Here is a 56,877-nt window from a genome sequence, read left to right on the forward strand (position 1 = left end):
CGTGGGAACTAGAGTTGCCTGGTCCCCCGGGCTGTCGATCCATCGTGCCCGCCGGGGATTTCATGTCAGAGCCTCACCGGTCCATCCCCCTGGTTCACCTGTTCAGGTCGGCGGTCGCAGGCACACACAACACGTCGTGGAGTGATCACAGTGAGCAAGCGCACCTTCCAGCCCAACAACCGCCGCCGCGCCCGCAAGCACGGCTTCCGCGCCCGCATGCGCACCCGCGCCGGCCGCGCCATCCTCTCCGCCCGCCGCGGCAAGAACCGCGCGGAGCTGTCCGCCTGATCAGGCGCCTCCAGGGCTGACGCGCGCCGTGCTGCCCCGAGACCGGCGCGTCCGGACCCCCGCGGAGTTCCGCCACATCGGCCGCACCGGCACCCGGGTCGGCCGTCGGAGCGTCGTGGTGTCCCTCGCCCTGGACCCTGCGCCGACCCGGCCCTCGACGCTGAGCACGCCTCAGCGACCGCGGGCCGGGTTCGTCGTCTCCAAGTCCGTGGGGAACGCGGTCGTCCGCAACCGCGTCAAGCGCCGCCTGCGGGACATCGTCCGCCACGAGTTCGAGACCCCGGCCCTTCGGGGGCTGCCCGTGCTCGTCCAGGTGCGGGCCCTGCCCGCCGCGGCCGACGCAGACCACGCCACGCTGCGCCGAGACGTGAGCAGCGCCCTCGCCAAGGCGCTGCGCACCCGCGGCCTGACCGCGGACCCCTCTCCCCTCCCCCCGCCGCCGCCCCTCGCGAAGGAGGCCTGATGGCCACCGCCTCCTCACCGTTCACGGTGCGCGAGCCCGCGCGGGAATGGGGACCCCTCCGCGCCCTGCCCTCCACGCTGTTCGCGTGGGTCATCATGGCCTGGCGGTTCGCCGTCTCGCCCCTGTACGGGCAGGTGTGCCGGTACTTCCCCAGCTGCTCCGCCTACGGCCTCGAGGCCGTCCACGTGCACGGGGCCGCGAAGGGGACTCTGCTCACCGCTCGTCGGATCGCCAGCTGCCACCCGTGGGCGGACGGCGGGGTGGACCCTGTGCCGCCAGGCCGACGCGTGTGGCCGCCGGGCCGGCAGCCCCGGATCATCTCCCTGAACCACCCTCCCGTCCCACCCGACCCTCAGCCGGAGGATTGACCCCCATGTTCGAAGCCATCCTCGCCCCGTTCCGCTGGCTCATGTCCTGGATCCTCGGGGCGTTCCACACCCTGCTGGAGACGGTGGGCATGCCCTCCGACTCCGGCTGGACGTGGGCGCTGTCCATCCTCCTGCTGGTGGTGCTGATCCGCACCCTGCTGATCCCGCTGTTCGTCAAGCAGATCAACGCCCAGCGCTCCATGCAGGCCATCCAGCCCGAGCTGCAGAAGCTGCAGGCCAAGTACAAGGGCAAGAAGGACCAGCTCTCCCGCCAGGCCATGGCGCTCGAGCAGCAGGCCCTCATGAAGGAGCACAAGGCGAACCCGTTCGCCGCGTGCCTCCCGCTGCTCGTGCAGATGCCGTTCTTCTTCGCCCTCTACCAGGTGCTCATCGGCGCGCGGACCGCCGCCGAGCAGGGCCAGGGCATGGACGCGCTCTCCGCGGACCAGATCCGCTCCTTCGAGGGCTCCACGATCTTCGGCGCCCGCATGTCGGACACCTTCATGCGCTCGTTCGGCCACGACGGCGGCCTGCCCGTGCTCATCGTGGCGCTGGTCCTCATCCTGCTCATGAGCGGCTCCATGTTCTACATGCAGAAGATGCTCATGTCCAAGAACATGAGCCAGACCGCGCTGACCGGCCCCATGGCCCAGACGCAGCAGATCATGCTCTATGCGATGCCCCTGATCTTCGGCATCGGCGGCATCAACTTCCCCATCGGCGTGCTCCTCTACTGGACGTACTCCAACTTCTGGGCCGTGGGCCAGCAGTGGTGGATCATCCGCAACAACCCCACCCCCGGCTCGATCGCCGAGCAGGAGCTCAACGAGCGCCGCGCCGCCAAGGGCCTGCCCCCCGTCGGCAAGAAGGTCACCGAGGCCCCGGCCGCCTCGTCCTCCGCGCACACCTCGGGTGCGTCCGCCGGCACCGTGCTCAACGGTGAGCCGCTCCGCCCGGGTCAGCGCGTGCAGCCGCAGCGCAAGAACCGGAGGAGGAAGTGACCGTGCCCGCACAGGATCCCGCCGTCGAGGAGGACGTCCGCCTTCCGGAGGGAGGTGCAGTGCCCGACGACGGCGCCGCTCCCGGCGCGGACGAGGCACCCGAGGAGGACGGCCTGCGCCGCCTCGAGGAGGAGGGCGAGGTGGCGGCCGACTACATCGAGGAGCTGCTGGACATCGCCGACCTCGACGGGGACATCGACATCGAGGTGCGCGACGGCCGGACCTACGTCTCCGTGGTGTCCGAGGAGGACGACGAGCGCCTGGCGGCCCTGGTGGGCCAGGACGGCCGCGCCCTCGAGGCGCTGCAGGAGCTGGCGCGCCTGGCCGTGCTGACGTCCACGGGGCACCGCTCCCGCCTCATCCTGGACATCTGCGGGCACCGTCGGCGCCGGGACGCCGAGGTGCGCGCGCTGGCCGCCGACGCCGTCGCGCGCGTGCGTGACGGCGAGGGCCCGGTGCGCCTGGAGCCCATGGGCGCCTACGAGCGCAAGATCGTGCACGACGTGGTGGCCGAGGCGGCCCTGACCTCCGAGTCGGACGGCGAGGGCGCTGGGCGCCACGTCGTCGTGTCCGCCGATGCCTGAGTCGCCGACGCCGTCCTACGAGGAGCGGCCCGGGCTGCGCCCGGGTGAGCGCGGGGAACGACCCGCGCCCGAGGGCCAGCCGGCCCCGCCGCTCACCGCCGAGCTGGCCGGGCCCGCCCGTCAGCTGTTCGGGGACGCTCTGCCCCTCGCGGAGCGCTACGTGGCCCACCTCGCGGACACCGGCATCGAGTGGGGCCTGATCGGCCCGCGCGAGGCGCCGCGTCTGTGGGAGCGGCACGTGCTCAACTGCGCCGTCGTCGCGGAGCTGCTGCCCCGGGACGCGCATGTGGCCGACGTCGGCTCGGGCGCCGGGCTGCCCGGGCTCTGCCTCGCGCTGGCTCGCCCGGACTGCCGGTTCGTGCTCATCGAGCCCCTCGAGCGGCGTGTCGAGTGGCTGGACATGGTGGTCGAGGACCTGGGCCTGGAGAACGTGGACGTGGTCCGTGCCCGTGCGGAGCAGGTGGTGGGCGAGGTCAGCGCCGACGTCGTGACCGCGCGCGCTGTGACAGCCATGAAGAACCTTTTGCCCCTGACCATGCCCCTGCTGCGCGGGGAGGGCGAGCTGCTGGCCATCAAGGGACGCTCCGCGCCCGAGGAGATCCGCGCGGCCCGGAAAGTGCTCCGCACGTATGGTGGAGCTGAACCGGAGATCCTCACGCTGGGCGAGGGGCTGCTCCCCGAGACCACCACGGTGGTGCGCGTGGCCGCCCGACGCCCCCGCTGACGCTCCCCTCCCCCGGGAGGGGCCGGCGCGGATCCCCGTCGACGACGTCGTACCCGCCTCACGGAAGGAAGAGCCGCATGGCGCAGGAGCAGGAGAGCCGGGGTGGGGCCTGGAAGGCCCTGCGCCAGAAGTGGTCCGGACGGCCCCCCGAGAAGTCGGGCGCTGAGGAGGCCGCCCGTCCGAAGGCGCGCCGGCTGGCGCGCCCGGAGCGGACGCGGGTGATCACCACGTCCAACCAGAAGGGTGGCGTCGGCAAGACGACCACCACGGTGAACCTGGCCGCCGCCCTGGCGCGGGCCGGGATGCGCGTGCTGGTGATCGACATCGACCCGCAGGGCAATGCGTCGACCGCGCTGAACATCCCCCATGCCGGGGACGTCCCCTCCGTGTATGACGTGCTGCTCGACGAGATGGAGATCCAGGACGTCGTGCAGGACGCGCCCGACGTCGACGGGCTGCAGGTGGTCCCCGCGACCATCGAGCTCGCCGGCGCCGAGATCGAGCTGGTCTCCCTCGTGGCCCGCGAGCAGCGCCTCTCCCGTGCCTTCGAGCGCTACGTGGCATGGCGCGCCGAGCAGGGCCAGGAGCGGCTGGACTACGTGTTCATCGACTGCCCGCCCTCGCTGGGCCTATTGACCGTGAACGCGTTCGTGGCCGCCGAGGAGGTGCTCATCCCCATCCAGGCCGAGTACTACGCCCTGGAGGGCCTCTCGCAGCTGCTGAAGAACGTGCAGATGATCCAGAAGCACCTGAACAGCAGGCTGCAGGTCACGACCATCCTCCTCACGATGTTCGACGCGCGGACCAACCTGGCGGTCCAGGTCGCCGAAGAGGTCCGGGCCCACTTCCCCCAGCAGCTGCTCCAGACCGCCATCCCCCGCAACGTGCGCATCTCCGAGGCCCCGAGCTATCAGCAGACGGTGCTCACGTACGACCCGACGTCTGCCGGTGCGGTGGCGTATCGGGAGGCGGCGGTCGAGATCGCCGGGCGAGGTGCTCCGACGCCTCTGTGACGGGTCGGCCCGCGTGACATCGAACGCGATGAATTGATGTTCGCCGGGATCGTGCACGGCAGGAGGAGCAACGGCGGCGCCTGCGGGCGCCGCCGTTTCACGTGAAACCGCGCGTGAGGTATCCTCGATGGTCGACCCTCCGCGGGAGGGGACTGGGCGGGCCCGGGCCGGTGGGTGCCGGTCGGGGCCGCGGGCCCGGGGCGGCGGCGTGTTCGAGGCGTGCCTATCTGGCGCGGGACGCCTCCCCAGGCATGGGCCACTCTGCAACGAGCAGTCGGCGCCGGCGTCGGGGCCTCTCCCCCGGGCGGTGCCGCCTCTGTGCGGACAGCGACGGGGTCCAAGCGTGCGACGGACCTCAGTGCATACGAGCGGTGCTGGGCGCGCCATCCCCGCGGAGACCCCGCTCGCCACTTCCCCATTCCCCCAGCAGCCGCGGGTCGATCCCAGGCGACCGCGCAGGGGATAAGGGAGCGTAGATGACCGTGGAGCCCCGGGGAGCAGGAGGAGGATCCGCTGTTGATATGTGGAGAACTCCTGTGGACAACGAAGACAGCAGTCTGCTGGCACACAGGTCAATCGCTGTCTATGAAAGACCTCCGTGTGGATAACGGGGCCTCTTGTGACTCTCCCGCTTGTGGACATCGCGGTGGGCACGAGGCACCGGTCTGTGGATTGCGAGCTGCCAGCTGCGGTCTGAGGGACGAAGTGAACGGTGGAATGCGGCTGAGATGCTCGGGCATCCTCCGAGCACGGGCCCCCTGCACTCCTTGTCCCCGCTGTTTCCCGTGGCGAATTCAGAGGCAGAAGGGATGTGATTTCCCTCGGACTCCTCTCGCCGAGAAAGGCGAGCGCTCAATGGCTGAGCCGGGAACTGTATACACGGAGCCGTGCCGGCGGGTGCTGCGCCGTTCTGGGAGAGCGGTGCTGGCCGGGTGGCACCTCGCTTCTGGACGGACCGCTCTCCCATCGGGAAGGACACCTGCACCGTCTAGTTCACCTGCGGCCCCGGCGTGAGCGGGGACGGAGAAGGACGCACGCAACGGGTGAGCGAAGGCGACGCCCAGCTGCCTCAGCCGTGTTTCACGTGAAACAGGGGGCGATTCGACCTCGCGCACTCTGTGGCCCGTGGTTCTGAAGCACTTCCGAGTACCCTGATCGCCATCCTTGAGAGATGCATTTGAGGATCATCCGGCGAACCTTGAGTGAAGTCTCTGCTCTCCCTCTGGGCCTGACGCAGGTGGAAGGGTGCGCCCTGAAGTGGTCTTCCGGATAAGACACTCCGCAGAAGGCAGCCCTCCTCTCCCGGGCGCATAGGTGGGCGCTAGCGTCGGGCCGCGAGAGGCGGAGGCATCGGCACGTGCCGGTGGTTGTCCATGCGCGCGTCCGCCCGTAGCCCAAGAGTCGGAACAACTGCCTGACGACCGCATCCGTGATACAGCTGGCCTCACATGTTTCACGTGAAACGTGGAGCGTTTCGTCTCGGCACCTAGGGCGGAGTGGATCCCCGTAGATGGACGGGATCGGACTTCTCTACGGCGTAGGTCATCGGCGCGGCCGTCAATTGCGGGAGCGGGGAGTCATGTGCCATGTTCGAAGTTGGGCACTGGGCACTAGGCACTGGTCACTGGGCACTGAATACTTGGCGCGGGTTGTAAGGCCGTCAGCTGAGGGCCGCATCGGCACATCTGGACCTCAGCGGCCGAAGCACATCTGAAGGACTCCGATACAGGCGCTTCTGCTTGTTGGAGCGAGTCTCTGTACGGGAGCGGGGCCTCAGCCGAGCGTGTACGTCGATAGCCCCGGAGTTCTGAATCTCCCCTGCGGTCGAAGGGTGTGGGTGGTGTTTCACGTGAAACGCCGCCGCTCTGACCACACGATTGCGAGGCGGTTTCGGATGGGACAGGGCCTCGTGAGCGCACACCTGTCGGGTCAGTGCGAACCTTGATAACTGACAACCATGAGACGACTGCCTCAGGGCGCGCGGATGTTTCACGTGAAACGACAGACCCTCAGAGCCGCCGGGGAACATGCCACCCCATGACGGCCGTCCTCGCTGGCGTCGTTCCTGCCGCAACGCGGCTGCGGCAGAAAGGAACAGGGAGCAACCGAGAGCGAGAGCCGCGCATAGACTGACCTCGACCACCCCACTCGCCAGGAGGACCCGTGAAGACCAGCCGCCGCGGAGGCCTCGGCCGAGGCCTTGGAGCATTGATCCAGAGCACCGCCGAGCCGGAGATCGAGCAGACCGAGGCGGGGGAGGAGGCCACTCTGGCTCCCGTCGAGCAGGCGCGCGACATGAAGGCCGGCAAGGACGCCTCGGCCGCCACGCCGAAGACGAAGAACGCTCGGACGTCGCGCCCTGCGGACAAGGCAGACCGCGAAGCCGGCACTGGGGGCAAGACGAAGGCCGCCCCTTCCACGGACGATGCTCCGCAGTCCAAGGCCGGCACCGCACAGAAGAGCGGGGGAGCCGCAGGACCGCGCCCCGTGGACGTCTTCTTCTCCTCTCCCGCCGAGCCCGAGTCTTCGGGAGAGGCATCCGCCGCCGTCGAGAACACCCCAGCGGCGCCCTCCGATGAGCCTGTCTCTCGACAGGCCCCGCGGGGCGGCCGGCCGGTCATGCCCACGGTGAAGGCCCCGGCGAAGAAGAGGCCCGGACGAGCGGACACCGGAACGAAGCCGGCCGATGCCGGAGCGACGGGCGCCACGACCACGGAAGCTCCGCCCGCTCAGCCTGAGACGACCGCTCCAGCCGCCGGGCGCGCCACTGCCGCCCGTCCTGCACCGCAGAGCGAGGGCACCGTCCCCACGAGCATCGCCGTGCTGCGGGAGATCCCCGTGGGGGACATCCAGCCGAACCCGCGGCAGCCGCGTGAGGTGTTCGACGAGGAGCACATGGCGGAGCTCGTCACCTCCATCCGCGAGGTGGGCGTGCTGCAGCCGGTGGTGGTCCGTGAGGTCTCCGGAGCCGTGCCGTACGAGCTCATCATGGGTGAGCGCCGCTGGCGGGCCACCCAGCTGGCCGGGCTCGAGACCATTCCCGCCATCGTCCGGCACACCCCGGATCAGGACCTGCTGCGAGACGCGCTCCTCGAGAACCTCCACCGATCCCAGCTGAATCCTCTCGAAGAAGCTGCCGCGTATCAGCAGCTCATGGAGGACTTCGCCTGCACCCAGGACGAGCTCTCGCAGCGGATCGGCCGCTCCCGGCCGCAGATCTCGAACACCATGCGCCTGCTTCGCCTGCCTCCCCTGGTGCAGCGTCGGGTGGCCGCGGGAGCACTCTCCGCGGGCCACGCCCGCGCTCTGCTGGGCCTCACCGATCCGGCGGAGATGGAGCGCCTCGCTCAGCGGATCGTGGCCGACGGGCTCTCTGTGCGTGCCACCGAGGAGGCTGTCACCCAGCTCCAGGGCACGGTTCGCCCCGGCCCCGCAGCGCGACGCACGCGAGGGGAGAGCGCCCACCACGAGCGGCTGGACCACTTCGCCACGGCGCTGACCTCGCGGCTCGACACGAACGTGAAGATCACGCTGGGCGCGCGGAAGGGCCGGATCGCGATCGACTTCGCCTCGGTGGACGATCTGAACCGGATCATGGACGTCATCCAGGGAGACACCTCCCGCTGACCCCGCACACCGCTGACCCCGCACACCGCTGACCCCGCACACCGCACACCGCGCATCGGTCCGCGTCCGCGGACACAGCAGGGCCCCCTCCGTCTGGAGGGGGCCCTGCTGTGGGAATCCGGGGGACTGGTCAGCCCAGCAGCGCGGAGAACTCCTTCTCCAGCGCCGCCTTGGGCTTGGCGCCCACGGACTCGGCGACCTTCTGGCCGCCCTGGAATCCGAGGACCAGCGGGATCGAGGTCACGCCGTACTGGGCGGCCGCGGCCGGGTTCTCGTCCACGTTCACCTTGGCGATGATGACCTTGCCCTCGTAGTCGTCGGACATCTCCTCGAGGACGGGGCCGAGCATGCGGCACGGGCCGCACCACTCCGCCCAGAAGTCCACGAGGACGGGGAGCTCGGAGTCGAGGACCTTCTGCTGGAAGTCGGCATCGGTGACGGTGATGGTGCTCATGGGAGCCTCCTGGTTGTCGGTTCGAGACGGGTTCAGGGTCGTTCTTTGGTACGAGGGTGACGCAGTCCCGCAGATCTCACGGGTCAAACGTCAGACGGTCATGCCGGCACGCTGTCGGAGGCCGGCTCGGCCGGGGCGGCCTCCTCCACGCCCGCGACGGTGGCCAGGTAGTGCTCGACGTCCTGGGCGGCCACGCAGCCGGAGCCGGCCGCGGTGATGGCCTGGCGGTAGCTGTGATCGGTGACGTCGCCGGCCGCGAAGACGCCGGGCACCGACGTGCGGGAGGACGGGTGGTCGATGCGGATCGTGCCGTGCTCGGTGAGCTCGAGCTGGCCCTGCACCAGGTCGGTGCGCGGATCGTGGCCGATCGCCACGAACAGGCCGGTGACGTCCAGGGTCGACTCCTCGCCGGTCGCGGTGTCCCGCAGGCGCACCGACTCGAGCTTGTCCGCGCCCACGAGTTCGACGACCTCGGTGTTCCAGCGGAACTCGATCTTCTCGTTCTCCTCGGCACGGCGCGCCATGATCTTCGAGGCCCGCAGCGAGTCCTTCCGGACCAGGACGGTGACCTTGGAGGCGAACTTGGTGAGGAAGAGGGCCTCCTCCATCGCGGAGTCGCCGCCGCCCACCACGGCGATGTGCTGGTCGCGGAAGAAGAAGCCGTCGCACGTGGCGCACCAGCTCACACCGTGACCGGAGAGGCGCTTCTCGCCCTCCACGCCCAGCTCGCGGTAGGCGGAGCCGGTCGTCATGATGACGGCATGGGCGCTGATCCGCGTGCCGTCGCCCAGGGTGAGCACCTTGGGGGTGGCGGTGAGGTCGGCCTCCACGACGTCGTCGTAGCGCACCTCCGTCTCGAAGCGGCGGGCCTGGGCTTCGAGGTTGGCCATCAGCTCCGGGCCCTGGATGCCCTCCGGGAAGCCGGGGAAGTTCTCCACCTCGGTGGTGTTCATCAGCTCGCCGCCGGCCGTCACTGAGCCGGCCAGCAGCACGGGCTCCAGGTGGGCGCGCGCGGTGTAGATCGCGGCGGTGTAGCCGGCCGGGCCGGAGCCGATGATGGCGACGTTGCGGACGCTCGGGTCCTGATCGGTGGGTGCCACGGGGGTTCCTCCAGGTGGGGTCGGGATGACGGACGCTCACCCGGCACAACAGCCGGCCGCGCCCCGGGTATTCCGCCCGCGGGCGCCCCGGGTGGTTCCCGACGCCCCGCGTGGCACGGCTCAGCGGACGGTGACCTCCGTCAGGCGCAGTCCGTACGGGCGCTCGCCGCCCCCGGCCTCCAGGCGGGGCAGGGAGGTGATGCGGAGGATCACGTGGCCGGCCGCCGCGTCGTCGGCTTCCACCGGGACCACGGCGCGGTCGGCGTCGAAGGTCCCCTGGCCGACCTCGCGGGCGTTCTCCCCGTCGGGGGAGTCCGCCAGGAGCACCGTGAACGCACCGCCGGAGCCGCCGGCGTGGTCGACCACGACCTGGTTCACCCGGGCCGGCTCCTCGAGGGCGACCGCGAGGTCCATCGAGGCCACATAGCCGCCGAAGTTGGGGCGCGTGTAGGTGTAGCTCTGCCAGGCCGTGGACGTGTCGCCGTCCACGAGGCTGCCCAGCTCGCCGTCGTGGGCGTCCTCCAGGCTCGGCATGTCCGGGACGGACCGGGCCACGCCCGCGGCGCGGGGGCGCCCGGCGGGGGCCGTCTCCGACGACGACGCGTCCCCGGTCGCGGCGGGGGAGCTCGCCGCCGGGGCCGCGGACTCGGCCGGGGACTGCGTCTCGGACTCGGCCGGGCTGGTGGCCGTCTCCGCGGGGGAGGAGGCCGGGGACGACGAGGCCGCCGGGGGTGCGGCGGCGGAGGAGCTCTCCGCCGCCGGCACGGCGCGCAGGTTCTGGTTCAGCAGCAGGAAGCCCAGGGCCACCGCGGCCAGCAGGCCCAGGAGGATCAGCAGGGGCAGCAGCCACTTCGACCGTCCGCCCGAGCCCTCCGGGGCCTCGGCGCGGGAGCCGGCCTCGGCGTCGTGGACGTGGTCGGGGACGGGGGCGACGGCGGGGCGCGCCGCCGCCTCCGCGGCGCGCGGCAGGGCGTCGGGGGCCAGGGGAGCGATGGGGGTCAGCGGGGCGCGGGACGCGTCGGGGGACTCCCCGGACGACGCTGCGGGCGTCTCCCCGCCCTCCGTGCCCGGGGTGGTGCTCAGCGGCGTGAAGGCGGGCAGCGCGCGGCGGGGCGCGGGACGGGTGCGCGGCGCCGGCTCGGCGCCGGTGGCGGCCACCGTGGCCGCGGCGACGTCGGCCCGCCAGGAGGCCGCGGTGTCAGCTGACGGCTCCTCGGGGTGCGTCGGAGCGGGTGCGCGAGTCTCCGTGGACGGCGTGGCCGCGGCATCCTCGAGGGTCTCGGACGCGTCCGCCTGCGTCTCGGTCGGGGCGTCGGCGGCCTCGTTCGCCGTCGGGGCGTCGGTGGCGCCGTCCGCCTGGACGACGGCGACGGACTCCGTGGGATCGGGTTCCTGCGTGAGCTCGTCCCGCGGCCTCGGCTCAGCCTGCTGCGCGTCGGCCTGCTCCGAGGCCTCGCGCTCCTCTCGGGCCTTGACCTCCTCGACGCGGGCGCGCGTGGCGGCGTCGGCGGCGGCGAGGGCGGAGGCCGCCGCGGCGGCCTTGGCCGCGGTGCCGTCCGCGGGGCGGATCCGTTCGGTGAGGCGGTCCGAGATGCGGTTCAGGATGCCCGGGCGGCGCCGCGACTGCTCCTCGTCGGCGCGCAGCTGCCGGTCGAGGTCGGAGTAGTAGTCCTCGTCGTCCTCGTAGCGGTGCGCCTCGCCCCGGCGCGCCTCGCCGAAGATCTCCGAGCCCAGGGTGTCGGTCTGGAACGGCTCGACGAACACCTCCTGGGGGTACGCCAGGCCCAGCAGGACGTCCGGGTCGGGCCCGCCGCCGGCGATCAGGTAGGTCCGCCCCTCGCTGAGCCCCAGGTCCAGGACCTGGACGTCGTCCTGGCGCTCACCCGTGGCCAGCTCCCGTGCGGAGGTGGCCACCTGGGCCGCGTCCTCCCTTGAGGCCACCAGGATGGTGACGCGTCGGTTGAGGACCTGGTCGGCGCCGAGGAACACGAGGTTCTGGTCCGCGGACGTGACCAGGTGCTCGGTGATGCGGTAGCGGCCGCCCAGGACGGAACCGACGGCGAGGGGCTGGGTCACGGGGTCTTCTCCTGACGACGGGGACGAATCCCGATGATACTGGGGCGGGGCCCGCCACGGCGGGTCGGGGGCGGGGTCAGCGGGCGGAGGGGGAACGGGAGCCGAGCACGCGGCCCAGGGCCGGCACGCGGCTGACGATCGGCCGCAGCGCGTCGTCGAGCTCGGGGAAGCGCAGGGCGCGCAGCACCATCAGGTAGACGGGGGCCATCACGGCGCCTGTCAGTGCGCAGGTGAGCAGTGCCGTCAGGATGGATTCCCACGCGTAGCCGCCGTCGTAGCCGCCGAGCAGCCACACCACCGCCGCGCCCGGCACCGCGGCCACGAGGGCCGCCAGGCCGGTCTGCGCGTGCGCGGCCACCACGGAGGCCAGGCCGTAGTCGCCGATGCGCCGCACCGTCAGCGCGTGGGCGACCACGAACTGGTAGACGTAGGAGAGCGTGCCGACGGCGGCCACCCAGTGGCCGAACGACCAGGCCGGGAGCACCCAGGCGCCGGCGTACGCGAGCACCAGCATCCCGAGGGCGGAGGTCACCTGGATGACCATGGGCGTCCGGGCGTCCTCGGCCGCGTAGAAGCTGCGCAGCAGGTAGAAGCTCGCGGAGCGGAACGGCAGGCCCGCGGCCAGGATGAGGAGGATCTGGCCGATCGCCACGCCGGAGGCCAGCGCGGTGTCCGCGGAGGAGCCGAAGATGCGGCCCAGGGGCCCGGCGAGCACCACGTAGAGGCCCACGGCGAAGAGCAGCGGCACCGTGAACGCCCGCAGGCCGGAGCGCAGGGAGTCGCGGACGGCCCCGTCGTCGCCCCTGCCCACGGCGCGGGTGAGCCGGTTGAAGAGCACGGTGGCCAGGGAGATCACGAACACCGAGTGCGGCAGGATCGCGATCAGCATGCCCACGTTGTACGCCTGGAGCCCGGGCACCGCGGCCTGCGCGAAGGCGTCGGACCAGCCCTCCGTGCCGGGGATGCGGGCGGAGGCGTCCGCGCGGGCCGCCGTCGCGCCGGTGACGATGCGGGTGCACAGCAGGTTGACCACGTTGCCGACCAGCATGGTCAGCAGGGTCCAGCCCGCGAGCCTGCCCGTGGAGCGCAGGCCCATGCCCCTCCAGCCGAACGTGGGGCGCAGGCCCAGGCCGAGTCTCCGCAGGGGCAGGAACAGGATGAGCGCCTGCGCCACGATGCCCAGGGTGTGGCCGCCGGCGAGCACCATGGTCTGCGTGGTGGTCCACTCCGCGAGCTGGTCCCCGCCCGAGTAGCGGCCGAACATCACGAGGTAGAGGACGATCGTGGCGATCGCGACCACGTTGTTCACCACGGGCGCCCACATGTACGCGCCGAACCGCCCGTGGGCGTTGAGCACCTGGCCCACGATCGCGTACATCCCGTAGAAGAACACCTGGGGCAGGGTCCAGACGGCCAGGACCGTGCCGAGCGCGAGCATCGGCTCGGACCAGCCCGCGGTGAGGGTGCTCATGAGGGGCGCGGCGGCCAGAGTCAGCAGCACCGTGAACGCCGCCATCACGAGGGTCGCCAGGGTCATGAGGCGCGAGGTGTAGTCCGCGCCGCGGTCGGCGTCCTTCGCGTGCTTGATCAGCTGGGGCACGAGCACCACGTTGAAGATGCCGCCCGCGAGCAGCATGTAGATCACGTTGGGGATCGTGTTCGCGGACTCGAAGACGTCCGCCACGAGCGCGGTCGAGCCGATCGCGACCGCCAGCAGGATGGTGCGCACGAAGCCCAGCACGCGGGAGACGAGCGTTCCCGCGGCCATGATCGCGGTGGAGCGGGCGGCGCGCTGCTCGCCCTCCGGCACGACGTCGGCGGGCGCCGTGGCCTCGGTGGCCGCCGACGGCGTCGCCCCGGGGGAGGCGGTCTGCGCGGCCCCCTCGGCGGTCACCTCGTCCTGGGTGGGGGTGGCGGCCGGGGCGGTCTCCAGCGCGCGGCGCGGGGCGGGTCTGCTGCTCATGGGGGTCACCCGTCGTTCTCAGGCGGCCCCGCGCTCGGGGCCGGGGTTCAGGGGCGGTGGTCGCGGGCGCCGCCCGCGGGGAAGTGCTGGTCCACGATCCGCCGCGCCAGGTCCACGATCCGGCGCTCGTTGGCGAAGGAGAGGCGCCGCGCGACGTCCTCGAGGCGCACCCACGCCACGTCCACGGCCTCGTGGTCCGGGTCGTTCTCGATGGTCAGCTCGCCGCCGGTCGCGCGCAGCAGGAAGTGGTGCACGGTCTTGTGCACGCGGTGGCGGGACACGGTGAACCAGTAGTCGATGGAGCCCAGCGGCTCGAGGATGTCCCCGGCGATCCCGGTCTCCTCCTCGACTTCGCGCACGGCCGCCTGGCGGTGGTCCTCGGAGCCCTCGGGGTGGCCCTTGGGCAGGCACCACTCGAGGCGTCCGCCGCGGTTGTACCGGGCGATGATGGCCACCTCGAGGCCGTCCTCGTGCTCGCGGATCACGATGCCGCCGGCGGAGACCTCCTCGACGGTGGGCAGTCCGGCCGCCCCGGGGGCCCGCGGCGCGACGACGGGGGGAACCTCCGCTCGGACGGGCTCGGGACGACGTCGTCGCAGCCCCAGTGCGGAGGGCAGGGGGGCGCCCCGGTGCGCAGAAGGATCGGGGCTGGTCATGCCCACAACTCTAACGCGGCGGGCGCGGAGCCGGGGCGGAGAGGGTCTGGCACCCTTGTAGGCATCATGGAACTGAGCCACGACTCCCTCGCACTGCCCCCCGGCTTCCCCGCGGACGCCTCCCTGCCCGCCGTCGTCGTGGAGCTGGGGGAGAGGTTCGCCGGCGCCGGGCACGAGCTGTCCCTCGTGGGCGGCCCGGTGCGCGACCTCTTCCTGGGGCGGGACTCGGGGGACCTGGACTTCACCACGGACGCGGACCCGGACGCCGCCGAGGCCGTGGGCGCCGGCTGGGCGGACGCCACGTGGGACGTGGGCCGGCGGTTCGGGACGATCGGCTTCCGCAAGGGCGGCTGGCAGCTGGAGGTGACCACCTACCGCGCCGAGCAGTACGACCCGGAGAGCCGCAAGCCGCAGGTGGCCTTCGGGGACAGCCTCGAGGACGACCTCTTCCGCCGCGACTTCACCGTGAACGCGATGGCCCTGCGCCTGCCCGAGATGGCTCTCGTGGACCCGCACGGCGGCGTGCGGGACCTCGCCGCGGGCGTGCTGCGCACCCCCGGCACCCCCGAGGACTCCTTCTCGGACGACCCGCTGCGCATGCTGCGCGCCGCCCGCTTCGCCTCCCAGCTCGGCTTCGAGGTGGCGCCCGAGGTGGAGGCCGCGATGACGGCCATGGCCGAGCGCATCGCGATCATCTCCGCCGAGCGCGTGCGGGAGGAGCTCGTGAAGCTCGTGTGCGGCGCCCACCCGCGGCGCGGGCTGGACCTGCTGGTCCGCACCGGCCTGGCCGAGCACGTGCTGCCCGAGCTGCCCGCCCTGAAGCTGGAGACGGACGAGCACCACCGCCACAAGGACGTCTACGACCACTCCCTCACGGTGCTCGAGCAGGCCGCCCAGCTGGAGGCGGAGTACTCCCCGGAGCGGCCCGACGTCGTCCTGCGCCTCGCCGCGCTGCTGCACGACGTCGGCAAGCCCGCCACGCGCCGCTTCGAGAAGGGCGGCGCCGTGACGTTCCGGCACCACGAGAACGTGGGCGCCAAGCTGGTGCGCAAGCGGCTGCGCGCCCTGAAGTTCGACAACGACACCACCAAGGCCGTGGCCCGCCTCGTGGAGCTGCACATGCGCTTCTACGGGTACGGGGACGCCGGGTGGACCGACTCCGCCGTGCGCCGCTACGTGCACGACGCCGGGGACCTCCTGCCGCGTCTCCACGCGCTGACCCGCTCTGACGTGACCACGCGCAACCGCCGCAAGGCCGAGACCCTGGCCCACGCGTACGACGACCTCGAGCGGCGCATCGCCGAGATCTCCGAGGCGGAGGAGATGGCGGCCGTCCGTCCGGACCTGGACGGCGAGCAGATCATGGCGCTGCTCGGCCTCCGCCCCGGCCCCGTGGTCGGGCGGGCCTACCGGCACCTGCTCGAGTGGCGCCTCGACGAGGGCCCGCATGAGGCGGATGTGGCCGAGGCCGAGCTGCGCCGCTGGTGGGCGGAGCAGCCGGAGGCCCAGGAGGGCGCGGAGGGCTGAGGGGCGGCGGCCCGCGAGGGCCAGGTGGCAGGATCGGCCCCATGAACGACGCCGAGATCGCCGCCGCCCATCCGATCCGTCCGATCGCCGAGATCGCGGCCGAGGCCGGGATCGCCGAGGACCTGCTCATCCCCTACGGCCGGCACATGGCCAAGGTGGACGTCCACGCGCTGACCGCCCCCGAGCGCGGCCGCGTCGTGCTCGTCACCGGCATCAGCCCGACCCCGGCCGGCGAGGGCAAGACCACCGTCACCGTGGGCCTGGCCGACGGCCTCAACCTCCTGGCGCAGCAGCCGGACGCGCCGGGCGCCGTCGCCGGAGCCCGCACCGTCGTCGCGCTCCGCGAGCCCTCCCTCGGGCCGGTGTTCGGCATCAAGGGCGGCGCCACGGGCGGCGGCCGCGCGCAGGTGGTGCCCATGGAGGACATCAACCTGCACTTCACCGGCGACTTCCACGCCATCACCTCCGCGCACAACCTGCTCTGCGCCCTCGTGGACAACCACGTGCAGCAGGGCAACGCGCTGGGCATCGATCCGCGGACCATCGCCCTGAAGCGCGCCCTGGACATGAACGACCGCACGCTGCGCGACGTCGTCACGGGCCTGGGCGGCCGCACGCAGGGCGTGCCGCGCGAGGGCGGCTTCGAGATCACCGTGGCGACCGAGACCATGGCCGTCTTCTGCCTCGCCGCGGACCTGGCCGACCTCAAGGCCCGCCTCGGCCGCATCACGGTGGGCTACACGTACGACGGCGAGGCCGTCACCGCCTCCCAGATCGGCCCGAACGGTGCCCAGGGGGCCATGGCCGTGCTGCTCAAGGACGCGATCATGCCGAACCTCGTGCAGACGCTCGGCGGCACGCCCGCGCTCGTGCACGGCGGCCCCTTCGCGAACATCGCCCACGGGGCGAACTCCGTGATCGCCACGCGCACGGCCCGCCGGCTCGGAGACCTCGTGGTCACGGAGGCCGGGTTCGGCGCGGACCTCGGCGGACAGAAGTTCATGGACATCACGGCCGTGGCCGGCGGGTTCCCGCCCGCGGCCGCCGTCGTCGTCGCCACGGTGCGCGCGCTCAAGCTGCAGGCCGGGATCGCGCTGCCGGACGTGAAGGCGGGCGTCGCCGAGGCGGCCGAGCGCTCGGGCCGGGGCCTCGCCGACGTGCGCGCCGAGCACGTGGACGCCCTGCGGGCCGGCCTGGCGAACCTCGAGCGGCACGTCGGGAACATGCGCGCGTACGGGGTGCCCGTCGTCGTCGCCGTGAACCGGTTCACGCAGGACGACGACGCCGAGCTCGACGTGCTGCGTGCGTGGGGCGTGGAGAACGGCGTGCCCGTGGCCGTCGCGGACGTGTGGGGCGGCGGCGGCGAGGGCGCCCTCGAGCTGGCCCGCCTGCTGGGGGAGCACCTGCCGGCCCCGGGCGAGCCCGCGCCGCCGCTGACCGGGCTGTGGACCGAGGGGATGGAGGTGGAGGAGCGGATCCAGGCCGTCGTCCGCCGCGTGTACGGGGGCGCCGGAGCGGAGCTGAGCCCCGTGGCCCGGCGGCAGGTCGCGCAGCTGCGTGCTCGTGGACTGGACCGCCTGCCGGTGTGCATGGCCAAGACGCAGTATTCGTTCTCGGACGACCCCACGCTCCTGAACGCGCCCGAGGGGTTCACCGTGTCCGTGCGCGAGCTCTCCGCGAAGACGGGTGCCGGGTTCGTCGTCGCGCTCACCGGCGCCGTCATGACGATGCCGGGCCTGCCCGCCTCCCCGGCCGCCGACCGCATGGACGTGGCCGACGACGGCACGGTGACGGGGCTCTTCTGAGGGGGGAGGCCTCGGGGTCACCGGGGCCTCCCCCAGATGAGCTGGGCGCAGTACTGCCAGGCAACCCGGTGGGTTGCCTGGCAGTACTGCGCCCAGTGCGGCGTGCGGTCCGTCAGCGCTCGATGTCGCCGCGGATGAACGCCTCGACGAGCTCGCGGGCCTCGTCGTCGTTGTGCTGGACCGGCGGGGACTTCATGAAGTACGAGGACGCCGAGAGGATCGGGCCGCCGGTGCCGCGGTCCAGGGCGATCTTCGCGGCGCGCACGGCGTCGATGATCACGCCGGCCGAGTTGGGGGAGTCCCACACCTCGAGCTTGTACTCGAGGCTGACGGGGGCGTCGCCGAAGTTGCGTCCCTCGAGGCGCACGAAGGCCCACTTGCGGTCGTCGAGCCAGGCCACGTAGTCGGAGGGACCGATGTGCACGTCGTCCGCCGCGAGCTTCGCGGTGGTGTTGGAGGTGACGGCCTGCGTCTTGGAGATCTTCTTGGACTCGAGGCGCTCGCGCTCGAGCATGTTCTTGAAGTCCATGTTGCCGCCGACGTTGAGCTGGTACGTGCGGTCCAGGGTCACGCCGCGGTCCTGGAAGAGCTTGGCCATCACGCGGTGGGTGATGGTGGCGCCGATCTGGGACTTGATGTCGTCGCCCACGATCGGCACGCCGGCCGCGGTGAACTTCTCGGCCCACGCGGGGGTGCCGGCGATGAACACGGGCAGGGCGTTGACGAAGGCGACGCCGGCGTCGATCGCGGCCTGCGCGTAGTGCTCGGCCGCCTGCTGCGAGCCCACGGGCAGGTAGCAGACGAGCACGTCCACCTTCGCGTCCTTGAGCGCCTGGGCGACGTCCACGGGCTCCGCGTCCGACTCCTCGATGGTCTCGCGGTAGTACTTGCCGAGGCCGTCCAAGGTGGGGCCGCGCTGCACGGTGACGTCGGCGTGGGGGACGTCGGCGATCTTGATGGTGTTGTTCTCGGAGGCGAGGATCGCCTCGGAGAGGTCCAGGCCCACCTTCTTCGCGTCCACGTCGAACGCGGCCACGAACTCCAGGTCGGAGACGTGGTAGTCCCCGAACTGCACGTGCATCAGGCCGGGCACGGCGTCCGTGGGCGCGGCGTCGCGGTAGTACTTCACGCCCTGGATCAGGGACGTTGCGCAGTTGCCCACGCCGGCGATGGCGACGCGGATGGGGTTCTTGGCCACGGTCAGGTTCTCTCCTCAGCGGATCCGGGATGGATGCTCGGCGCGGCGGGCGCGCACGAGGGGCCCGCGCGGCGGTGCGCGGGCGCACTGTCCCGGGGGAACAGCGCCCCCAGTTTACGACGCACGGGGGCACGGGGGCGCGGCGAGGTGTCCTCCGCGCTTCCTAGGATGGGAGCATGAGCCCGGCCCCGGCGCACGCCGCCACCCCTGACGAGCCGCCCACGCATGCCCTCTCCGGGCCCTCCCGGGAGGCCTCCGAGCAGGGCCGTGGCGCCGCCGCGCGTTCCGCTGAGGGCGCACACGCGGCGGCCTCGGCGGCGCGCATCGGGCGCGGGGCGGGCCGGTTCGCCCTCCCCGGGGGCCTGGCCGCGAACGGCCCCGGCCGGGGGACCGGATCCTGGGCCTCGCCCGCGGCCCTCGCCGGGCTGCTGGTGGCGCTGGCCGCCGTCGTGAGCCTTCTGCAGAAGGCGCCGTGCCTGTTGAACGGCTGGGGCGCGCCCAACGTGTACTACGCCGGGTGCTACTCGGACTGGGCGGCGCTGTACGGCGGGCGGGGGTTCGCGGAGAACGCGTGGGCGCCGTTCGCGGCCGGGTCCACCTTCGAGTACCCCGTGCTGATGTCCCTCGTGGGATCGGTGACCGCGCAGATCACGCAGGGGCTCCCGTTCGGCGCCGAGCAGGGCACGCTCGTGTTCTGGATCGTGAACCTGCTGTTCGTCACGGGGCTGTGGGCCGCCGTCGCCGTGCTGACCGTGCGCACCGCGGGCCGCCGCTGGACGGACGGGCTCATGGTGGCCGTGGCCCCCGGGATCATCCTGGCCGGCACCATCAACTGGGACCTGTGGGCCGTGGCGCTGATGGCGTGGGGCATGTGGGTGTTCTCCCGCGGGCGGCCCGGCTGGGCGGGTGTGCTGTTCGGTCTCGGCGCCGCCACGAAGCTCTACCCGCTGCTCATCCTCGGGCCGCTGCTGATCCTGGCCGTGCGCTCGCGCCGCTGGGCGCCGTTCCTCACGGCGACGGCGGGCACCCTGCTCGCGTGGGCCGCCGTCAACGTGCCCCTCATGGTGGCCAACTTCGACGCGTGGTCCGTGTTCTTCACCTTCTCCGGCGAGCGCGGCCCCGGCCTGTCGAGCGTGTGGCACGCGTGGGACGTCGTCGCCGTCCAGGCCGGGTGGGGGAGGGTGCCGGCGGACTCCCTCTCCCTGTTGGCCTACGGGGCGTTCGCGGTGTGCTGCGCAGCGATCTTCGTGCTCGGCGTGCGCGCGCGGCACACCCCTCGCCTGGGGCAGCTGACGTTCCTCGTGGTGGCCGCGTTCGTGCTGACGAACAAGGTGTACTCGCCGCAGTTCGTGATCTGGCTGATCCCGCTCATGGCGCTGGCCCTGCCGCGCTGGAGGGACTTCTGGGTGTGGCAGACCGTGGAGGCCCTGCACTTCTTCGCCGTGTGGATGTACCTGGCCAAGACCGCCGCCGGCTCCATGCCGCAGCACTCCATGGACGACTCCGTGTACGTGGCCGCGATCCTCGCCCACATGCTCGCCGTCCTCTGGCTCTGCGCCCGCGTGGTGCGGGAGATCCTGCACCCGGAGGAGGACCTGGTGAAGCAGTCCGAGGGCGCCGGTCCCGACGCCGACCCGCTCGCCGGCGCGTTCGGGACACCCGGCGCGGTCGGCACCGGTCAGGCGAAGTCCCAGCGGTGGATCGGGCAGTCGGGGGAGGGCTCGACGACGTCGGCGCCGGTGACGCCGGCACCCGCGCCGCGGCCGTCGGCGGCTCCGGCCGGCTGAGGGCACGCGCACACGGCGCCCGAGGCGGCGGTCGCGGCCTTCATCTGCGCCCGCCAGGCCGCGTTGGGGTCGGTGCCGGGGTCCACGGCGGGGGCGCCGGGGGTGCGGTGTGGGGCGGCGTCCCTGTCCCGGGCGAAGCCCATGCGCACGATCAGCCAGCCGCCCACGGTCCAGGCCACCATGAGGAACACCCCCACGGCCACGGCGGTCAGGATCTCCACGGCGTCTCCTCCTCGCTCGACGACGGCGACGCGCCCAGGCTACGGGGGCGGGGCGCGGGCGTGGGCGTGGCGCGGACGTGGGATGCCGGGTGCCGGGGTGCCGGGGTGCCGGGGTGCCGGGGCGCGGGCCGCGGGCGCGGGCCGCCCGCCGCCGGGCGTCAGGTGCAGGCAGGTGCAGGCAGGTGCCCGGTGCGGGTGCCGCGTCCGGGGTGCGCGGTACGGTCGGGACATGACCACCGTGACCCCGGACACCCCCGCGCTCTCCGCCCACCTGCAGGACCTGGCCGCGTTCGTGCAGGCCTCCCCCTCCAGCTTCCACGCCGCCGCCGAGACCGCCCGCCGGCTCGAGGCCGCGGGCTTCACCCGCCTGGACGAGGCCGCCGACTTCCCGGCCGCCCCCGGCGGGTACGTGGTGGTGCGTGACGGCGCCGTGATCGCCTGGATCGTGCCGGAGGGCGCGGACGGGAGTGTGGACGGGAGTGCGGCTGGACGTGCGGGCCGGGGCGTCGGCGACGTTCCGACGTTCCGCGTGCTCGGTGCCCACACCGACTCCCCCGGCTTCAAGCTCAAGCCGCAGCACATGAGCGTGACGGCTGACGGCTGGGTCCAGGCCGGCGTCGAGGTGTACGGCGGGCCACTGCTGAACTCGTGGCTGGACCGGGAGCTGCGCTTCGCCGGCCGGCTCGTGCTCGCGGACGGCACCCAGGTGCTGGCCGCCACCGGGCCCGTGGGCCGCATCCCCCAGCTGGCCGTCCACCTGGACCGCGACGTGAACTCGGACGGCCTGGCCCTTCAGCGCCAGCGCCACACGCAGCCCATCGTCGCGGCCGTGGGCTCGGCCGCCGGTGGGGACACCGCGTCCGTGCAGCTCGGCGGCAACGTGATCGAGCTGCTCGCGGCCCAGGCGGGCGTGGACGTGGCGGAGGTGCGCGGCGTGGACGTGGTGGTCGCGGACGCACAGGCCCCGGGGGCGTTCGGCGCCAACGGCGAGTTCTTCGCCTCCGGCCGCCTCGACAACCTCTCCTCGGTGCACGCCGGGCTGGCGGCCATGGAGGCCCTGGCCCCCGGTTCAGGCGAGGAGGGCGCCGGGGGCGCGGGCGGCGTCGTCGTGCCGGTGCTGGCGGCCTTCGACCACGAGGAGGTGGGCTCGGCCACGCGCACCGGTGCGGGCGGGCCGCTGCTCGAGGAGGTCATGGACCGCGTGCTGGACGCGCTCGGCGTGAGCGGCCAGGGGAGGGCGCGCTCGCGGGCGGGCTCGTGGCTGCTCTCCGCGGACGCGGGGCACCTCGTCCACCCCAACTACGCCGAGCGCCACGATCCCGTGAACCACCCGCGCGTCAACGCCGGCCCGCTGCTGAAGATCAACGCGAACCAGCGCTACGCCACGGACGCCGAGGGCGAGGCCGCGTTCGCGCGCTGGTGCGCGGCGGCGGGCGTGCCGTTCCAGACGTTCGTCTCGAACAACGACATGCCGTGCGGCTCCACGATCGGCCCCATCTCCGCCACGCGCCTGGGCGTGCGGACGGTGGACGTGGGCATCGGCCTGCTCTCCATGCACTCCGCCCGGGAGATGTGCGGCGCGCAGGACCCCGCGTGGCTGAGCGCGGCGATGCGGGAGTTCTTCCGCGGGGTGTGAGCGGGAGGCGGGTACGGAGTCCTGGGGCGGGGTGTGAGCGGGAGGCGGGTACGGAGTCCTGGGGCGGGGTGTGAGCGGGAGGCGGGGCGCGAGCCGGCGTGGTCCGGGCGAGGTGAGCGCGGGAGGCGGGGCGCGAGCCGGCGTGGTCCGGGCGAGGTGAGCGCGGCGCGGCATCAGCTGGGCGCAGTACTGCCAGGTAACCCCCGGCGTTGCTTGGCAGTACTGCGCCCAGCTAGTGGGCGGCTGGCCGGCGGTGCGTCCAGCCACCCGTACGGCCACCCGTCCAGCGACCCGTAGGGCGGTCCCTTCGGCGGTCCGTTCGGCGGAGCATCCCGCCATCCGATCTGCCGGTGGGGAGACCTGGAGCCCTCGACGTCGGCTCCTGCACCGGCTCCGCGGGCCGGATTCCTGTGCACAGATGGGCCGCGGGCATGCCGGCGAGGCGCTGCGCCGCGCTTCACTGCGGGAGTGAGTGATCCTCTCGACGCCCTGCCCGAGTCCGTGTTCCCCGTCGACCGCGCGGTGACGGCAGGTCTGACGACGAGCCGAGCGCGCCGGAGCGACCTGGAGGCCGCCGGCCGAGGGCTGCGCCGTCGTCGGGGATCCCCACCGGACCCCCTGCAGACCGCGATCGCGCATGCTCGGCGCGACCGCAGCCTGGTCCTCAGTCACAACACCGCTGCCGCCGTGTGGGGGATCTGGCTCCCTCATGGCGGCCAGGTGCGGCCGCACCTCGCACGCGTGCGGCCCGGAGCCCAGCCGCGGGTGAAGGGCGCGCACGGCCACCGGCTGCGCCTGGACCCGGAGCGGCATGTCATCACGCTGGGGCAGGACGACGACGCCTACTCCGTGACGAGTCCGGTCCGCACGTGGGCCGATCTCACCGCGAGCGGTCTGCCCGTGGAGGACCTGGTGGTGGCCGGGGACTCGCTCCTGCGCCGGGCCGACGGCCCCTGCGGCAGCCTGCCGAGTGGATGGAGGCACCCGCTGGCGAGTCGCACGGCGATGTGGCAGGGCGCGGAGGAGTGGCGCGGCCTGCGCCGGTGGAGCGTGATGAGAGAGGTGCTCGAGCGGGTCCGGGAGGGGTCGGACTCCCCGCAGGAGACGCGACTGCGGCTCCGTCTCGTCGAGGCAGGGCTGCCGGAGCCTGAGGTGAATCCCCCGGTGGTGCTCCTGCGCGACGCCCTGGGGCGGGTCCTGCAGTCCACGTCGGTGGACCTGTTCTACGAGCGCGCTCGCCTGGCGATCCAGTACGAGGGGGAGCACCACTTCACCCACGCCGCGCAGTACCGGCGGGACATGCGCCGCGACGAGGAGCTGCGGGATGCGGGCGTCGAGGTGCTGCGGGTGGACAAGGAGGTCTTCGGCCCCGCGGAGTGGCCGCGCTTCGTGGAGCGGGTGGCCCGGCTTCTTCGGCAGCGGGGCCACGCATGAGCAGGAGACGCATGAGATGGGCGCGGTCGGAGCGCTGTCGTCAGGTGCGGGGCAGTCATGAGCGGAGCACCCATCAGCTGGGCGCAGTACTGCCAAGTAACCCCCGGCGTTACCTGGCAGTACTGCGCCCAGCTGATCGGCCCCCAGTTGATTGGTGCCCGGTTGATTGGTGCCCGGTTGATCGGTGCCCGGCGGATCGGTGCCCGGCCGATCGGCCCCCGGCTGATCGGTGCCCGGCACCTGCTAGACTCGATTGGTTCCCTGCGTGCCGCCGAAGAGCGCGGACACCCACGCGGGGACAAGCACAGAACCTCCTGCCACGGAGAGACCGTGGCCGCAAGCCCAGAGGAGGTGGGTTCGCATGCGTGCTTATGAGCTGATGGTGCTGATCGACCCTGAGGTCGACGAGCGCACCGTGGAGCCGACCCTCAAGAAGTACCTTGAGGTCGTCACCAACGCTGGCGGCACCATCGACAATGTCGATGTGTGGGGCCGTCGCAAGACCGCCTACGAGATCCAGAAGAAGTCCGAGGCCATCTACGTGGTCGTCAACTTCCACTCGGAGCCGGCCGCCACCCAGGAGCTGGACCGCCTTCTGAACATCAACGAGACGATCCTGCGCACCAAGATCATCCGTCCCGAGGAGCAGAAGGTCACCGCCGAGTGACCTCGTTCGTCCGGGTGTCCTGACCACCCGCCCGTTCCCGCGAACACCAGGAGTGACCATGGCCGGAGAAACCGTCATCACCGTGGTCGGCAACCTCACCGCCGACCCCGAGCTGCGCTTCACCCCGAACGGTGCGGCGGTCGCGAACTTCACGATCGCGTCCACCCCGCGCACGTTCGACCGTCAGACCAACGAGTGGAAGGACGGGGAGACCCTGTTCCTCCGCGCGTCGATCTGGCGTGAGGCCGCCGAGAACGTGGCCGAGACCCTCACCAAGGGCACTCGCGTGGTCGCCCAGGGCCGCCTCAAGGCGCGCACGTACGACGACCGCGAGGGCAACAAGCGCACCAGCTACGAGCTGGACGTGGACGAGATCGGCCCCTCGCTGAAGTACGCCACGGCCAAGGTCACGCGCTCTCAGCGCGGCGGCGGCGGTGGGTTCGGCGGCGGCCAGCAGGGCGGCGGCTTCGGCGGTCCCCAGCAGGGCGGCTCCGGCTTCGGCGGCAACGCCGGCGGCGGCTCCAACGACGGCGGCTTCGGCGGCGGTCAGCAGAGCGGCGGTCAGCAGGGCGGCGGCTGGGGCGGTCAGCAGGGCGGCGCCAACGCCGCTCCGCAGGACCCCTGGGCCGGCAGCGGCGGCGGCGGAGGATGGGACACCCCCTCCTCCAACGAGCCTCCGTTCTGAGCCGTCCCGCCACGGGACCGAAGGACACCGAGACGACTTCCGTCCGGGCGCACGGCGCCCGGAGGCCCGCCCCCCGGCGGACCACCCCGAGCACCCCGGCACCGCCGGGGCGCCTCTCACGCGGCAGCGGCCCCTCCGGGTCGCCGCGTGATCCCATCCCGCAGAACCGTTCTGCGGGCTCCAGAGAACATTGAGGAGCACCACGATGGCGAAGGCTGAACTCCGCAAGCCCAAACCCAAGTCCAACCCGCTCAAGGCCGCCAAGATCACGGAGATCGACTACAAGGACGTGGCCCTGCTGCGCAAGTTCATCTCGGACCGCGGGAAGATCCGCGCTCGCCGCGTGACCGGCGTGACCGTCCAGGAGCAGCGCAAGATCGCCCAGGCCGTCAAGAACGCCCGTGAGGTGGCCCTGCTGCCCTACGCCGGCGCTGGCCGCGGCTGATCGAGCAGAGGAAGGAAGACAGATGGCAAAGCTCATCCTGACCCAGGAGGTCGCCGGTCTCGGCGCCTCCGGTGACGTGGTCGAGGTCAAGAACGGGTACGCCCGCAACTACCTGCTCCCGCGCGGTGTCGCCACCGTGTGGTCCAAGGGCGGGGAGAAGCAGGTCGAGTCCATGCAGAACGCCCGCGCCGCGCGCGCCGTGGCCAACCTGGAGGACGCGCAGGCCCTGGCCGCCAAGCTCCAGGGCGCCACGGTGAAGCTCGAGCGCACCGCCGGTGAGGGCGGCCGCCTGTTCGGCGCCGTCCAGGCCGCGGACGTGGCCGAGGCCGTCGAGGCCGCCGGCCTCGGCTCCATCGACAAGCGCACCGTGACCCTGCCGGCCCACATCAAGTCCGTGGGCACCCACCAGGCCCACGTGCGCCTGCACGAGGACGTCGTGGCCGTGATCGACCTGCAGGTCGTCGCCGCCAAGGCCTCCAAGAAGTGATCATCCGCTTCTGACCGATCGGCTCGCCGATCACCCCGACGCCGCCCCGGTCCGCTCGCTCGAGCAGGCCGGGGCGTCGTCGTCCCCCCATCCTGACGAGACGCCCGCACCTCCGGACGGTGTCAGCCCTCGTCGTCCTCGGTGGAGCGCCGTGCGGCCTCCGGGTCGCCCTCGGCGACGCGCGAGGGGAGGCGCCGGCCGCCGTCGGGGGTCGGGAACGTGGAGCCGGGCCGGCCGCCGAGCTCGCCGATGTGCACCAGCGCGTCCCCGCGGTGCACGAGCGGGGCCTCGGTGCGGCCGATCACCACGCCGGACAGCTCCGCCTTCACGTCCGAGAGCCGCCGGCCGAACGAGTTGTAGAGCGCGCCGATGCTCTCCCCGGCCCGCACCTGCTGGCCCAGGGTGACCTCGAGGTGCAGCAGGCCGTCGGCGCGGGCCCGCACCCAGCTGGAGTGCCACACGGTCAGGGGCGCGTCCTGCTCGCCGTCCACGACGCTGGCGTGCACGATCTCCGCGTCCTCGCCCATCGCGTCGAGGGCCTCGGGGACGTCGGTGGTGGCGTCGCTGAGGGGCACCACGACGTCGGCCGCCTGGGCCGCGTCCTCGGCCGCCGCCGGGGGCAGGGCCACGCCCACGTCTCCGCCGTCGACCATGCCGAGCGCGGTGAGCACGCGCAGCACGCCGTCCACGCCGGGGGCGATCGCGTACTCGTCGAAGCGCCAGCCCTCGCCGGCCTCGTAGAGGAGCACGCGCGCGCCGGTCTCCCGGGCGGCGGCGCGCAGCGAGCCGTCGCGCAGCTTGGCGTGGAAGAGCACGGGCGCACCGAACGCCTCGGCGAGCTCCCGGGTGCGCCGGTCCTCCAGGTCGCAGCGGATCTGCGGGAGGTTGGAGCGGCGGTCGGCGCCGGTGTGCAGGTCGATCCCCACCTCGCAGCGGCTGATGATCTGCGTCATCATCAGGTGAGCGATCCGGGCCGCGAGCGAGCCGCGGGCCGCGCCGGGGAAGGAGCGGTTCAGGTCCCGGCGGTCCGGGAGGTAGCGGTCCCCGGCCATCACGCCCAGCACGTTGACGATCGGCACGGCCAGCAGCGTGCCGCGCATCCGGCCGGGGGAGAGGCGCTGCAGCACGCGGCGGATGACCTCGATGCCCACCACCTCGTCCCCGTGGATCGCGGCGGACACCCACACCGTGGGGCCGTCGTGCCGGCCGTGGAGCACGTGCACGGGAAGGGTGACCTCGGCGCCGGTGACCAGGCGGGAGATCGGCAGGGAGACCTCGCGGCGGTGCCCGGGGCGCACCTCCACCTCGCCCAGGCGGAAGGACTCGCGGGTGCGCCGCCGGCCGCGTGGGGCCCGGGTGGGCTCCGCGAGGGGCGCGTCGCCGTCGTGGCGGCCGGGTGCGCTCACAGCGCGCCCCGGTTGCGGCGGCGCACGCCGCGCGGCGGCTGGCCGCCCAGGTAGGAGGCGGCCGGGTCCACCAGGAGCCCGGCGGCGGCGAGGGTGGTGCGGCCCACGAGCATGCGGAAGCCCATCTCGTCGCGGTGGGTCAGCGTGACCTCGGCCTGCACGGTGCGGCCCAGGAGCGTGAGCGGCATGACGACGACGATGCGGTCCTGGACGTTCCCGTTCGAGGAGCGGACGGCGCGCACGTCGGCGATCGGCATCTCGACCACCCGTGCGTCCGCGGCGGAGGTCTGCCACGGGTGCACCTCGAAGCGGACCCAGTCGCCGCCCTCGCGCTCGAACCGGCGGATGCCGAAGGCGTGCAGCGCGGAGGTGCGGGCGCCGGTGTCGATCTTCGCCTTGATCCATGGCGTCTGTGCCCCGGGCAGGCCCACCCACTCACGCCAGCCGACGCGGGCGCCGGGGGCGTCTGCGCCGCCGTCGTGACCGGTGTGGACACCTGCGGGGATGGACACCTGCGTGTGCTTAGATTCGGTCACGTGACCCATCTTCGCAGGAACACCCGATGAAGCTCGCGATCCTCTCCCGTTCCCCGCGCGCCTACTCCACCCAGCGCCTCAAGTCCGCCGCCCTCGAGCGCGGCCATGACGTGAAGGTGCTGGACACGCTGCGCTTCGGCATCGACCTCTCCACGGAGGAGCCGGACCTGACCTTCCGTGGCCGTCCCCTCTCCTCCTACGACGCCGTGCTGCCGCGCATCGGCAACTCGGTCACCTACTTCGGCACCGCCGTCGTGCGCCAGTTCGAGCAGATGGACGTCTACACGCCCAACACGGCCGCCGGCATCATGAACTCGCGGGACAAGCTGCGTGCCACGCAGATCCTCTCCCGCCACCAGATCGCCATGCCGGCCACGGTGTTCGTGCGCAACCGTGGCGAGGTGTCGTCCGCGATCGACATGGTGGGCGGCGCCCCCGTGGTCATCAAGCTGCTCGAGGGCACGCAGGGCATCGGCGTGATCCTGGCCCCCACGAAGAAGGTGGCCGAGGCGATCATCGAGACGCTCCACGGCACGAACCAGCAGGTGCTCATCCAGCGGTTCGTGGAGGAGTCCAAGGGCAAGGACATCCGCGCGCTCGTGGTGGGGGACCGCGTGGTGGCGGCCATGCGCCGCAGCGCCCAGGGGGACGAGTTCCGCTCCAACGTGCACCGCGGGGGATCCGTGGAGCGCGTGGAGCTCACGCCCGAGTACGAGGAGACCGCCCTGCGCGCCGCCCACATCATGGGTCTGCGCGTGGCCGGCGTGGACATGCTCGAGGGCACGGACGGGCCACTGGTCATGGAGGTCAACTCCTCGCCCGGCCTGCAGGGCATCGAGGCGGCCACCGAGCTGGACGTGGCGGGCGCGATCGTGGACTACATCGCGGACCAGGCCGGCTTCCCGGACATCGACGTGCGCCAGCGCCTCTCCGTCTCCCGCGGCTACGGGGTGGCCGAGGTCGCGGTGCACGCGGGCTCGGAGATGGTGGGCGAGAGCATCGAGGACTCGGGGCTGCTGGCCAAGGACGTCCAGGTGCTCACGCTGCACCGCGGCACGTCCGTGTTCCCCAACCCCGCCGACTCCAAGGTGCTCGAGGAGGGCGACCGCCTGCTGTGCTTCGGCAAGCTGGAGAACATGCGCTCGCTCATCCCGGCGCGCTCGCGGCGCCCGAAGAAGGTGCGGAAGCTGCCGGAGAACCCCATCCTCGAGCCCGTGGCCGAGGAGGCGGCCGCCGCGCCGGCCGCGCCCGCGCTGTCCGCCACGGATCCGGGCACCGGCTCGGACGCCTGAGGGCCCTCCCGGGCACGACGACGGCGCCGCACCGTCCGGGAGCAGTTCACGCCCGGACGATGCGGCGCCGTCGTCCCGTCAGAGGTCCTGCGCGGCGCTCACCCCGGGGCGGTGCACCGCCTCGAAGGCCTCCCGCAGGGTCGGGGACAGCGGCGCGGTGGCGCTCATGTCCGCGGTGAGATGCACCATCAGGGCCTCGGCGGTCACGGCCACGGCGCCGTCCTGGATGAGCGCGTGCTGCAGCACGAACGAGGTGGTGCCGATCCGCGAGACCCAGACCCGGGCCGTCAGCGCGGGGGCGTACTGCACGGGGCGCAGGTACTCGAGGTGGAGCGTTCGGACCACGAGCGCGCCGCTGCCCGGCGTGAAGGGGTCGGCCCAATCGGCCAGCGCGCGCACCCGGGCCTCCTCCGCCAGCGTGACCAGCCGTCCGTTGTTCACGTGGCCGTAGGCGTCCTGGTCCGACCAGCGCAGCTGCAGCTCCGTCTCGAAGGGGGCGGGATCGTGGGCTGTGCTCATGCGCGGCACTCCTGAGGGTCGGCGGGCGCCCGGACGGGCGGGTCGTCAGGGGCGACGCTACGCCGAGTGTGAGAGGAACGCCCGGGCCGGCCGACGCCGTCGTCGCCGGGTGCCCGGTGCGGGTGCCGCGTGCCAGGGTGGGGGCATGACCGACGCGACCCCTGCCCCCACTCCCGACTCCGCTCCCACGACTGATCCCCGCGCCGCCGGCGCCCGCCTCGGCGCCCCGCTGACCCTGCCGAGCGGGGCCGTGCTGAAGAACCGCATCGCCAAGTCCGCCATGAGCGAGGCGCTCGCGGGCAAGGACCTCGCCCCCACCGTGGCCCACGAGCGGGTCTACGGGCGCTGGGCGCGCGGCGGCGCGGGCCTGCTGATCACGGGCAACGTGATGGTGGACGCGCACGCCCTGGGCGAGCCAGGCAACGTGGCGGTGGAGGACGGCCGGCACGCGGCCGCACTGCACCGCTGGGCCGAGGCCGGCACTCAGGGCGGCGCGCACCTGTGGATGCAGCTCAACCATCCCGGCCGGCAGGCGCCGAAGTCCGTGATGCGCACGCCCGCCGCCCCGAGCGCGGTGCCCCTCGGCGGCTCCGCGGGCCGCTTCTTCGGCATGCCCCGCGCCCTGGAGACGCAGGAGGTGCGCGGGATCGTGGAGCGGTTCGCCGTCACGGCCGCCCACGCCCGGGCCGCGGGCTTCACCGGCGTGCAGATCCACGGTGCGCACGGCTACCTCGTCAACCAGTTCCTCTCGCCCGAGGCCAACCGCCGCACGGACCGCTACGGCGGGGACTTCGAGGGGCGCATGCGCTTCCTCGTGGAGATCTACGCCGCGCTGCGCGAGGAGCTCGGGGATGCCTTCCCGATCGGCCTCAAGCTCAACTCCTCTGACTTCTCCGAGGGCGGCCTCACCGAGGAGGACTCGCGGCGGGTGGCCCAGCGCATGGGCGAGCTGGGCCTGGACCTCCTCGAGGTCTCCGGCGGCTCCTACACCAGCCCCGCCATGATGGGCGGGAACAACGACGGCGGCACGTACTTCGAGCGGTACGCCCGCCGCCTGCGGGACGTCACCGACGTCCCCGTCATGCTGACCGGCGGATTCCGCTCCGCGGCGACGATGGCGGCGGCGCTCGCGGACGGGGTGACCGACGTCGTTGGCCTGGCCCGGCCGTTCGTGATCGAGCCGGAACTGGCCGCCCGGGCGATCGCGGGGCAGGAGATCGAGGTGGAGCTGCCGCGCGTGAAGACCGGCCTCGCCGCCGTGGACTCCAAGCTCGGGCCGGCACTGGCCCTGCCCTGGTACGAGCTGCAGCTGGCCCGGCTGGGGAAGGGGCTCGAGCCGCAGGATCGGATGAGCGCCGTCGCACCGCTGGTCCACATGGTGCGGCAGCACGGCCCGGCGGCGCTCAGCCCGCGGCGGGGGTGAGGCCGCGGCGCCGCAGTGCCTCCGGGTTAACAGGAGGTGTCAAGCTGGCTCTCCCCAGGTCAGGCGGGTTTGTCCACAGCGTTTGTCCACAGATGTGGACGGTGTGGATGGAATGCGGGCCAACCCCCGTTGCCAGAGGGGAGAGACGGGGGCAAGGGGGGCCTGTGTCAAGTCGACACCGCGCTCTCCAGGAGCGGAAGAATTTTCTTCTCCACAGTCGTGGGGATAGAAAAACGCCAGGTCAGGCGCCGATTCTGGGAGGCGTCACAGGGCTGTCCACAGCGCCGTCCCCAGGGCGTCCACACGACACGCCGCAGAATCCACCCGTTGTCCACAGTGCCTGTGGACAACGTGCTTGCCCGGCCCCCTGACCGCGCGTAGTGTCCCGAAGTATCCCCAACGCGAGAGCGGGTATTGGCCCCAGGCCCTCGAGCCAGGCGCGCATCCGCTTGCATGATCGTCGCGGCCGGGGGCCGCCGCATCCGCCTCTCGCAGGTGGGTGCGGCGGTTCACCGTGGGGACCAGCAGGATCAGGGGCCGGCGCGCGCCGGCCATGGGGGCCGCCGTCGTGGGGGCCGGGGAAGGGAGTCTCCGCAGTGACGGACAACTACGGAGACTCGGGCTCCTACGACGGCGGCCGTTCCACCGAGCGGTTCCTCCCGCCCCAGGACCTGGAGGCGGAGCGCTCGGTGCTGGGCGGCATGATGCTCTCCAAGGACGCGATCGCGGACGTGGTGGAGCTGCTGCGCGGCCATGACTTCTACCGCCCCAGCCACGAGATGATCTATGAGGCGATCATCGACCTCTACGGCCGCGGCGAGCCCGCCGACGCCGTCACCGTGGCGGACCTGCTGAACAAGCGCCAGGAGCTGAGCCGCGTGGGCGGCCCCGCCGTGCTCCACGAGCTCATCCAGTCCGTCCCGACGGCGGCCAACGCCAACTTCTACGCGGCGATCGTGGCCGAGAAGGCCATCCTGCGGCGCCTGGTGGGCGCCGGCACCAAGATCACGCAGCTGGGATACCAGGGCGACGGCGAGGTCGAGGAGATCGTCAACGAGGCCCAGTCCGAGATCTACAAGGTGGCGGAGAACCGCCAGTCCGAGGACTACGTCCAGCTCTCCGAGATCATGGAGCACGCGGTCGACGAGATCGAGGCCGCGGGCAACCAGGGCGAGGGCATGACCGGCGTGCCCACGGACTTCTACGACTTCGACGAGCTGACGCAGGGCCTGCACGGCGGGCAGATGATCGTGATCGCGGCGCGCCCCGCCGTCGGCAAGTCCACGCTCGCGCTGGACTTCGCGCGGGCCGCGGCGATCCACCACAACATGGCCACCGTGTTCTTCAGCCTCGAGATGGGGAAGAACGAGATCGCGATGCGCCTGCTGAGCGCCGAGGCGACGATCGCTCTGCAGGACCTGCGCAAGGGCACCATCCGGGACGACCAGTGGTCCAAGATCGCGGCGACGGTGGGGCGGCTGAACGAGGCACCGTTCTTCATCGACGACTCCCCGAACATGACCATGATGGAGATCCGCGCGAAGTGCCGCCGGCTCAAGCAGCGCAACAACCTCAAGATGGTGGTGCTGGACTACCTGCAGCTCATGAGCTCGGGCAAGAAGGTGGAGAGCCGCCAGCAGGAGGTGGCCGAGTTCTCGCGCGCCCTGAAGCTGCTGGCCAAGGAGCTGGACGTGCCGGTGATCGCGTTGAGCCAGTTGAACCGTGGGTCCGAGCAGCGCACGGACAAGCGGCCGCAGGTGTCCGACCTGCGCGAGTCCGGCTCGATCGAGCAGGACGCGGACATGGTGATCCTGCTCCACCGCGAGGACGTGTACGACAAGGAGTCCCCGCGCGCCGGCGAGGCGGACCTGATCGTGGCCAAGCACCGCAACGGCCCCACGAAGACCATTGTGGTGGGGTTCCAGGGGCACTACAGTCGCTTCAGCAACCTCGCACAGGATGGTGGGGGCGGGGGAGGATTCTGAATCCTTGCGAAATCGTTGGTCATGATAGGCATGCCCGACTCTGATTGTTTCTCATTTTGCCATTTTTCAATGGACGGGGTGCCTTGTGTTTGAATTTTTCATACTCTTGAATAGCGATGCCCAGGCCTCCGTCAGTAATGGCCTGGGGAAGAGTTTTCTAGAGTACTTTTCGGATTTTAAGAATTTGATCCCTCTAGTGACTGCCCTGGCTACTACGCTTGGGGTTTCAAAACTGATGGGGAAGTGGCTCGGTAGGCGAATTGCACCAAGGGATGAAAGGCTGCTAGCCGCGTTCGCCGGTATTGAAAAATTCGAAGAAAATTGCGAAAAGACTAATAATGTATCAAGCAGATTCATCAGCAATTCAATTTACGAACCCTTGGGGGCGAAGATTGAGGCGGCGCTACTCGAGCTGAGGTTCGATGCTTACAGAAACCTGGCAAGGGTGACATTCTCGATCTACTGGCGGTATAGTCTGCTGGCGAAAATTGGTAGAATGTTTTTAGTGATCGCTATTGGGCTGCTTCCTATTGCGTATTCTTTGAGCCCACTAGTGTCGGTGAATCCTTCTGGTGGACCATATTACCTGTGGGTGCTATTGACGGCTTCGCTCTTCTTCCTCGTGTGGGTTGGTTTTGAGACCGCGGTTAGGGTCATTTGGATAGACTTGCAAGTTACAAATTATTCGGATCCTCGAATCGGGGTAAGGAGAGTCAGAGCAAGCCGAGAGGTGCTCCTGGCGTTTGCTCGTCAAAGATCTCACTTGGGGGATTTGAAACGAGAGCGAAAAGCTGCAATAGAGGGAGTGGGTGACGCGCGGAAGCGCCTAAAAAGATGAATAAAATGCCGCATAAAACCACACAATGGCCTTTTGTGAATGATCGCCTTTCGCGGCGCTGGCGATGAGCGTATAGTTCGACGGTGATCATCGGAGCCCTCAAGAACCAAGTCGACCGCGTCTGGGACGCCTTCTGGACGGGTGGCATCAGTAACCCGCTGGAGGTGATCGAGCAGATCACCTACCTGCTGTTCCTCCGCCGGCTGGACGACGCCCAGACGCAGGCCGAGAACAAGGCCCGCCGCACCGGCATGCCGATCGTCAATCCCGTCTTTGACCCTGACCACCAGCATTTGCGGTGGCAGCAGCTGAAGAACGAGTCCTCGGAAACCATGTTCACGCGCATGGACCGCGAGGTATTCCCGTTCCTGCGACAGCTCGGGCAGCAGGTGGGTGGGGAGGGCGCCACCTACGCGCACCACATGAGGGATGCCCGGTTCACCATCCCCAACGCCCGCATGCTCTCCACTGCGGTGGATCTGATCGACCAACTGCCTCTCACGGATCAGGACACCACGGGTGACCTCTACGAGTACCTGCTCTCCAAGATCGCCTCGGCGGGCGTGAATGGGCAGTTCCGCACTCCGCGGCACATCATCGACCTCATGGTGCGGATGACGGCGCCCACGCCTGACGACGTCATCGTCGACCCGGCGTGCGGGACTGCCGGGTTCCTCGTGGGGGCAGTCGAGTACCTGCGTGAAGCTCAGCCGGACATGTTCTTCGACATGAACGCGCGCGTGCACTTCAACCGCGGCATGTTCCACGGGTACGACTTCGACCACACCATGCTGCGCATCGCCAGCATGAACATGCTGATGCACGGCGTGGAGGCGCCGGACATCGCCTACCGCGATTCCCTGGCCCAGGGCGCCAGCGACGGCGACGCTGGCATGTACAGCCTGATCCTCGCCAATCCGCCGTTCGCGGGGTCCCTCGATGCCGAGGGGGTGAGTTCTGACCTGCAGCGCGTGGTGAAGACGAAGAAGACGGAGCTGCTCTTTCTGGCCTTGTTCCTACGGTTGCTCCAGCCCGGTGGCCGGGCGGCCGTGATCGTGCCGGACGGAGTGCTCTTCGGTTCCACCAAGGCTCACAAGGACCTCCGGAAGATACTCGTGGAGGAGCAGCAGCTGGAGGCCGTCGTGAAGCTGCCGTCCGGGGTGTTCAAGCCCTACGCCGGCGTCTCGACGGCGATCCTCTTCTTCCGCCGCACCGACTCCGGCGGCACGGAGACCGTGTGGTTCTACGATGTGCGTGCGGATGGCTACTCCCTGGACGACAAGCGGACTCCGACCGAAGCTGATGACCTTCCCGATGTGCTCAGGCGCTGGGAGGACCTCGGTGCCGAGACTGACCGTCCTCGCACGGCGCAGTCCTTTCTGGTGCCCAAGAAGGAGATCGCCGACCAGGGCTACGACCTCTCGATCAACCGGTACAAAGAAATCGAGGTCGAGGAGGTCGAGCACCGCAGTCCACAGGAGATCCTGGCGGACCTCGAGCAGTTCGACGCTGAGATCTCGGCCGGAACGGCCGAGTTGAAGGTGATGCTGCAGTGATGACCGTAGGCGACCTGCTTGTTGAAGTGTCGAAGCGTCTTGAGGGGGTGCTGGACGCGCCGGTCCTAACGCTGACAGAGAAAAACGGATTCATGCTTCAGAGTGATCGTTTTAAAAAGCGACTCGCCACTGAGAATATTGAGAATTATAAGATTGTCGAGCCTGGCACTTTCGCGTTCAATCCCTATCTTCTATGGGCGGGTGCCTTGGCGATGAACACTCTTGGTTTCAGTGGCGTGGCCAGCCCTCTCTATCCCACGTTCAGGGCGCGAGAAGGGGTGGATGAAAAATACCTCTATAGACTTCTCTCCTCGCCTGTCATGCTGAGCCATTATGATTCGGTTGCTTTCGGAAGTGTGCCGCGGCGGCGCCGGACCTCTGTAAAAGATTTTCTGAGGCTGTCTGTGCCTCAGCCGCCGGCTCTCGTGGAGCAACGGCGAATCGCTGAGATCCTGGACCGGGCCGATGCTCAGCGTTCGCTCCGGCGCGCGCACCTGGATTCGTTGGATGCTCTCGAATTCTCTGTGTGGTTGGACGTCAGTAACCGCCCTGGTGGTTCTGTTGTTCCGCTGGGCGAATTCGTGCGATGGCGGAGCGGGAACTTCCTTCCGGCTGCGGCGAGAAGCGGTGGGGACGTCCCCGTGCACGGGGCTAACGGAGTCATCGGCTACACCGATGAGGCCATGGTCAGCGCTCCGACGCTCGTCGTCGGTCGTGTCGGTGCATGCGGTGCCGTGCATGCCACAAGTGGTCCTGCGTGGGTCACGGATAACGCCTTGATTGCATCTTTTGACGAAAGCATCGTTTCCATGGCCGTGCTCGCCGCTGCATTGCGGCAGGCAGATCTTTCGCAGTACGCGGTCCGGTCGAGTCAGCCTTCCATCAGTGGAAAGCGGATCGCTCACGTCCCCATTTCTATTCCGTCGCGCGATGTGCAGCGTGAGTTCGCAGCCGCCGTCGCGAAGATCGAAGCGCAGAGGGCACGTGTCGAGCGGGCGCTGGCACTGGAGGACGAGCTCTTCGCGTCCTTGCAGTACCGGGCGTTCCGCGGGGAGCTGTGAATCCGGCAGGATGACAGGGGGTGGTTCAGTGTTGAGCCGCCGGAGAGGGTGCTGATGGCAGGCAACATGGACTGGGTGGAGCGTGCGCTCCCGGCCGCGTATGAGGATGCTGCGCAGGCCGAGGGGTACCTGCGCACCGACCCGCGCGCGGCCGGGTTCTACGCCCGCCGCTGCGTCGAGCGAGTCGTTGAGTTCGTCTATGGCACCCGCGGCCTCGCCGACCCCTACAAGACCGACCTCTCCGGCCTCATCAATGCTGATGAGTTCACGGCCCTGGCCGGTCGGCCTATCGTGGACAAGCTCAACTTCCTTCGGAAGGCGGGCAACAACGCCGTCCACAAGGACGTCACGCTAGATGCCCACGCCGCCCTCACGATCCTGCGCGAGCTCTTCCACGTGCTCGTCTGGGCCGCATTCCATCAAGGCCCCCACCCGGAGGCGGTTCCCACCGGAGTCCAGTTCGACCCGGCCCTGGCGCCCCAGAAGGCCGCCATGAGCGTGGAACAGCTCGACGCCGTGATCGCCCGGCTGAAGAAGCAGGACGAGGACAACGCCCGGCTCCGCGAGCAGAACGAGCAGCAGGCCGCCACATATGAGGCCGATATCCAGGCCCTACGCGAGCAGATCGCCGCCGCCCAGGCCGCCGCCACCACCAGCGAGCTTCCCGACCTCCACGACTACGACTACGCCGAGGCAGAGACCCGCTCCCTCTTCATCGACTTCCTGCTCGCCGAGTCCGGGTGGCCCCTCGACCAGGCTCGCGACCGCGAATACCCCGTCACCGGGCTGCCCACCCCCGGCGGCACCGGGCGCGTCGACTACGTCCTGTGGGGCGCCGACGGCCTGCCGCTGGCCGTGGTGGAGGCCAAGCGCACCACCAAGAGCGCCCTCGAAGGCCAGGAACAGGCCCGCCGCTACGCCGACGCTCTCCAGGCGCAGTTCGGCCGCCGCCCGCTGATCTTCTACACCAACGGCTACGACCACTGGTTCTGGGACGACACCGCCTTCGGCGCGGCCGGCGGCTACCCGCCCCGCGAAGTGGAGGGCTTCTTCACCGCCGACGAGCTCGAACGGCTCATCCAGCGTCGCACCACGCGGCAGGACCTCACGGACGTGCCGGTCAATGCGGACATCGCCGGACGGCCCTACCAGCTCGAGGCGATCTCGGCCGTCGGGCAGGCCCTCGCCGCCCGTCAGCGCGACGCCCTGCTGGTCATGGCGACCGGCACCGGAAAGACCCGCACCGCCATCGCCCTCGTGGAACAGCTGATCCGGGGCAACTGGGTCAAGCGGGTCCTGTTCCTCGCGGACCGGACCGCCCTGGTGCGCCAGGCCAAGCGGGCGTTCGCCGCGAACCTGCCGGGCACCGCCGTCGTGAACCTGCAGGAGGAGAAGCATGGGGAGGGGCGGGTCTACACCGCCACCTACCCGACCATGCTCAATCTGCTGGAGCGCGACGGGCAGGACGGCGGGACGCGGAGGTTCGGCGCCGGGTACTTCGACCTCGTCATCATCGACGAGGCCCACCGCTCGGTGTACCAGAAGTACGGCGCGATCTTCGACTGGTTCGACTCCCTGCTCCTGGGGCTCACCGCCACGCCCAAGGACGAGGTGGACCACAATACCTACCGGCTGTTCCACCTCGAGGACGGGGTGCCCACCTTCGCCTTCAACCTCGAGGAGGCCGTGGAGCAGGGGTACCTCGTGCCGCCGGTCGGCGTGTCTGCGGGAACAGAGTTCCTGCGCCAGGGGATCCGCTACGCCGATCTCTCCGAGGACGAGAAGGCCGCATGGGACGCCCTGGACTGGGGTGAGGACGGGCCTCTCGACAGCGTGGACTCTGAGCAGGTCAACCGGTTCCTCTTCAACGAGGACACCGTGGACAAGGTCCTCGAGCTGCTCATGGAGCGCGGCCAGAAGGTGGCCGGCGGAGACCGCCTCGGCAAGACCATCGTGTTCGCGAAGAACCAGAACCACGCCGACTTCATCGAGCGTCGATTCAACATGCTGTTCCCCGAGCTCGGCGGGGCGTTCGCCCGGGTAATCACCAGCAAGACCGCATTCAACGAGGCGCTGCTGGACGACTTCTCCGACCCGGACAAGGCTCCGCACATCGCCATCAGCGTGGACATGCTGGACACCGGCGTGGACATCCCCGAGGCGGTGAACCTCGTGCTGTTCAAAGTGGTCCACTCGAAGACCAAGTTCTGGCAGATGATCGGGCGCGGCACCCGCCTGCGCCCCGACCTGTTCGGCCCCGGCCAGGACAAGAAGAACTTCACCGTGTTCGACTTCGGCGAGAACCTCGCCTACTTCAACCAGGATCTCCCCGAGCCGGGATCCGCCGCGCAGATGTCCCTCACCCAGCGGCTTTTCGAGACGCGGGCCGGCATCGTCGCAACCCTGGACGCCCAGGCGGGCGAGGGCGCCGGCGACGGGGTGCGCCAGGCCCACGCGACCTGGCTGCACGCCTACGTGGCTGGCATGCCCCTGGAGAACCTGCTGGTGCGCAAGAAGCGCCGCCATGTGGAGCGGTGGTCTAAGTCCGAGGCCTGGGAGAAGGTGGGGCCGGAAGACGTCAACGAACTGGCCGACCACGTAGCCGGACTGCCGTCCACCCTGAAGGACCCGGACGAGGCAGCCAAGCGCTTCGACCTGGTGGCGCTGCGCTGGCAGCTCGCCACCCTGGAAGGCGATCTCGCCCTGGCCGAGCGCTGCCGCGGGTCCATCCAGGAGGTGGCTGGCGCGCTGCTGAGCCAGCTGACCATCCCCGCCGTAAAGGTGGAGGAGTCGCTGCTGAGGTCTGTCTCTGAGGATCTGTGGTGGGAGGGTGCCGACGTGGCGGACGTCGAGGCGCTGCGCGAGAGCCTCCGCGGCCTGGTGGTGTTCCTGCCGAGGCGGAGCTCCTCACCCGTGTACACGGACTTCGTGGACACCCTGGTCGAAGCCACCGAGGTGGACGTGGTCCCTGCGCGGCCTGGCATGAACTGGGAGCGCTACCGCGAGAAGGCCACGGCGTTCCTGCGGGCCGAGCACGAGACCCTGGCGCTGCGGAAGCTACGTGGAAATCACCCGCTGACCGCGACGGACCTGGAGGAACTCGGGCGGATACTCGTGGAGGCTGGCGGGTCGGAGAGGCCTGAGCTGGACTGGGTGCGCGAGCGCGCCGGCGCTGACCTGGGTGTCTTCGCGCGGAACCTGGTGGGATTGGAGCGCAGTGCCGCGGAGGAGGCGTTGGCGGCCTTCCTGGACGAGGGGCGCTGGAACACCCGGCAGATCCGCTTCACCCGCATGCTCGTGGACGACCTGGTGCACAACGGCGTGGTGGACCCGGGGCGGCTGTACGAGGACCCCTACCTCGCCTTGGGCGGTGTGGACGCCGTGTACCCGGGCGAGGCCGCCGATGGCGTGGTGGCCGTGCTGGCCGATGTGCGGAAGCGGGCCGAGGTGGAAGTGGGGAGCGCGGCATGACGGAGATTATTTCCTGACGGCCCGTTGGGCTATCTGCGGGAGCAACTGACCGACCTGTTTGAGCCCATCTGTTCCGGCGACGGCAGTGATAGCGACCGCGCCTGCCGCGCCGATCGCAATGCCCGTGGTGGCGATGATTGCCCGCATTCGCTCCTGGGTCAATCCGGTGAGGAAATGGCGATTCTCCGAGTCTTTCTCATTGGCGCGCTCGATAAGCTCGTCCACCATTGCCATGAGATGGTCCCGGTCCTCCCGGGTTAGGTGTGGCTTTGCCAGCTCTCTTTCGATCACCTCCATCTTCTTTTTCAGAAGCCAATCGTGTGTGCGTCGGCTGTCCTCGTTCGCCTCCAGGGTTTCCGTGGAGGCTGCCCGCACTGCTTTCAGTGCTTCGCGCACCGTGGCAGGGAAGTCCAAGGCGTTCTCAAGGCGAAGGCGCCACTCTCGGGGGTCGATGAATCGCTGGGACTTCTCCTCGTCCTGGGTGTTGGGGTTCTGATCGCTGCCGGGTGCTGTCATGTCATAAGCATGCCGCAGACGTGCCTCCGCAACGGATGCCACGGGCACCCCTGAAATCGAGGGCCATGCCTCCTAGACTCCGAGCAGACCGCACGACTCTCGCCGCCCCAGGAGACCCATGGACGCCAACACCTGCAGCCCGTTCGACCTCTTCGCGAGCAAGTCGCACTACATCATCCCTCCGTTCCAGCGGCCCTACGTGTGGACGGAGGAGAACCAGTGGGCACCGCTGTGGGAGGACATCCGGCGCGTGTCGGAGAGTCTCATGGCGGCCGCCGCTTCCGGCACGGAGGACGAGGGGATCCGCCACTTCCTCGGCGCCGTGGTTTACGAGTCCAAGAAGGCCGTCGCGGGCAAGCCGTCCATGCACGACGTGATCGACGGCCAGCAGCGCATGACCACGCTCCAGCTCCTGATCGACGCCGCCCGCGGGGTGATCGCCTCCCGCGTCGCGACGGCGGACGAGGACCTGCACGGCGAGTACGAGGACCAGGAGGAGGCGCTCCGCGACCTGGTGGCCAACAGTGCCAAGAGCTTCGCCGGCACGGACCTGCGCTTCAAGCTGATGCCCTCCCGCGCTGACCGCGAGGCGTTCAAGCACGCGCTGGACACCCAGGTGGAGTTCGAGGGCGAGCACCGCATCCTGGACGCCCATTCCTACTTCACCCGCGAGGTGGACCGGTGGCTGGCCGGCGTTGTCGAGGAGGGCGAGGATCCCGTGCCCGGCACCGAGGGCGAGCGCGTCCACGCGCTGAGCGAGACCCTCCAGCACCGGCTGACGCTGGTGACTATCGACCTCTCCGGGCATGATGACTCGCAACTCATCTTTGAGACGCTGAACGACCGGGGCACGCCCCTGCTCAAGGCCGACCTCATCAAGAACTGGGTGTTCCGTCGGGGGACCGACCTCGGGGCCGACGTCGACGCCTGGGCACGCAAGCACTGGGCTGAGTTCGACGACGACTGGTGGCGCGAGGAGGTCTCTCGCGGTCGTCAGATGCGGTCCCGGATTGACAACTTCCTCCAGTACTGGCTGACCATGCGCTTGCGCGCCGAGGTGAAGACGGACCACGTGTTCCGTGCGTTCGAGGAGTACGCGAGCCCGCACATGGCCACGCCGACGGATGGTGAGGCGTTCCTGAAGCAGCTACGCAAGGACGCCGACCTCTTCCGCAGCTTCGATCAGTTGGATGCCGAGACGCCAACCGGACGGTTCTACGGGCGCGTCATCGAGGGGATGGAAGCAGCGGCGACCATTCCGGTCTTCATGTACTTCGCCTCCCCGAATCACGGCATCCCCCAGGAGCAGGTCGAGCACGGACTCCGTGCCTTGGAGAGCTGGATCATCCGACGAACCCTGCTCAGGATGACCAGCAAGGATATCAACCGCCTCATGCTCTCCGGGCTCAAGGCGATCGACGGCGGCTCCCCGGAAGTGAGTGGTGAGACGCTAACCGAGTTCCTCGCTGGACAGGACGCCGACTCGCGTGTGTGGCCATCCGATGAAGACGTGAAAGCCCAGCTCCCGAGTGCGGTGATGTACTACAACGTCAAGCAGTCGCGCTTGCGCGTGGTGTTCGCTGCGCTGGAGCAACACCTCCGGGAAGCCTCACCGTTCACGGAGGCGGTGAAGGTCCCGGACTGGCTGCAGATCGAGCACATCATGCCGCGCGCCTGGCGTACACACTGGGATGAGCCGGTGCTTGACGATGAGCAAGCTGCCGAACGCGACGGTCTCATCAACACCATCGGCAACCTGACGGTCATCACCCAGTCTCTGAACTCATCCCTGTCCAATCGGCCGTGGACGGACGCTGACGCCGAGGGCATCAAGGAGGGCGGGCGCCCGAGCGTCGGCAAGTGGAGCCTCCTCAACCAGTACAGCCTCCTACTGCTCAACAAGGAGATCCTCACTCGGCAGGACGTCTGGACGGAGCAGGACATCCGTGAGCGTGGAGAGCGGATCGCGCAGTTGGTCTGCGAGACCTGGCCTCGCGGTTGAAAGGCGAAGGCGGCTGGCCCACGTTCGCCCTCGCACTCATGGCCGCCGGAGACCAGGTCGGCGGCCTCGACGATCTGGGGATCCCGCGTCGGGACGACGACGCCCGAGCAGCCTACTTCGGAGGGAACGGCCGGGATGCCGATGATGTTTCCGAGCTGACATCTCCGCTCGCGAGCAGACCGGCGAGGATGGGGCCATGATCCGTGGGCTCCAGTCTTGGCGTCAGGCGCGTGCGCGCCGGAGTGTCGGCCGTCAGAGGTGGGCGTGCCGCATGCTCGACGCGGCACTGGCCGACGCACTGCCCCAGCATGGGCTGTCCTCGGCGGTTCCCATCGACGGTTGGGCCTGTTCTCGTGGCACGTCGGGCTCGGGCTCCTCACTGGAGGTGCGGCTCAGTGGCGGCGGCATGGTCGACGTCGTGGTGGACGGAGATGTGGTGGGCTCCGACTTCCCCTGGGACTGCCGGTCGGGCGACACGACGCTGCAGGCGGCACTGGCCGAGTCCTTGGAGCAGCTCCTCTCTCCGTTTGCGGGGGAATTCCGCACCTGACCCGCACAGAACCCGGCTTACAGCCGGTCCCCTACCAAGCAGGATGGTCCCATGACGCGCCTGCTCCCCGGGGACTCCCTCACGCTCGACCTCGCACCTGAGGGGCCGGCCGACCTCCTCGCCCGCCTGCGCGCGGCGGGGGTCGCGATGAACGAGTCCGCTGGGCGCCTGATCGCGGACGCGCGGATGTGCGCCGCGGTCCCCGATCGGGTGACCGTCGTCGAGCGCACGCTCGCCGATCTCGGCCTGCCCGACGGCGGCACCCTCCCCGAGCTGCGGCGGGCCGTCGCGGCGGCGGATCTGCGGGAGTGCCCGTCCGCCGTCGCCCCGCTGCTGCGCCTGGCCACCCTGGACCAGACCAACGCTCCGGACTCGGTGCTCCGGCACGGCCGGGCGCCCGACGGCTCCGCACACGTGCTCAGCCCGTCCCTCGGCGACGAGCCCGGCGTGCACCGCGGTCTGTACCTGCGCGTCGTGGACCACGTCCCGTGGTTACGCGGCTTCGCATGCGACGACCTCCACGTCTTCGGCCCCGAGGACCGGTGGATCCTGGCGCAGTGAGGGCGCGGCCAGCTGCCCAGACCGTTCCATCGGCCTGGCAGCGACACGGAGTTCTCAGGTGCTATGCTGAACCCACTACATCCCCCACGCCTCTCCACGATGCGCACTTGGGGGATTTTTCTTTGCCTGGCGCCGCTTTGTGCCGGAACGGGAGGGTGAAGTGGGACGGACCATGCGGGCACGGGGGTCGGAGACCTTCGCAAAGCCTCCGCTCTCCCACGAGCGGATGCTCGAGCAACTTGAGAGCCGGGGGCTCGTGGTTCCGGACCGGGATCGCGCTCTCCGATACCTACGGCACCTCGGGTACTACCGGCTCTCCCCCTACACGATCCCCTTCCAGGCGGAGCGATCCACTCACACCTTCGCCTCCGGTGCCGAGTTCGACGACGTCCTGGACCTGTACGTCTTCGATCGCAAGCTGCGGCTTCATTGCCTCGACGCCCTCGAGCGTGTGGAAGTCGCGGTCCGCGCAGCCCTGACCGACCACATGTCCACGACCTATGACGACGCCCACTGGTACATCGACGCCGTGCACTTCCGCGACCGACAGCGGCACGCTGACCTCCTCGACATCGTCCGCCGTCTGGTACGGAGCCGGCTGCTGGGGTTGGCCGAGTCCGGTCATGACCGGATCCACCACCCCTCGGCGCTGGAGTACTACCTGATGACCTATCGGAAGCCGGAACTGCCCCCGTCCTGGCTCATGGTGGAGTCCCTGACCATCGGGCAGCTGGCGGGCCTGTACCGCAACCTCGCGCGTCGCTCAGATCGTGTGGCGGTGGCGGCCAGCGTGGGGTCGACCGACACGGTGCTCACCTCGTGGCTGCAGGTCTACGTGCGCGTGCGGAACATCTGCGCCCACCACGGCCGCCTCTGGAATGTGGGCCTCGGCGTGACCCCCATGATCCCCAAGTCACCCGCCATCTCGTGGCTCTCCGGTGCCGAGGCCGTTCCCGAGGCGTCCCGCCAGCGTCTGTACCCGGTGCTCGTCTCGCTCCAGTCCCTTCTGGACACGGTCTCGCCGCGCAGCCGCTGGGCCGACCGCCTGTACGAGCTCCTGCATGACAGGCCCGAGATGAACCTCCACGGGATGGGCGTTCCGGTGGGCTGGTCCTCGGATCCGTTCTGGTCTCGTCACCTCCGATGAGCGCGGCCGGTGCGGGAGTCCTTCATCCCGGGGAGACGGCCGCGGCCCGCCGCCGTCGTCGGGAGGGTCGGTAGACCGATGGCCCATGAAGATCGAGATGGAAAGGTTCCGCGTCCGCGCCGGCAAGGAGGCGCGTGCCCGCGAGTGGATCGCGTTCCTGCGCGAGAACCCCGCGGCGTTCCGCGAGACCCTGGAGCCCGAGCGGATGTACGTGGAGACGATCTTCTTCGAGACCGTCGGGGACGCCCTGTACCTGTGGTGGTACACCCTCCAGGGCGAGGACGGCGCCGAGCTCAGCGACTCCACCCACTGGCTCGACGAGCGCCACGCCGCCTACTGGCGCGAGTGCATCGACCCCAACGAGCCCAGCCTGCTGCTCACCCCCGAGGTGCACATGAGCCCCGAGCGCGTCGAGGAGGCCATGCGGCCGCTGGGGGAGTGAGGCGGGCGCGCAGAACCCGGCTTACAGCCGGTCCGCCGCCGCCTGGAGGAGGCCGGCGCGCACGGGCTGATCGACCCGTCCCGCACGGCCCCCGGGCTGTGGCACCTGACCCTGTTCCGGTGGAACGAGGACGGCGTACCCCGGGTGACGCGCACGTTGTGACGCGAACGGCTCCCCTCGGACGTTCAATCCCCGCGGCTATTCTGGCCCCATGTCCGCCATCTTCGACCACCTGCGCTCCGACGACGGCGAGCACGTCGGCTACATCGAGATGGTCGGTGACCTCTTCGTGCCGCACGACCTCCTCCACCGACGCCGGGGCGAGCCCATGGAACTGCACGAGGCTGAGGCTGTCCTCGACACGATCGGCTTGCGTGCGCTCGCCGAGGACTGGCTGCTCGACCCGGCCGACGGCGTCGGCGACCCCGTGCGGGTGCGTATCCAGGAGGTCACGCGCACGCAGGTGACCGTCGCGCCCACGGTGGACGGCGCCGTCGGGGAGGTCGCCAAGAGCATCGACCCCGCAGCGAGCATCACCCTGACCCTGCCCGCGGAGCGGCTGCGCCCGGCGGGGTGAAAGGGGGCACGAGAGGAGCTACGGGGGCGTTCCGCGCACCAAAGATGCTCAAAGTTATGGCAAGCATGCGCGAACGATGGTTCATCGCTCCATAACTATGGATACTTATGAGATGGACCTTGGACCCCTCCTCGCCGCGGGCGAGACCCTGGACGTCGAGTTCAAGCGTCGGATGGGGAAGGACGACCTCTACCAGGCCGTCGTCTGCATGGCCAACGGCATTGGAGGCCGGATCCTCGTCGGAGTCGACGACGACGGCACCGTCGTCGGGACGACAGCCGAGCATGGTGGTGCTGTGGACGCAGACCTCTTGGCTGGACGCATCCAGAACGGCATCGAGCCGCCGTTGAGCGTGGACGTCGAGGTGGTCCCCTGGGAGGGCAAAGACGTGGCGGTCATCACCGTCCCCCAGGCGAGGTCGTCGTTCGTCGGCACGCGCAAGGGGTTGTTCGTCAAGCGCGTCGTGGGGCCGGACGGTCGCCCCGCGTGCATGCCTATGACACCCATGGACGTCCTGCGGGCTGGGTTCGACGGCGTCGGCCTGGACTACGCCCGGGCGGAGGCGCGCGGGGCCGAGTGGGGGCACCTCGATCCAACCGAGTTCGACCGGTTCCGCCGACTGGCCAGCCAGTCGGCTGGTGACAGCGGTCTTGCGGAGCTCACCGATGCGGAACTGCTGCGGACGCTGGACCTCCTCACTCCGGACGGCGGCATCAGCCTCGGCGCGGTTCTGGTCTTCGGCACGTCGGATGCGCTGCGCAGGTGGGCCCCCACTGCGGAAGTCCTCTTCCAGGACTCCCGACCCCACGGTGTGGAAGCGAATGAGGACCTGCTGCTTCCCCTGTTGAACGCGTTCGAGGAGATCGAGGCGCGCTTGGCTCTGCGGAACTCCGTCACACCCGTGGAGGTGGGTCTCGTCCGTGTGGATGTACCTCTGCTGTCCGAGAGTGTGCGGCGCGAGTCGATCGCCAATGCCCTTGTGCACCGTGATTACGCCGAGGTGGGGCCGATCCAGGTGACCCTCACCGGGTCCACGTTCTCCGTCGCAAGCCCTGGCGGGTTCCCCCGTGACGTTTCGCCGGCCAACATCCTGAACCGCTCGGCTCCCCGCAGCCCTGCCCTGGCGAACGTGTTCAAGCGCGCCGGTCTCGTCGAGCGTCGGGGCAAGGGGGTTCAGGACATGTTCGCCTCGCAGCTCCGAGCCGGTCGGGGTGCGCCGGACTACGGCCGCTCCACGCAGCGGTCCGTGATCGTCGACATCCCCTTGGGTGACGAGGACAGGGAGCTGTTGATCTTTCTGGCCCGCCGGCAGAACGAGGGCCAGCGTGCACTCACCCTGACCGAGCTGCGGGTGGTCCACGAGATCAAGCACGGGGGGCCTGCGGGGGCGGCGGAGGCAGCGGAACGCCTTCGACTGCCCGTGGCGGACGTGCGCGCAGCTGCCACCGCGCTCGTCGAGGCCGGCGTCCTGGAATCGCGGGGGAACGGCCGGGCGCAGCGGTACATGCTGACCGCGCGGTTCTACGAGCTGGCCGAAGACCGAGCCGCCTACCTGCGCCTGCGTCCGGTCGACCGAATCCAACAGCGGCGGCTGATCGCCGATTACATCCGCGAATACGGATCCATCACCCGCAGCAAAGCCGCGGAACTGTGCCAGATCGCGCCCACGGCCGCGCGGGCGGTGCTCAAAGGCATGACGGAGGAGGGTCTCCTCGAACTGCGCGGGGAGCGGCGCGCAGCGCACTACGTGCTCCCGGGCTCGTAGCAGTGTGCCCGGCCGCGCGCATCGGGCCCGTATCGAGCCGCGCTCCCGGCCCGCATCGCCCGACTCGGGCTCGACCTGCCCTCTGATCTGGCGACCGAGGTCGAGGAGGCGACGGCCGCCGTCGCGCGCTTCGACGCTGAGATCAGCCACGCCCTCCCGGGGCTCACGGGAGAGATCGCCCCGATCGATGCGGTGCTCCTGCGCACTGAGTCCGCGTCCTCCTCGCAGATCGAGCACATCACCGCGGGCGCGCAAGCCCTCGCCCTGGCGACCCTCGGTGAACGCGCCCGGCCGAACGCAGCGCTCGTGGCGGCGAACGTGAGGGCCATGGGCGCTGCTTCCCGGCTGGCCGCCGACCTCGACGAGCCCGCCCTGCAGGCCGCCATCGCGCACGCCCAGTTCGAGACCATCCACCCGTTCGCGGACGGCAACGGGCGCACCGGCCGGGTCCTCGTGCACGCCGTGCTGCATCGGGCCGGCGCGATCACCCGCATGGGGGTGCCCCTCTCCGCGGGACTCCTCACGGACACGGCCGGATACGTCGACGCCCTCACCGCCCACCGCGACGGCGACCCCGCGCTCATCGTGCGCCGCTTCGCGCAGGCCGCCCTGGCCGCCGTCAGCAACGGCCGAGAGCTCGTCGCGGACCTGGACGAGGCCCTCACCGGCTGGCGCGAGCGGCTCACCGCCCGCCGGGACGCGGCGGTCTGGCGGGCCCTGGCGGTGATCATCGCGCAGCCCGCCGTGACCGTGGACCACCTTGCTCAGGTGTTGAGTGTCTCCCGCCCGGCGTCCCAGCGGGCCGTGGACCAGCTTGTCGAGGCCGGCGCTCTGCAGCCGCTGAACGCACAGCGGCGCAACCGGGTGTGGCTGGCCACCGAGGTGCTCGCCTGCCTGGACGAGTTCGCCGCGCGGGCGGGGCGGCGGGGCTGACGGGGGTAGTCCACCTGGCTGCCCGACCCCAGTGCCGTATGTAGTGTCCTGGCCATGGACATCACCGCCCGTGCCGTCGGCCGCGCCCACCTCTGCGACTGGGAGCAGGAGTGCTGCGGCGACCCGATTGTCACCGGGGCGATCCACGAGCTGGTCCTGCAGCCCCCCGTGCAGACGGGCCGGCCAGGGTCTCGGACCTCCATCGACTGGATCCTCACCCACCACGACGACGGCGGCCCCGCCGGGTCCACTCCGCTGCGGCGGGTGCGGGCCCTGGTCAGGCGCGTCCACGAGGTGTGGCCCACGGGGCGGCTTACGGAGGTCGACCGCGTCCCCGGCCACGCGGACCTGGTGGCCCCTGAGCCGGAGGAGGAGGTCGCCATCGGGGAGGGGGAGGTCGTGTTCACCGCGGCCTACGAGCCGGTGCTTCCCGAGACGCCTCGTCCAGGCGGATGGCTCCTCGATCTGGAGATCCTCGAGGACCTCGGTCCGCACACCTGGTGAGTCGCGGCTCCGCAGGTCACAGCGCTCCGTCCCCATCACCCGTGCCGCTACCGTGACCCCATGCCCACCCCCTTCGCCGACCTCGCCGCGCGCCGCGGCGTCGTCTTCCCGCTGCGCACCGCGCGACTGGCGCTCACCCCGTTCGTGGCCGAGGACGCCCCCGCCGTCTTCGACTTCTGCCGCCTCGAGGAAGTGTGGACGTGGACGTCCGGGCGGGCTGTCTCCGCGGACGCGCTGCGCACGGACTACCTGGCCACGGGCGACCGGCTGACGGTGCGGGCCGGCGAGGCGATCATCGGCGTCGGGAAGCTGGCCGTGCAGGACGCGTGGAGCCAGGGCGGGCCACGCGAGGAGGCCCGGAACGCGCAGGCGGAGATCGGGTGGACCATCGACCCGGCTCACGCCGGACGGGGCTACGCCACCGAGCTTGCCGGCGCCCTGCTGGAGATCGCCTTCACGGGCCTGGGTGTGCGACGCGTGGAGGCGGAGGCCTTCGCAGACAACGCGCCCAGCCTGCGCGTCATGGAGAAGGTCGGCCTGCGTCACGAGGGCACCTTCCGGGAGGAGTCGCTGCACCTCACCCGCGGCTGGGTCGACGGCGTCACGTACGCGATGCTCGCCTCCGAGTTCCTCGCGCGGGGCTGAGCTGCCTTGCCCGCCCCCGCGTCTCTCCCGCATACGCGCAGGTCAGGGCGGAGGCAACGCACCGTAGCCGGGGTGCGACGATGGGTAGCGCCCTCACGCGGCGTGCTGCATATCCACGGGCGGGCCCCCCGTTGCAGACTGTGCCCGACTCCCGAGGAAAGGACAGCGTGATGGCACTCGAACACCGCATCAAGGAGCTCCGCACTCGCAACGGGCTCTCCCAGGCCGCGCTCGCGGATCGGCTGCACGTCTCCCGGCAGGCCGTCACGAAGTGGGAGGCGGGGCGCGGCATTCCGGACGTGGACAACCTGCGAGCGATGGCCGCCCTGTTCGGCGTCAGCGTGGACCATCTGCTGGACGGCGCCGGGGACGCCGCGGGGCCCGCCGTGCTGCGCCACGCCGTCGACGTCAGATCCCTCGAGCCCTACAAGCCGGCCGGCCGGCCCCTGGGCGCCAAGAGTCACCGGGCTGTGCGCGAGGCCTACCCCGGCGCGGTCATCTACCCCCTCGCGCGGATGCGGTCGAACAACCGAGTGCAGGAGTTCCTCGAGTGGGGGATGATGCTCGCCTTCGACACCCCCTACGGGCTCTTCGGGGTCAGCGACGGCCTCAGTAACCGGGACGCCTACTACCTGGTTGAGGAGAGAAACCGTCACGTGCTCGCGAGGGTCACGCCCCAGGCCGTCGAGGGTCGCGAGTTGCCCGAACCCGTCACGGGCCGCACGTTCACCCTCGGGGCGGACCGGTTCCGGCGCACGAGCCGCTCGCTCTGACCTGACTGACCGGGACCGCCGAACGGGTCCTTCAGCCGCTGACCCGGTCCTGGACCTCGACCCCGTGCACGGGGAGGGGTGAGCAGCCGGTCAAGATCCGGGGAACCACGCCTCCCGAGCAGACTTCCACACTGACAGCACTAAATCTACACTTTGGCACTATGAAGTGGTCCTCTGACGATCTGGCCCGCACGCTCACCGCCCTGCGGGTGCGCCGGGGCGACACCACGTCCGTCGAGGTCAAGCGCGCCGCGGGGGGCGTTCCCTCGATGCCCGAGACGGTCTGCGCCTTCGCCAACATGCCCGACGGCGGGACGATCATCCTGGGCGTGGACGAGGCCCAGGGGGCCTTCGAGGTCACCGGGCTCGCCGACGTCGCCGCCGTGGAAGCGGGCATCGCGGCCCAGGCGCGTGAGGCCGTGACGCCGAGCCCCCAGATCGTCCCCCAGGAGTTCACCGTGGACGGACGGCAGGTCCTCGTCATCCACGTGGTGCCCCTGCGGCTGGCCGACAAGCCCGCCACCTGTCGGGGACAGGCTTACCTCCGCCAGTCCGACGGCGACTATGTCATGCACCCCCACGAGCTGCGCATGCTCGACGTCACCCGCCTGCACGCGGACGAGCGGGTCGACTACGACCTCAAGCCTGCTGTGGGCGCGGGCGTGGAGGACCTGGTCCCCGAACTCGTGCAGGGATACCTCCGGGCGGTACGGGAGCGCGACCGGCGGCTGCGCGACCGCTCCGATGCCGAGATCCTGCGCCGCACCAGCGTGCTCACCGCCTCCGGTGAACCGACCCTCGCCGGCCTCTATGCACTGGGTGACTACCCCCAGGGGCTGTTCCCCGCCTTGACCGTGACGGCCGCCGTCCAGGTCCGCGGAGGCGAGGGGCAGCCGCGCAACCGCAACCTCGAGGACTTCACCGGCCCGGTGCCGTTGATGCTCGAGGAACTCATGGACTGGGTCCGCCAGAACCTGGGCACCGAGCAGGTCTACCGGGCTGACGGTCACATGGAGCGCCAGGCGGAGCTGCCGCTCACGGCGATCCGTGAGCTGCTTGCCAACGCCCTCGTGCATCGGGACCTGGGACCGGACACCCTCGGCGCGGGCAAGTCCATCCAGGTGCGTCTGGACGGGAGGAAGCTGCTGATCCAGAGTCCCGGCGGGTTGCGCGGCGTGTCGCTGGCGCAGCTGGAGAGCGATGATCACGCCCAGGCGGCGGTCAATCAGCGGCTGTATCAGATCGCCAAGAAACTGACGACGTCCGACGGGGCCTCCGTGATCGAGGGGGAGGGTGGGGGCATCCGTGAGGTGTTCCAGGCGACCGAGTCACGGGGCTTGGACCGGCCAGTGCTCATCGACACCGGTGTGCAGTTCTCCGCGTTGGTGTGGCGCCCGCGGGTCGAGGCCGCGCCCCACCGCCCTGAGGCCCCGGTGGAGGTCGCGGAACGCCCCGCGGCCGGGAGCACGCCGACGGCTGTGCCGCACAGCTCGTCGCCCACGCGCCACGAGGCGGAGGTTCTGAGCGCCCTGGTGCGGAGGGGAGCGTCGTCGCTCCAGGACCTCGCGAGCGCGTCCCGGCTGACGGAGCGGCAGGTGCGCTACGCCCTGCGGCTGCCGCTCGAGGAGGGCCTCGTGGAGATGCTCGGGGGTCAAGGGCGCCGGGACACCCGGTATCGGCTGGCCGACGGGTGACTGGACTCTTCCTGACAGTGCCGGCGTCGCGACCGGCGACGCGCACACGATGACCCACACTGTCACTTCGTCCTTCTGTCACTCTGACGAGACAAGGTCCTCAACGGGCGCCGGAGCTCACCCCCGCCGGGCCTCCGCCACCATCAGCCGGTGCGTGTCGGTGTCGAAGGGGCCGCGCCGCCAGTCGCTCGAGATCCGCTCCACGGTCAGGCCCGCCGCGGCCAGGTCCGCGCGCACCTGAGCCTCCGAACGGAACTGCAGGTGCTGCTCCACCTCCGTCACGGCACCGTCGGCGAGGAACTCGGTGCGGGTGTGCATCCGCACCACCCCGCTCGAATCCGGGGGCGTGGTGGTCTCGGACTCCACCACGGGTCCCACGGGCGTCTCACGACGGGTGGGCTCCCGGTTCCAGTGCTCCCAGGCCCGCCACGCCGGGTTGCGGGTCTCGAACGCGAGCCGCCCGCCCGGAACGAGGCCGGCGGCGATGTGCCCCAGCGCGGCGTGCCAGTCCTCGCCGATCAGGTGCATGGCCACGTTGCCGGTCATCACCACCAGGTCCGCCTCGTCCGCCCGGATCAGCGACGACGTCCCGCGCCGCCACTGCACCGCCTCGCCCCCGGGCCGCGTGCGGGCGGTCTGGAGCATGGCCTCGGCCGGGTCGATCCCGACGACGACGCGCCCCTTGCGAGCGAGCGTCACCGTGAGCGAGCCCGTGCCGCACCCCAGGTCCACGATGGTCCGCGCGTCGGCCTCGTCCGCGACCTGCCGGAAGAAGGCGTGGTCCTCGCCGGGCGGATTGTCCACATCGTAGAGCGCGGCGAGGCGGGCGTCGTCGTAGGTGTGACGGTTCGCCTCGGCGGGAGAGCGGGTCATGCAGGGAGCGTAGCGATGCCGAGGGGGCGGTCGATGATGCTCGGCAGGTCGCGAGTGCAATCCCCGTCCCTCACCGGGGTGCCCTCACGGCACCGCGACCTCCGCCACCAGCGTCCCCGCCTCCCGCCACAGCGAGGTGATCCAGTCCGAGTGTTCGGCCCAGGCGTCCTCGTCCTGCAGGGTGCCCCATGCGCTCAACCGGTTCGGGACGGCGAGGATCATCGCCAGGTCCAGGAGCGTCTCCTTCTGCGCGGACGGCGGGGAACCTCCGCCGACGTCCTCCGGCACGGCGAGGACGTCGGCGATCCAGGCGCGTGCGGTCTCGGTATCCGCCACGGAGAGGACGCCGCCGGGAGAAGGGGCGGTGCGGGAAGCGCTCACAAGCGCACCGTCGTGCGAGAAGTCGAGTCGACGAGCGGCCCCCTGGCCCCACCCGCCCCGCATGCCAGTCGGCGACGCCGAGCCCTCGCCCTCGTGCCACGTCACGGGGGAGACTTCTCCCCGACCTTCCCTGGACCAGACGCGAGGACCGACCATGACTTCCGAAAACCCCACCCCCACCGCCCCCGAGATCCCCGCCACCATGAAGGCCGTGACCATGCGGGCCCCGGGTGACGTCGTCGTGGAGACCGTGGAGACCCCGCGCGTCGTGAAGCCCACAGACGTGGTCCTGAAGCTGGCCGCCGCGTGCGTGTGCGGCTCGGACCTGTGGCCCTACCGCGGGCACAATGAGGTGGACCACCGGCGGATGGGCCACGAGTACGTGGGCACGATCGTGGACAAGGGCGCGGAGGTCGCCACCCTCCAGCTCGGCGACTTCGTGATCGGATCGTTCATGCTCTCGGACAACACGTGCGAGATCTGCGAGGCCGGCTACCAGTCCCGCTGCGTCAACGCCGGCGAGTACACGGGCAGCCAGGCGCAGTACATGCGCGTGGAGCTGGCCGACGGCTCGCTCGTGAAGGTCCCCGGCGGCGAGCCCTCCGACCCGGACCGCCTGGCCGACTACCTGGCCGCCTCGGACGTGCTCGGCACCGGCTGGTACGCCGCCGTGGCTGCGCAGGCGGGCCCCGGCACGACCATCGCGGTGGTCGGCGACGGCGCCGTCGGCCTGTGCGCGGTGCTGGCCGCCAAGACTTTGGGCGCGGAGCAGGTCATCGTGTTCTCCCGCCACGAGGACCGGGCGGCCCTGGCGCGGGAGTTCGGGGCCGACGTCGTCATCGCCGAGCGCGGCGAGGAGGGCGCCGCGAAGGTCAAGGAGCTCACCAACGGCTACGGCGCACACGGCGTGTGCGAGGCCGTGGGCACGCAGGAGTCCATGGACCAGGCGCTCGCCTCCGTGCGGCCCGGCGGGTACGTCGGCTTCGTGGGCGTCTCCCACGACCAGACGATCGACGGCTCTGCCCTCTTCGGCCGCGAGATCCACCTCGAGGGCGGGCCGGCCCCCGTGCGCCGCTTCCTGCCGGAGCTGATCGAGCGCATCCAGGCCGGCGAGATCCAGCCCGGCAAGGTCTTCACGAAGCGCCTGCCGATCGACGAGGCCGCCGAGGCCTACAAGGCCATGGACGAGCGCCGCGAGATCAAGGTGCTGCTGGAGGTCTGAGGTGGGGGCGGACCGGTTCGTCGCGTCGCTCGGGCAGCGTGACGGGTCGGCCCGCCCGCGCAGGCACGCGCGCCTCTCGCCGCCCGCGCCCGCAGTCGTGCCGGGCGTCTCGAGCCGAGGCGCTCCACGCCAAGATCGCCCGGATCCGCCTTGACCCTCCCCTTGGAGGAGCGCCCACGCTGGGAGCACCCCCGAGAGAGGATCACCCCATGACCGCCCTGATGAGCATCGGCGAGTTCGCACTCGCCACAGGCCTGTCCGTGAAGGCCCTTCGGTTCTACGACGATCGCGCCCTGCTCGCGCCCGTCGACGTCGACCCGCACTCCGGCTACCGCCGCTACGCCCCGAGTCAGGTCCGGGCCGCCGTGCAGATCCGTGTGCTGCGCGCCGCCGGGCTCGCGGTGGAGGACGCCCCCGGCGGTGCGCTCCCGCACCCCTCGATGATCGCTCTGATGGAGGCGTTCGACGACGACGCGTTCGCCGACGCCGAGCTGCGCCAGATCATGGCCGACCCGATGGAGGGTCGCATCGAGCTGGCCGCGACGGTGCGGGAGCTCGAGGGGTGAACCCGCAGGTCTGACGCCCCGGGCGCCGACCTCGACCTGGAATTGCCATGGGCTATCCGCGTCAGCCCATGGCATTTCCGGATCGCACCACCCACGGCCCGCACGCCCCGCAGATGCGCGAGCTCGGCAGGACCCGCGAGGACGCCATGCGCGCGCTCGCGGCCCGGGACGTCGCGCCCGGCGTCGTCGGGTACGCCGACGGCGAGCCCGTGGCCTGGTGCAGCATCAGTCCGCGCACGGAGATCCCGCGCCTCGGCGCCCCGGCCGTCGAGGCCTACCCCATCGACAATCGCGCGGGCGACGCCGGCGCTGCACCGGACCGGATCGACCTCACCATGGCCTTCGCCGGCACGTGGTCCATGTTCGACAAGGCCGGCTTCGCGGTGGTGGGGGAGACGAAGGCCAAGGGCTCGGCTCGGCCCCGGCTGGTGATGCGCCGGGACTGCTGACGCGTGGAGCGCGGCCCCCTGACGGTCCACCTCCGCCCCCCGCCCCTGTACCCGCGCCGCGGTCGCGTCCTAGGGTGGAGTCCCGAGCGCGCCCGGCAGCACCGCCGCGTCACGATCCTGGAGGCCCCGCATGATCCGGTTCGAGCACGTGGGGATGACCTTCCCGGACGGCACCCGCGCCGTGGAGGACTTCAGCCTGGAGATCCCGCGCCACGCCACGGTCGTGCTCCTCGGCTCCTCCGGCTGCGGCAAGACCACCCTCCTGCAGATGGTCAACCGCATGGTGGACCCCACCGCTGGCCGCGTGCTCGTGGACGGCGAGGACGTCGCCTCCCTGAACCCCGTGACCCTGCGCCGCCGCATCGGCTACGTCATGCAGAACGCCGGCCTGCTGCCCCACCGCACCGTGCTGGACAACGTCCTCACCGTGCCGCGCCTGGCCGGCCGGGCCGGCGCCGCGGAGAAGGCCCGCGCCCACGAGCTGCTGGAGATGGTCGGCCTCACCCCGGCGCTCGCGCAGCGCTACCCGGCCCAGCTCTCCGGCGGCCAGCGCCAGCGCGTGGGCGTGGCCCGGGCGCTCGCGGCCGACCCGGACATCCTGCTCATGGACGAGCCCTTCAGCGCCGTGGACCCCGTGGTCCGTGCAGACCTGCAGGCGGAGCTGCTGCGCATCCAGCGCGAGCTCGCCAAGACCATCCTCTTCGTCACCCACGACGTCGACGAGGCCGTCCTCCTCGGCGACGAGGTGCTCGTGCTCCGCGAGGGCGCCCGCGTGGAGCAGCGCGGCTCGGGGGAGGACGTCCTGCTCCGCCCGGCCACGGACTTCGTGGCCCGCTTCGTGGGCGGGGACCGGCGCCGCCTGCACGTGGAGGAGCGCGCGGGCACGCCCACCGTCGTCGACGCCGCCGGCCGCGTGGCCGGGACCCTGGTGGCCCCGTGAGCTGGATCTGGAGCAATCTCGACCTCATCGGCGAGCTGGCG

The 56,877-nt window shown here is 70.8% G+C and carries 54 protein-coding genes (1 of these 54 only partly in view); 41 read left to right on the top strand and 13 right to left on the bottom strand.

Annotated elements, in window-relative coordinates; genetic code table 11:
• The first annotated feature begins 150 nt into the window (after window positions 1-150).
• From rpmH to NJC10_RS09975, 8 genes are all read left to right on the top strand, one after another.
• A complete protein-coding gene (rpmH, locus tag NJC10_RS09940; protein WP_248116729.1) occupies window positions 151-288 on the top strand; it encodes a 50S ribosomal protein L34 in 138 nt (45 codons plus the stop codon).
• A 28-nt stretch (window positions 289-316) separates the two neighbouring features.
• On the top strand, window positions 317-751 hold the full coding sequence (rnpA, locus tag NJC10_RS09945) for a ribonuclease P protein component (RefSeq protein ID WP_248116731.1): 435 nt from the start codon (window positions 317-319) through the stop codon (window positions 749-751).
• Entirely contained in the window at window positions 751-1,119 is a 369-nt protein-coding gene (yidD, locus tag NJC10_RS09950; protein ID WP_319076309.1) for a membrane protein insertion efficiency factor YidD, read from the top strand. The genes rnpA and yidD overlap by 1 nt, the downstream gene beginning before the upstream one ends.
• Window positions 1,120-1,124: 5 nt before the next feature.
• On the top strand, window positions 1,125-2,120 hold the full coding sequence (gene yidC, locus NJC10_RS09955; protein WP_319076311.1) for a membrane protein insertase YidC: 996 nt from the start codon (window positions 1,125-1,127) through the stop codon (window positions 2,118-2,120).
• Window positions 2,121-2,122: 2 nt separating this feature from the next.
• Window positions 2,123-2,704, top strand: a complete 582-nt coding sequence (locus NJC10_RS09960; RefSeq protein ID WP_404463908.1) for a protein jag — start codon at window positions 2,123-2,125, stop codon at window positions 2,702-2,704.
• Window positions 2,697-3,428 (top strand): 16S rRNA (guanine(527)-N(7))-methyltransferase RsmG, encoded by a 732-nt coding sequence (rsmG, locus tag NJC10_RS09965; protein ID WP_319076313.1) that lies wholly within the window; start codon window positions 2,697-2,699, stop codon window positions 3,426-3,428. The genes NJC10_RS09960 and rsmG overlap by 8 nt, the downstream gene beginning before the upstream one ends.
• 77 nt (window positions 3,429-3,505) lie before the next feature.
• Complete coding sequence (locus tag NJC10_RS09970) at window positions 3,506-4,441, top strand: ParA family protein (protein WP_319076315.1); 936 nt, start codon at window positions 3,506-3,508, stop codon at window positions 4,439-4,441.
• A 2,163-nt stretch (window positions 4,442-6,604) separates the two neighbouring features.
• Window positions 6,605-8,068, top strand: a complete 1,464-nt coding sequence (locus NJC10_RS09975; RefSeq protein ID WP_319076317.1) for a ParB/RepB/Spo0J family partition protein — start codon at window positions 6,605-6,607, stop codon at window positions 8,066-8,068.
• Between the two features lie 130 nt (window positions 8,069-8,198).
• On the opposite strand, the gene trxA is transcribed toward NJC10_RS09975, so the two are convergent.
• The 5 genes from trxA to NJC10_RS10000 form a co-directional block, all read right to left on the bottom strand.
• Window positions 8,199-8,522, bottom strand: a complete 324-nt coding sequence (gene trxA / locus NJC10_RS09980) for a thioredoxin (protein ID WP_319076320.1) — start codon at window positions 8,520-8,522, stop codon at window positions 8,199-8,201.
• A gap of 98 nt (window positions 8,523-8,620) precedes the next feature.
• A complete protein-coding gene (gene trxB / locus NJC10_RS09985; protein WP_319076322.1) occupies window positions 8,621-9,622 on the bottom strand; it encodes a thioredoxin-disulfide reductase in 1,002 nt (333 codons plus the stop codon).
• A 120-nt stretch (window positions 9,623-9,742) separates the two neighbouring features.
• Window positions 9,743-11,698, bottom strand: a complete 1,956-nt coding sequence (locus NJC10_RS09990; RefSeq protein ID WP_319076324.1) for a hypothetical protein — start codon at window positions 11,696-11,698, stop codon at window positions 9,743-9,745.
• Window positions 11,699-11,774: 76 nt separating this feature from the next.
• Window positions 11,775-13,661: a murein biosynthesis integral membrane protein MurJ gene (gene murJ, locus NJC10_RS09995; protein WP_298710844.1), complete on the bottom strand. Its 1,887-nt coding sequence runs from the start codon at window positions 13,659-13,661 to the stop codon at window positions 11,775-11,777.
• 47 nt (window positions 13,662-13,708) lie between these two features.
• Window positions 13,709-14,317: an NUDIX hydrolase gene (locus tag NJC10_RS10000; protein ID WP_319076326.1), complete on the bottom strand. Its 609-nt coding sequence runs from the start codon at window positions 14,315-14,317 to the stop codon at window positions 13,709-13,711.
• Between the two features lie 66 nt (window positions 14,318-14,383).
• Between NJC10_RS10000 and NJC10_RS10005 the strand changes: the two genes are divergently transcribed.
• Window positions 14,384-15,844 carry a CCA tRNA nucleotidyltransferase gene (locus tag NJC10_RS10005; protein WP_319076328.1) on the top strand — a complete coding sequence of 487 codons (1,461 nt, stop codon included), beginning with the start codon at window positions 14,384-14,386 and terminating at the stop codon, window positions 15,842-15,844.
• 41 nt (window positions 15,845-15,885) lie between these two features.
• On the top strand, window positions 15,886-17,649 hold the full coding sequence (locus tag NJC10_RS10010) for a formate--tetrahydrofolate ligase (protein ID WP_319076330.1): 1,764 nt from the start codon (window positions 15,886-15,888) through the stop codon (window positions 17,647-17,649).
• A 112-nt stretch (window positions 17,650-17,761) separates the two neighbouring features.
• Here NJC10_RS10010 and NJC10_RS10015 read toward each other — a convergent pair whose 3' ends face one another.
• On the bottom strand, window positions 17,762-18,847 hold the full coding sequence (locus NJC10_RS10015) for an inositol-3-phosphate synthase (protein ID WP_319076331.1): 1,086 nt from the start codon (window positions 18,845-18,847) through the stop codon (window positions 17,762-17,764).
• 176 nt (window positions 18,848-19,023) lie between these two features.
• Between NJC10_RS10015 and NJC10_RS10020 the strand changes: the two genes are divergently transcribed.
• Window positions 19,024-20,634, top strand: a complete 1,611-nt coding sequence (locus tag NJC10_RS10020) for a glycosyltransferase family 87 protein (protein ID WP_319076333.1) — start codon at window positions 19,024-19,026, stop codon at window positions 20,632-20,634.
• Here the strand turns inward: NJC10_RS10020 and NJC10_RS10025 are convergent.
• Entirely contained in the window at window positions 20,526-20,855 is a 330-nt protein-coding gene (locus tag NJC10_RS10025) for a hypothetical protein (RefSeq protein ID WP_298987812.1), read from the bottom strand. The two genes, NJC10_RS10020 and NJC10_RS10025, sit on opposite strands and share 109 nt — an antisense overlap.
• A 229-nt stretch (window positions 20,856-21,084) precedes the next feature.
• Between NJC10_RS10025 and NJC10_RS10030 the strand changes: the two genes are divergently transcribed.
• The 6 genes from NJC10_RS10030 to rplI all read left to right on the top strand — a co-directional run bounded on the left by NJC10_RS10030 (window position 21,085) and on the right by rplI (window position 26,209).
• Window positions 21,085-22,491 carry a M18 family aminopeptidase gene (locus NJC10_RS10030; RefSeq protein WP_319076335.1) on the top strand — a complete coding sequence of 469 codons (1,407 nt, stop codon included), beginning with the start codon at window positions 21,085-21,087 and terminating at the stop codon, window positions 22,489-22,491.
• Between the two features lie 468 nt (window positions 22,492-22,959).
• Complete coding sequence (locus NJC10_RS10035; RefSeq protein WP_319076337.1) at window positions 22,960-23,925, top strand: hypothetical protein; 966 nt, start codon at window positions 22,960-22,962, stop codon at window positions 23,923-23,925.
• A 361-nt stretch (window positions 23,926-24,286) separates the two neighbouring features.
• A complete protein-coding gene (rpsF, locus tag NJC10_RS10040) occupies window positions 24,287-24,592 on the top strand; it encodes a 30S ribosomal protein S6 (RefSeq protein WP_248116767.1) in 306 nt (101 codons plus the stop codon).
• A 58-nt stretch (window positions 24,593-24,650) separates the two neighbouring features.
• On the top strand, window positions 24,651-25,277 hold the full coding sequence (locus NJC10_RS10045) for a single-stranded DNA-binding protein (RefSeq protein WP_298714566.1): 627 nt from the start codon (window positions 24,651-24,653) through the stop codon (window positions 25,275-25,277).
• A gap of 205 nt (window positions 25,278-25,482) precedes the next feature.
• A complete protein-coding gene (gene rpsR, locus NJC10_RS10050) occupies window positions 25,483-25,722 on the top strand; it encodes a 30S ribosomal protein S18 (protein WP_002857788.1) in 240 nt (79 codons plus the stop codon).
• A 22-nt stretch (window positions 25,723-25,744) separates the two neighbouring features.
• Window positions 25,745-26,209, top strand: coding sequence for a 50S ribosomal protein L9 (gene rplI, locus NJC10_RS10055; protein WP_248116771.1), 465 nt, complete (start codon window positions 25,745-25,747; stop codon window positions 26,207-26,209).
• A 122-nt stretch (window positions 26,210-26,331) separates the two neighbouring features.
• Here the strand turns inward: rplI and NJC10_RS10060 are convergent, their stop codons facing one another.
• Together NJC10_RS10060 and NJC10_RS10065 are read right to left on the bottom strand one after the other, a co-directional pair.
• Window positions 26,332-27,522, bottom strand: a complete 1,191-nt coding sequence (locus tag NJC10_RS10060) for a succinylglutamate desuccinylase/aspartoacylase family protein (protein ID WP_319076427.1) — start codon at window positions 27,520-27,522, stop codon at window positions 26,332-26,334.
• A gap of 89 nt (window positions 27,523-27,611) precedes the next feature.
• Complete coding sequence (locus tag NJC10_RS10065; RefSeq protein WP_319076350.1) at window positions 27,612-28,151, bottom strand: ATP-dependent zinc protease; 540 nt, start codon at window positions 28,149-28,151, stop codon at window positions 27,612-27,614.
• 26 nt (window positions 28,152-28,177) lie between these two features.
• Between NJC10_RS10065 and rimK the strand changes: the two genes are divergently transcribed.
• Window positions 28,178-29,443 carry a 30S ribosomal protein S6--L-glutamate ligase gene (gene rimK, locus NJC10_RS10070; RefSeq protein WP_248116775.1) on the top strand — a complete coding sequence of 422 codons (1,266 nt, stop codon included), beginning with the start codon at window positions 28,178-28,180 and terminating at the stop codon, window positions 29,441-29,443.
• Window positions 29,444-29,521: 78 nt separating this feature from the next.
• Here the strand turns inward: rimK and NJC10_RS10075 are convergent, their stop codons facing one another.
• Complete coding sequence (locus NJC10_RS10075) at window positions 29,522-29,962, bottom strand: thioesterase family protein (protein ID WP_319076351.1); 441 nt, start codon at window positions 29,960-29,962, stop codon at window positions 29,522-29,524.
• 145 nt (window positions 29,963-30,107) lie between these two features.
• Between NJC10_RS10075 and NJC10_RS10080 the strand changes: the two genes are divergently transcribed.
• From NJC10_RS10080 to NJC10_RS10105, 6 genes are all read left to right on the top strand, one after another.
• A complete protein-coding gene (locus tag NJC10_RS10080; protein ID WP_319076352.1) occupies window positions 30,108-31,385 on the top strand; it encodes an NADH:flavin oxidoreductase/NADH oxidase family protein in 1,278 nt (425 codons plus the stop codon).
• A 596-nt stretch (window positions 31,386-31,981) separates the two neighbouring features.
• Entirely contained in the window at window positions 31,982-33,370 is a 1,389-nt protein-coding gene (gene dnaB / locus NJC10_RS10085) for a replicative DNA helicase (RefSeq protein ID WP_298988198.1), read from the top strand.
• Between the two features lie 85 nt (window positions 33,371-33,455).
• Window positions 33,456-34,208, top strand: coding sequence for a hypothetical protein (locus NJC10_RS10090; protein ID WP_319076355.1), 753 nt, complete (start codon window positions 33,456-33,458; stop codon window positions 34,206-34,208).
• 83 nt (window positions 34,209-34,291) lie between these two features.
• The gene (locus NJC10_RS10095; protein ID WP_319076357.1) at window positions 34,292-35,764 is read left to right on the top strand and encodes a class I SAM-dependent DNA methyltransferase; all 1,473 of its coding nucleotides are present in this window, start codon (window positions 34,292-34,294) and stop codon (window positions 35,762-35,764) included.
• The gene (locus NJC10_RS10100; protein WP_319076358.1) at window positions 35,764-36,825 is read left to right on the top strand and encodes a restriction endonuclease subunit S; all 1,062 of its coding nucleotides are present in this window, start codon (window positions 35,764-35,766) and stop codon (window positions 36,823-36,825) included. Before NJC10_RS10095 ends, NJC10_RS10100 begins: the two co-directional genes overlap by 1 nt.
• 54 nt (window positions 36,826-36,879) lie before the next feature.
• Window positions 36,880-40,296 (top strand): DEAD/DEAH box helicase family protein, encoded by a 3,417-nt coding sequence (locus NJC10_RS10105; RefSeq protein WP_319076360.1) that lies wholly within the window; start codon window positions 36,880-36,882, stop codon window positions 40,294-40,296.
• 6 nt (window positions 40,297-40,302) lie between these two features.
• Here NJC10_RS10105 and NJC10_RS10110 read toward each other — a convergent pair whose 3' ends face one another.
• Window positions 40,303-40,812, bottom strand: a complete 510-nt coding sequence (locus tag NJC10_RS10110) for a hypothetical protein (RefSeq protein ID WP_319076362.1) — start codon at window positions 40,810-40,812, stop codon at window positions 40,303-40,305.
• 118 nt (window positions 40,813-40,930) lie between these two features.
• Between NJC10_RS10110 and NJC10_RS10115 the strand changes: the two genes are divergently transcribed.
• From NJC10_RS10115 to NJC10_RS10170, 12 genes are all read left to right on the top strand, one after another.
• Window positions 40,931-42,814 (top strand): DUF262 domain-containing HNH endonuclease family protein, encoded by a 1,884-nt coding sequence (locus NJC10_RS10115; RefSeq protein WP_319076363.1) that lies wholly within the window; start codon window positions 40,931-40,933, stop codon window positions 42,812-42,814.
• 271 nt (window positions 42,815-43,085) lie between these two features.
• Window positions 43,086-43,364, top strand: coding sequence for a hypothetical protein (locus tag NJC10_RS10120; protein WP_319076364.1), 279 nt, complete (start codon window positions 43,086-43,088; stop codon window positions 43,362-43,364).
• A 51-nt stretch (window positions 43,365-43,415) separates the two neighbouring features.
• The gene (locus tag NJC10_RS10125; protein ID WP_319076365.1) at window positions 43,416-43,925 is read left to right on the top strand and encodes a hypothetical protein; all 510 of its coding nucleotides are present in this window, start codon (window positions 43,416-43,418) and stop codon (window positions 43,923-43,925) included.
• Window positions 43,926-44,151: 226 nt separating this feature from the next.
• Entirely contained in the window at window positions 44,152-45,072 is a 921-nt protein-coding gene (locus NJC10_RS10130; protein WP_319076366.1) for an Abi family protein, read from the top strand.
• 85 nt (window positions 45,073-45,157) lie between these two features.
• Complete coding sequence (locus NJC10_RS10135) at window positions 45,158-45,514, top strand: DUF6176 family protein (protein WP_319076368.1); 357 nt, start codon at window positions 45,158-45,160, stop codon at window positions 45,512-45,514.
• Window positions 45,515-45,725: 211 nt separating this feature from the next.
• Window positions 45,726-46,091 carry a serine/threonine protein phosphatase gene (locus NJC10_RS10140; protein WP_319076370.1) on the top strand — a complete coding sequence of 122 codons (366 nt, stop codon included), beginning with the start codon at window positions 45,726-45,728 and terminating at the stop codon, window positions 46,089-46,091.
• A gap of 112 nt (window positions 46,092-46,203) precedes the next feature.
• Entirely contained in the window at window positions 46,204-47,856 is a 1,653-nt protein-coding gene (locus NJC10_RS10145) for a DNA glycosylase AlkZ-like family protein (protein WP_319076371.1), read from the top strand.
• Window positions 47,857-48,048: 192 nt separating this feature from the next.
• Window positions 48,049-48,789 carry a Fic family protein gene (locus NJC10_RS10150; protein ID WP_319076372.1) on the top strand — a complete coding sequence of 247 codons (741 nt, stop codon included), beginning with the start codon at window positions 48,049-48,051 and terminating at the stop codon, window positions 48,787-48,789.
• 54 nt (window positions 48,790-48,843) lie between these two features.
• Complete coding sequence (locus NJC10_RS10155) at window positions 48,844-49,293, top strand: hypothetical protein (protein WP_319076373.1); 450 nt, start codon at window positions 48,844-48,846, stop codon at window positions 49,291-49,293.
• A gap of 60 nt (window positions 49,294-49,353) precedes the next feature.
• Window positions 49,354-49,938 (top strand): GNAT family protein, encoded by a 585-nt coding sequence (locus tag NJC10_RS10160; RefSeq protein WP_319076374.1) that lies wholly within the window; start codon window positions 49,354-49,356, stop codon window positions 49,936-49,938.
• 170 nt (window positions 49,939-50,108) lie between these two features.
• On the top strand, window positions 50,109-50,711 hold the full coding sequence (locus NJC10_RS10165; protein WP_319076376.1) for a helix-turn-helix transcriptional regulator: 603 nt from the start codon (window positions 50,109-50,111) through the stop codon (window positions 50,709-50,711).
• 161 nt (window positions 50,712-50,872) lie between these two features.
• The gene (locus tag NJC10_RS10170) at window positions 50,873-52,405 is read left to right on the top strand and encodes an RNA-binding domain-containing protein (protein ID WP_319076378.1); all 1,533 of its coding nucleotides are present in this window, start codon (window positions 50,873-50,875) and stop codon (window positions 52,403-52,405) included.
• A 117-nt stretch (window positions 52,406-52,522) separates the two neighbouring features.
• Here NJC10_RS10170 and NJC10_RS10175 read toward each other — a convergent pair whose 3' ends face one another.
• Both NJC10_RS10175 and NJC10_RS10180 read right to left on the bottom strand, forming a co-directional pair.
• Window positions 52,523-53,278 carry a class I SAM-dependent methyltransferase gene (locus tag NJC10_RS10175; RefSeq protein WP_319076380.1) on the bottom strand — a complete coding sequence of 252 codons (756 nt, stop codon included), beginning with the start codon at window positions 53,276-53,278 and terminating at the stop codon, window positions 52,523-52,525.
• Window positions 53,279-53,362: 84 nt separating this feature from the next.
• Window positions 53,363-53,659 carry a hypothetical protein gene (locus NJC10_RS10180; protein ID WP_319076382.1) on the bottom strand — a complete coding sequence of 99 codons (297 nt, stop codon included), beginning with the start codon at window positions 53,657-53,659 and terminating at the stop codon, window positions 53,363-53,365.
• Window positions 53,660-53,861: 202 nt separating this feature from the next.
• On the opposite strand from NJC10_RS10180, the gene NJC10_RS10185 reads away from it, so the two are divergent.
• The 5 genes from NJC10_RS10185 to NJC10_RS10205 form a co-directional block, all read left to right on the top strand.
• Window positions 53,862-54,881, top strand: coding sequence for a zinc-binding dehydrogenase (locus NJC10_RS10185; protein ID WP_413466430.1), 1,020 nt, complete (start codon window positions 53,862-53,864; stop codon window positions 54,879-54,881).
• A 209-nt stretch (window positions 54,882-55,090) separates the two neighbouring features.
• Complete coding sequence (locus NJC10_RS10190) at window positions 55,091-55,447, top strand: MerR family transcriptional regulator (RefSeq protein ID WP_319076385.1); 357 nt, start codon at window positions 55,091-55,093, stop codon at window positions 55,445-55,447.
• A gap of 68 nt (window positions 55,448-55,515) precedes the next feature.
• A complete protein-coding gene (locus NJC10_RS10195) occupies window positions 55,516-55,896 on the top strand; it encodes a hypothetical protein (protein WP_319076386.1) in 381 nt (126 codons plus the stop codon).
• Between the two features lie 130 nt (window positions 55,897-56,026).
• Window positions 56,027-56,836 (top strand): ABC transporter ATP-binding protein, encoded by an 810-nt coding sequence (locus NJC10_RS10200; RefSeq protein ID WP_319076387.1) that lies wholly within the window; start codon window positions 56,027-56,029, stop codon window positions 56,834-56,836.
• Window positions 56,833-56,877 carry the beginning of an ABC transporter permease gene (locus NJC10_RS10205; protein WP_319076388.1) on the top strand. The gene runs 705 nt beyond the window's last position, so 45 of the gene's 750 nt are visible here — the first part of the coding sequence; its start codon is at window positions 56,833-56,835; its stop codon lies beyond the right edge, outside the window. Before NJC10_RS10200 ends, NJC10_RS10205 begins: the two co-directional genes overlap by 4 nt.

The sequence above is a fragment of the Micrococcus sp. M4NT genome (genome assembly GCF_033790745.1).
GTDB lineage: Bacteria > Actinomycetota > Actinomycetes > Actinomycetales > Micrococcaceae > Micrococcus.

Excerpts from the sequence above, each read along its gene's own strand:
- yidD (WP_319076309.1), top strand. The coding sequence starts at position 751 with ATGGCCACCGCCTCCTCACCGTTCACGGTGCGCGAGCCCGCGCGGGAA.
- yidC (WP_319076311.1), top strand. The coding sequence starts at position 1,125 with ATGTTCGAAGCCATCCTCGCCCCGTTCCGCTGGCTCATGTCCTGGATC.
- rsmG (WP_319076313.1), top strand. The coding sequence starts at position 2,697 with ATGCCTGAGTCGCCGACGCCGTCCTACGAGGAGCGGCCCGGGCTGCGC.
- NJC10_RS09970 (WP_319076315.1), top strand. The coding sequence starts at position 3,506 with ATGGCGCAGGAGCAGGAGAGCCGGGGTGGGGCCTGGAAGGCCCTGCGC.
- trxA (WP_319076320.1), bottom strand. The coding sequence starts at position 8,522 with ATGAGCACCATCACCGTCACCGATGCCGACTTCCAGCAGAAGGTCCTC.
- murJ (WP_298710844.1), bottom strand. The coding sequence starts at position 13,661 with ATGAGCAGCAGACCCGCCCCGCGCCGCGCGCTGGAGACCGCCCCGGCC.
- NJC10_RS10000 (WP_319076326.1), bottom strand. The coding sequence starts at position 14,317 with ATGACCAGCCCCGATCCTTCTGCGCACCGGGGCGCCCCCCTGCCCTCC.
- NJC10_RS10005 (WP_319076328.1), top strand. The coding sequence starts at position 14,384 with ATGGAACTGAGCCACGACTCCCTCGCACTGCCCCCCGGCTTCCCCGCG.
- NJC10_RS10010 (WP_319076330.1), top strand. The coding sequence starts at position 15,886 with ATGAACGACGCCGAGATCGCCGCCGCCCATCCGATCCGTCCGATCGCC.
- NJC10_RS10020 (WP_319076333.1), top strand. The coding sequence starts at position 19,024 with ATGAGCCCGGCCCCGGCGCACGCCGCCACCCCTGACGAGCCGCCCACG.
- NJC10_RS10030 (WP_319076335.1), top strand. The coding sequence starts at position 21,085 with ATGACCACCGTGACCCCGGACACCCCCGCGCTCTCCGCCCACCTGCAG.
- rpsF (WP_248116767.1), top strand. The coding sequence starts at position 24,287 with ATGCGTGCTTATGAGCTGATGGTGCTGATCGACCCTGAGGTCGACGAG.
- NJC10_RS10045 (WP_298714566.1), top strand. The coding sequence starts at position 24,651 with ATGGCCGGAGAAACCGTCATCACCGTGGTCGGCAACCTCACCGCCGAC.
- rpsR (WP_002857788.1), top strand. The coding sequence starts at position 25,483 with ATGGCGAAGGCTGAACTCCGCAAGCCCAAACCCAAGTCCAACCCGCTC.
- rplI (WP_248116771.1), top strand. The coding sequence starts at position 25,745 with ATGGCAAAGCTCATCCTGACCCAGGAGGTCGCCGGTCTCGGCGCCTCC.
- rimK (WP_248116775.1), top strand. The coding sequence starts at position 28,178 with ATGAAGCTCGCGATCCTCTCCCGTTCCCCGCGCGCCTACTCCACCCAG.
- NJC10_RS10075 (WP_319076351.1), bottom strand. The coding sequence starts at position 29,962 with ATGAGCACAGCCCACGATCCCGCCCCCTTCGAGACGGAGCTGCAGCTG.
- NJC10_RS10080 (WP_319076352.1), top strand. The coding sequence starts at position 30,108 with ATGACCGACGCGACCCCTGCCCCCACTCCCGACTCCGCTCCCACGACT.
- NJC10_RS10100 (WP_319076358.1), top strand. The coding sequence starts at position 35,764 with ATGACCGTAGGCGACCTGCTTGTTGAAGTGTCGAAGCGTCTTGAGGGG.
- NJC10_RS10105 (WP_319076360.1), top strand. The coding sequence starts at position 36,880 with ATGGCAGGCAACATGGACTGGGTGGAGCGTGCGCTCCCGGCCGCGTAT.
- NJC10_RS10110 (WP_319076362.1), bottom strand. The coding sequence starts at position 40,812 with ATGACAGCACCCGGCAGCGATCAGAACCCCAACACCCAGGACGAGGAG.
- NJC10_RS10115 (WP_319076363.1), top strand. The coding sequence starts at position 40,931 with ATGGACGCCAACACCTGCAGCCCGTTCGACCTCTTCGCGAGCAAGTCG.
- NJC10_RS10120 (WP_319076364.1), top strand. The coding sequence starts at position 43,086 with ATGCTCGACGCGGCACTGGCCGACGCACTGCCCCAGCATGGGCTGTCC.
- NJC10_RS10125 (WP_319076365.1), top strand. The coding sequence starts at position 43,416 with ATGACGCGCCTGCTCCCCGGGGACTCCCTCACGCTCGACCTCGCACCT.
- NJC10_RS10130 (WP_319076366.1), top strand. The coding sequence starts at position 44,152 with ATGCTCGAGCAACTTGAGAGCCGGGGGCTCGTGGTTCCGGACCGGGAT.
- NJC10_RS10135 (WP_319076368.1), top strand. The coding sequence starts at position 45,158 with ATGAAGATCGAGATGGAAAGGTTCCGCGTCCGCGCCGGCAAGGAGGCG.
- NJC10_RS10140 (WP_319076370.1), top strand. The coding sequence starts at position 45,726 with ATGTCCGCCATCTTCGACCACCTGCGCTCCGACGACGGCGAGCACGTC.
- NJC10_RS10145 (WP_319076371.1), top strand. The coding sequence starts at position 46,204 with ATGGACCTTGGACCCCTCCTCGCCGCGGGCGAGACCCTGGACGTCGAG.
- NJC10_RS10155 (WP_319076373.1), top strand. The coding sequence starts at position 48,844 with ATGGACATCACCGCCCGTGCCGTCGGCCGCGCCCACCTCTGCGACTGG.
- NJC10_RS10160 (WP_319076374.1), top strand. The coding sequence starts at position 49,354 with ATGCCCACCCCCTTCGCCGACCTCGCCGCGCGCCGCGGCGTCGTCTTC.
- NJC10_RS10165 (WP_319076376.1), top strand. The coding sequence starts at position 50,109 with ATGGCACTCGAACACCGCATCAAGGAGCTCCGCACTCGCAACGGGCTC.
- NJC10_RS10170 (WP_319076378.1), top strand. The coding sequence starts at position 50,873 with ATGAAGTGGTCCTCTGACGATCTGGCCCGCACGCTCACCGCCCTGCGG.
- NJC10_RS10175 (WP_319076380.1), bottom strand. The coding sequence starts at position 53,278 with ATGACCCGCTCTCCCGCCGAGGCGAACCGTCACACCTACGACGACGCC.
- NJC10_RS10185 (WP_413466430.1), top strand. The coding sequence starts at position 53,862 with ATGAAGGCCGTGACCATGCGGGCCCCGGGTGACGTCGTCGTGGAGACC.
- NJC10_RS10190 (WP_319076385.1), top strand. The coding sequence starts at position 55,091 with ATGACCGCCCTGATGAGCATCGGCGAGTTCGCACTCGCCACAGGCCTG.
- NJC10_RS10195 (WP_319076386.1), top strand. The coding sequence starts at position 55,516 with ATGGCATTTCCGGATCGCACCACCCACGGCCCGCACGCCCCGCAGATG.
- NJC10_RS10200 (WP_319076387.1), top strand. The coding sequence starts at position 56,027 with ATGATCCGGTTCGAGCACGTGGGGATGACCTTCCCGGACGGCACCCGC.